Here is a 40,574-nt window from a genome sequence, read left to right on the forward strand (position 1 = left end):
TGATCTCTGATGGCCATCAAATTCACCACGCCACTTAATAACGGAGCCAGCCAATGAGCACGGGTGCAGGCATACGCCTTCCGGCATTTCCGGCCGCGACCGGCTTTTCAGACGACGATCTTCTCTTCATGACGCAGGACAACGCGACTGTGAAGGGCACCATCGCCCAGTTGCGGGCGGCACTCGCGACCAATGCACTCCTCGAGATTTTCGCGGCGGGGCCGACTTTCACCGCCTCGATTTCCGGCAACACGCTGAACGTGAGCGCGTTCGGGGGCGGGGCACCGTTGGCGATCGGGCAGACCGTCTTCGGTGCCAGCGTTGCCGGGTCACCGACGATTACCGGTCTCGGCTCGGGAACGGGGGGCGCTGGAACTTATACGCTGAGCGAGTCGCTTGGCACCATCACAAGCGAGGCGATGGGCGCAGCCAGCTCGACGCAGTTCGCTCCTGGATTCAGCACGAGCATCACCGTCGTAAACACATATGGTTCGATGGATAACATCGGCCTGTACTTCGACGACGGTCGGCAATTCGACTGCACGCTGTCCGGCCAGGTCATCGGATTTAACCCGACCGTCCCGTTCGGTGTTCAGAACGTTTATGTCACTGGCCGCGTGACTATCCCGCTCGGGACGCTGCCCGCCGGAAGCGTGGGCGCGGCGCAACTCTCATATCCCACATACGGCACCACCGCACAACGGCCAGTCCCGAGCTTTATCGGCCAGCCATATACGGACACCACCCTAGGTCTCCCCATTACGGCGCTGTCGCTCTCGCCGGTCGTTTGGATCAATTCTGCAGGTACGCAAGTATGAAAAAGATAATTGTATTCCTCATCTTTCTCGCGGTCTCGTTCGCGCTGCCTGCGCAAACATTCACCGTAAAAAACCTGCAGATCGGGACCACGGCGGCCTCCGCACCCGTATATCCAACTGCGACAAGTAATGCGGCGCTCATGGCTCTCCCGAGCACGACGGCAAGCACGATTACGAGGCTCGGTTTCTATGCGCCTGGCGATGCTCCTACGCTCGTATATACCGCGTCTGGCAGTCCTTGTTCGTTAAACGCTGGCGCCGGCGACAACGGCTCACAAGTCAGAAGTGCGGATAGCAAATGCTGGATCGCAGTCTTCCCGTCAGGGCCAGTCAATGTTCGCGAATGGGGCGCTAAGGGCAACGGAACATTCGATGACACAGCGGCATTTGTTGGTGCGCTGGCTACCGGAAAATCTGTTTTTGCGCCCGATGGAAATTATCAAGCTCTCGACAATAATATCGTCTTGAACTCCGGGCAGTCTCTTCTCGGAAGCGGATGGAATACCTATGTAACGTCCCAGTTCACAGGTGCTGGAACGATCATAAATTGCACAAACAATTCCGGGCATGCATGCATTCAAGTCGCGGCTGGCGCGACGTGGGTAACTATCGCGAACATGACCATCAACAGGTCTATAACTCCGATCGGGACGGCGCAAGCCGGAAGCAATGGGATCCAATTTGCCAGTTTTTCCCAGTTCTCGAACATCCACGACGTTTACATTTTCAACCATTTTATCGGCCTGGTTCTTCACGATGCCTCGGCCGGCTACGTTACCAACGTCGTAACCCAAGGTAATGCGGCCGATGGGCTTCAGATGTTCAACGTTTCTACCGGGCCGATGCAGTGGGGGTTAAGTAACGTGCTGTCTCAGTCTAACGGGGGACGTGGTTTTTACATTTACTCCACCGCGGCTCCAGGCGCAGGCGGGGTTAGCGTCTCCAACATGGACAAAATATTTTCCTTTGGAAATTCAGGTGTGGGGTTCGCTGTAGTTGGAACCGCAGCGCAACCGATTTTCGGACCTCGCATAACCAACAGCTTTCTCGGTGGCGACGGCAATCACGAAATCTTTGTCCAAAGCTTCGGCGGAGACGTGCAAATCACGAATTCTTTCCTTGAATTATCTGGCTCTAGCGACACCGGTCCGCTTGGAACGACCCCGCCAACGGGCGCTGGAAACGGAATTGATATAGAAAATGGTGCCACGATAAAAATATCGAACAACATCATTAATCAGATGTCAGCCAACGGCATTGCAATCAACGGGGGTACCGGAGTATCCGTTACGGAGAACCTCATTACCAACAGCGGTCAGAACGCGGCCACGGCTGGCATCGGGCTGTATATCGGTTCAGGCGTAACAGCCGATGTGTCCGGAAATACCATAAACAACACTGCCGGATATAGCTCGCAGCAGTACGGCGTGCTCAATGCGGGGACCATCAATGTCAGCATTGGGAACAACCTGAAGCCGAATACGATCGGGTCATTCTCTGGGTCGGCCCCGACGATTGGTGGTTCAACGCTGAACAATCAATAAATGAGAATCCCCATGCGCAAACTATTTGTTTCATTGCTCGCATTAATTCCAATCGCGTGCTTCGGCATCACGTATACGCCGCTTCCGCTCATCAGTTCAGCCGGATCAACTTCCGGGCAGGTCATCGCATCGACCGGTCCATCGAGCGCGCCAGCGTGGACCACGGTCACGCTCTCCGGCCTTGGAGGTCTGGCGGCGACGAACAACCTATCGGACCTGATGAATGCCTCAACGGCCAGGACGAACTTGGGTCTCGGGACGGGCGCAGTCGTCAATACGGGCACGAGCGGCGCTGTTATCCCACTGTTGAGCACCGCCAACACGTGGGCGCTCGCTCAGACTTTCACGGTGCGCCCGACGTTCAATGGCAACACGCCGTATGACACCGGCAACCTGACGATCGGGAATTACCTGACGACGGCCAGCGCGACGTCTACGTACGCTACGATCGCGCAGGCGACCACTGCGCTGGCGGCAACGGGCGGCTCGATCAACGGCGTTACCGTGGGTCAAGCGACCCCGTTGGCGGGTTCATTTACGACGTTGAGCGCGACAAGCACGGTTACAATCCCGAGCGGGACGACTTTCAATCAGCCCAACATCGTGGGCGGCACTTCGGGAACCGCTGCGCCATCAGGCGCGATTGGGCAATGGCTTACGGTTACCGGGACCTCAATCGCGGTAACAACATCCGGCATAACGCAATCGGCAATCAGCTATTCATTACCGGCCGGTGACTATGACGTGCAGTCGGTGATAACCGTCGCTCCTGCAGGCACTACGAACGTTAGCTTTGCTTATGCGGGCGTTGGGACGTCGGCCACGTCGCTAGGCGCCTTAGGGGCGTACGTCCAGACTCCATGGTCAGCAACAGCAGGCCAAGGTGGAACCATTGCTAGTCCGGTTTCGCAGATCCTGATATCGGCAACGACCACCATCTATGCGACGACGAATGTGAGTTTCGGCACCAGCACATGTAATGTGACCGGGTATCTCCGGTTTCGGCGGCTGCACTGACCATGAAAGTGATCTCACTCACCCGAGGCAAGGTTGCTATCGTCGATGACGAGGATTATGAAGCACTATCGGCGTTCAAATGGTACGCCATGCGCGACCGGCGCAAGCACGTCGAAGATGTCTGGTATGCAGCACGTGGGGTTTGGAATCGACAAGCCAAACGGATGCGTCACATCCAGATGCAACGTGACTTGATGAATCCGCAACCAGGGTTCATCGTGGCCTTCAGAAACCATGATGGACTAGATTGCCGGCGAGAAAATCTCGTTATAACGACTAAGTCGCGGAGTAATGCCCAGCGCCGCTTGAAACAGAGAGATCTTCCGAAAGGCGTGCGATTCATCAAGGGTTGGTTCGAGGCTCGGATATTGAGTTCGAACACTTCCGTCGGATTCTTCAATACACCTGAAGAGGCGGCGGTCGCATACCAAGCAGCGAGCGTCGAACATGGATTCGACCGGCTTGAATTGGAAGATGTCAAGCAAGCCTATCCAATGCTGCGGGCAAGCCAATGAGCTGCCAGCTCTTCCGCGTCGGCAAGGTCTGGCATTACCGCTTCCAGATCGACGGCGTGCGAGTTCAGCGTTCGACGGGCGAGACGCTAAGGCATCGAGCCGAATCGATCGCCGAGCGTGCCCACCGTTATGCCGCACTGTGGAGCCGCCGCGAACAGTCGATCCCGACGCTGCGCGAGCTCGTCGCCCAATGGCTTACCGTCCATGCGCCCACGACAAGCAAGGCCCATAGCAAGATCGTCGAAACCTTCGGCCGTCTGCATCTCTATCAGCTCGCAGATGTGATGATCGACGAACTGACGACCGCCATGGTCGAAGAGGCGCGTAATGAATATCTGAAGAACCACGCGCCGGCGAGCGCTAACCAATGGCTCAAAGTCCTACGCCTTCTTTGTAGTTGGGCAGTTCGGCGTGAGGTCATCCCGGCCGTGCGCTTTCGCGTCCGCACACTGGCAGTCCAGAAGCGACCACGCGCGATTCTCTCGACGTCCCTCGCGTCTCAGTGGCTCGAGGCCGTCGACACCCATGAAGGCGACAAGATGGCCGTCAGGATCGCCGTACGGCTCATGCTTGGCCTTGGGCTGAGAGAGATCGAAACGATCACCGCCAGGTTCGAATGGTTAGATTGGGAGCGTCGCGCCTACATCCCTGGCAAAACGAAAGGTAAGGAGGCAGAGCCGATCCCGGTGCCGCTATGGCTGATCGACTACTTGCAACCTATGCGGCAGCCATCTGGGCTCATCGTTGCACGCCCCAACGGAAAGCCTTGCCCGTCCGGATTCACACGAACTGCGATGCTCGCGGCAAACACGGCGGTCGGTACTGGTCACGTCACTGCCCACCGACTCCGCGGAACATTCGCCACGTTGATGTCCGAGATGGGTGCGCCGATTCAATCCATACAGCGAGCAATGCGACATAAGAGCCCGTTGACCACCATGGCTTATCTCGAAGTCAACATGGACTTCGTTGCCAAAGCACAGCAAAGCATCGCCCACAAAATGGGGTTCTCAACGCAAAGCGACGTCAGTGGCAATCAGGCGGCGAACGAGACCGCGCTGGGCGGCGAGCAGCAAGGCGCATCTCTTTACCACGAGTCATCGAGATTTTGAGAGCCAAATTGGGCCGCTGGAGGCCTCGGAACCATCGATGGGCAGGAGGGAGACCGGCGTGGAAGACCAATTTTCGCTTTCTAAAACCTTACGGGTCCTTCCCCATGGTCGGATGGACACGGGCATTGCGCGCGCGCGTTTCCCGCTCTCGGTTCATAAAAAAAAACCCGTTACACCGGTTTGGCGTTACACCGGAAATCCCCCCGTCGCGGCCGTCGAAATGGATTTTGAAATCCCTGGGAGCCTTACACAGCAACGTGGAGCATAGGCATGAATTCTTACGAGAAGAGCAAAAATCACGTTACACGGGCCGCACGTCGCGTTACACCGGTCGCAGATCACGTCGACAAAATGAAGCTATGTGTAACGCTCGGCTGGTCGAGGGCAAAGCTCGGTCGCCGCATCGAGACAGACCCGAGTTTTCCTGTGTTGCGGTGCGGCACGCAGGGTGGGGGGTGGCTATTCGACCTCGGCGCAGTGACAGCACACCTTGCGCAAGTCCCGGCCGTTCAGCGGCTTGGTCAGCCAGTGCAACGTGCCCAAACACATCCGATCGCCGGCGACCCGCGATCGACCCGTGCGGAGCTCGAGCACATCCGAGCCATTGAACGGTCGATAGGGCTTGCGGTGAGGAAGCTGAACGTCGCCCTGGATCGATTGGCGGCGGCGACCAATCCGAAGGATCAGTAAGATCTGCGATCCCCCGGCCGGCGGTGGGGAAAAACACCGGCAGCAGGCGATGGAGCGTAAGCGGATGAGTAAGGCCCGGCTCACTCCGCGACAGGCGTCTGCATTCCCCTCTTCTTAACTCAGAAGAGTCATTTAGCCGGCGATGACGTTACTGCTCAACGCAAAGCACTGGTCGTCGGATGTCATGCTCGGACCGAGTTCTCATTAAGACTGAGAATCGCCGTTGGACAGTTTTTAGTCAGGCCGGAGCGCATGGCGTCGTGCGTCGACGACCTTAATGAGTTGAGAGGCGAGTATCAACATGTCGCGAGCTTCTTCAACAGTCAAAACTACAGTGCGATGGCTATGAGGGTTTTTATGAGCCCCGATTGCGCCGGCCATCAAGTTCATCATCGAGATCCGCTCCCCTTTCTCTAAGGAGGTGTCTGTTAGCGGTCCACCTTCGGCCTTGAACGCCTCCTGCGCGAGAGCTGTGCCGACCTTGTCCATTCCGAAGCCAGCAGCATCCCGAATCGCTACCTCGAGCAGCTTGAATGCCTTGAACACGGCTGTGTCTAGGTCTCCACTTAGGAAGAGCGGAAGTGCTTCGCGTGCGACGACGGAATGCAGGAAGTGCGCGGGCAGTTGATCGGCGGCGACAAGCTTCGCCAGGCCCGCTGCGTTCCGGGCTGAGTATCCCCTACTGGTTATGAAATGCCACCCGGCATTTTGACCGTCTGGAAAGGCTGCAATCAGCCCCTGGTGCTCTAACCATTGCCAGCCCTCGGCAATGACACGCATGAACACCTCTCCTCGTTGCTCCGGAAATTCGTCCTGAATGCTGACCGCGACAGTATATGGATGCAAATTCCCACCCTGATCGAGCAAGTATTCAAAGAGGACAGGTGCGAATGACGACGCGGACATGTCGTACAACTCTGCGGCCGTACGAATGTGAGTTCTTATTTTCATGAGCAGTGCCCTCCTTTATCGTGTGCAAACAAAACGCCGCCATGTAGGCGGCGCGAGCACTTGGGAACTATTCTAAAGCAACAGATTCTCTGCGACTCTCATGGTGATCGCCCGTGCGAGCATTTTTGCAGCTGCCACCCTTATGCGATGACCCGTGAACACCGGCACAGCCGCTGGAGGCCGGTGGGCAACAATGCCAGTGGTGCCGTCGTGCCGTGAGCATACAGAAAGCACCGGCAGTCTGCGACGTTGCGCCGGCTGCAGGGATATCTCCCCCGCATCAGTCCGACGGGCGCCGATGCATCAAATGAAGTCCCGGTAGAGCGATCCGCGCGGGCCTCTTTCATTTCTTGCGGACAAGGCAGTAAGCCAAAATTCGACAGGCTTGCGCCACACGGTGATGCTGATTACAGTGGAATCCCGTTGCGATCCTCATCTACCGAATGCCTCCTTTTCTATACCGTGGTTTTTCCGTCCAAACGTCCATTGTTGACTCGTTAACCCCAAAAAACGAGGGTGATTTCGTGTATGTCTTTAAGCACGATGGGTCCATGACGCACGACGGCAGCGGCACCTATGGCCGTAGCGCGGACAATGCCGTATTGCGACACCAGCTCAATCAAGCGGGCTATCCAACGTCCGGCGTTTCAACGTCGCCGCATCGAGGCAGAGCAATTTTTTACGCGCTTCGAGGTGGCCAGCGCAGCGTCGGAGTTGTGCTAACAATCGACCAGGCGCGCCTGGCTGAGCATGAAGTGGTGGCACATGTCGTTTCTGATACTGTCATAACTCCAAGCGTGGCAGAAGACGAGGAAGTGATATTGGTCGGCAAGTCCGGCGGCACTCTGCCCTGCGATATTGTTTGCTCTATTGAGATAGTCCGCGCTAACCCGTAGGCCCATGAGCGACTACCTCTCTGCCTTCGAGCTTGCCGACCTGGTCGGCTGCAAGCCAAACCAGCGCACGATGATGGCAAAATGGCTTGAGGAGAACCAATGGCCCTTCGTAATCGATAGAAACGGTGTTCCGAAGGTCGCTCGCGCCTATCACGATAAGAAGCTGGGCATCAGCGAGGGCGATTCGTCTACAAAGTACGATGCAGGACCAAACCTGGATGCATTCAAGGCATGACAGCGCGCAGGGGGCGTCCGAACTGATCTTTGGATTGCTCTTGCTCTTTAGGTGGGTTCTTTGGTGGGCTGGATGGGTCAATCATCGTGTAACCACTGTCGCACGGCCCTCAAGGGGGGACCGTCTCTCCGCCAGAATACGTTTCACATTGTCGAGCAGCACCAAAACCCGCATCGAGCCTTGTGCCGACGCGGGTTTTTTGTTTTTGGCCGCGGCCAAAACCTTCAATATTGCTCGTCACGGATGCCGGATATAGTCCACCAGCGCCCTCGTATACGCATCCGGTTTCCGATCAACCAAACTCACCACCACGGCCACTACAAACCCCGCCGGCACGCCGAACACCCCTGAACTGATCGACTCGATTCCAAACCACCTCGCACCCGAGAACCCCGTCATCTGCGTGAAGAACGGATACGTCGACACGATGTAGTAAACGCACACGCTCAAACCCGCCAGCATCCCCGAGACCGCCCCAAGCTTCGTGGTCCGCTTCCAGAACACCCCCAGCACAAGCGCCGGAAACAAACTGGACGCGGCCAACGAAAACGCCGCCCCCACCAGAAACAAGATATTCCCGGTATTGAGCGAAGCCACATAAGAAGCAAACAGCGCCACGCCCAGCAGCAATATCTTCGATATGGTGACCCTTCGCTGACTACTCGCGGTCTTGTCGACCATGCAGTAATAGACGTCGTGCGAGAGCGCATTCGCAATCGTCAGCAGCAGGCCGTCGGCGGTGGAAAGCGCCGCGGCCAGCGCGCCCGCCGCGATCAACCCCGACATCACATACGGCAGCCCCGCAATCTCGGGCGCGGCGAGCACCACCATATCGGGCTGCATCTGGATACCAGACCAGCGCACGATGCCGTCGCCGTTCACATCGCCGATACGAATCAGATACGGCTCCACCTTGCGCCATTGCATGACCCATGCAGGAAGGTCAGCGAACTTGTGCCCGACGATTCCCGTCAGCATCTCGTACTTGATCAGCACCGCGAGCACGGGCACGGTCACATAGAACAGCGCGACGAAAAACAGCGTCCAGCCGACCGAACGCCGCGCGGAAGCCACGGATGTCGTCGTGTTATAGCGCGTCAGAATATGCGGCAGGCTCGCCGTTCCCAGTGACAGACACAGCAGCAAAGACAGGAAATTCCGCCTGTGCAGCCGCGCACTTTCATCGTCGGAAGGGGGAAACGCTTCGGCCATGGGCACCGGTGGCGCCGCGCGTTCGAGCATCGCATCGCGGGCACGGCTCCATTGCACATTCGCCTCGGCGGGATTTTTCGGGAACGACGCCAGTTCGCGCTCCCGCTCGCTGATATCGCGCAGCGGCCCGTTATGCCGGCGCAGGTCCGCAATCTCTTCCACCAACCGCGCTTGCTCGCTATGAAACGACGCCGGCAACGCATCGATCTGCGTCTGGATCTGCTGCGCCTGGCGCTTGTAGTCGTCGCGAACCCTGGCTTCCTCGGGAGAGCGTTCAACCAGCCGCTCAAGCACCTCCACACGCTCCAGCAAGTGCCCGTAGGAAAGCTGCGGCAACCAGCCGAGCCCCTCGCGATGCGCAATCATCGACACGGGAATCAGCATGGCGCTGATCAGGATGATGTACTGCGCGACCTGCGTCCACGTGACCGCCCGCATGCCGCCAAGAAACGAGCACACGAGAATGCCGGCGAGCCCGCAGAAGATGCCGATCGCGAAATCGATACCGATAAACCGCGAAGCAATCAGCCCGATACCCTGGATCTGTGCGACGAGATAAACGAACGAGCACAGGATGGCCGCGAACGCCGCGATCCCTCGCACGAGGTTGCTCGAGAAGCGCGTGCCGAGGAAATCGGGGATGGTGTAGCGAGCAAGCTTGCGGACGTAGGGCGCAAGCAGGAACGCGACGAGGCAATAGCCCCCGGTCCAGCCCATCATGTAGGCGAGGCCGTCGTAGCCGGTTGCATAGATGGACCCGGCCAGCCCGATGAACGACGCCGCCGATAACCAGTCCGCAGCGGTCGCCATGCCATTGAACGCGGACGGCACGCGCCGACCGGCCACGTAATACTCGACCAGGTCCGACGTCCGCGACAACAAGCCGATCACGGCATACACGGCTATGGGCACAAACAGGAACACGTATCCGATCCACATGCCCGGGCCGGTCACGCGCTCGATGCGCGCCATCACGTAGATGAACAGGAAGAAGCCGAGCGTATAAAGCGCGTAGGCCCGTATGAGTCGATGGGTGAGCTTCATCGGCAATTCACGACTCGGGCTTGATCGAGGCAAGCATGCCGAGGGTTCGTTGCAAGCGGGCATCGGCGAACTGCATCAGCACGATGTACACCACGATCAACGCGACATACACCAGGATCGCACCCTGGGCACCGAAATAAAACGGCAGCGGAAAACCCGCGAAACGGATGCCGTCGAGCCGCGTCGCCATCAGCGGAATGCCGAACGAGACCACGAAGCCAATCAGCATCAGCACCGATATCAGCGCGAGATTCGTTCGCCAGTACAACCGGTGCGCGCGCGCCATCGCCTCCGTGACGGGCGGTGGTTCGGGAGGACTTGCAGCGGTCGGTGGGATCGAAGCCATGTGCTTATCTACCAAATGCTTCAAGACGCGGCAATCGGGATCGACATCGCGTGCCGGCTCGGAACACACGCTCGCTATACAAAAACGGCTTCCTGAAACAGGAAGCCGCTCTTTCAAGCCAGATGATACTCAAGCCAAATTCAATACGCTTCGCCGAGTTGATCGAGGATTGCGGGATTCTCGAGTGTCGACACGTCCTGCGTGATCGCCTCGTCCTTCGCCAGCGAACGCAACAGCCGCCGCATGATCTTGCCGGAGCGGGTCTTCGGGAGGTTATCGCCGAAACGAATGTCCTTCGGTTTCGCAATCGGACCGATTTCCTTCGCGACCCACGCGCGCAGTTCATTGGCGATCTGCTTGGCTTCCGCGCCATCAGGACGCGAGCGCTTCAGCACGACGAACGCGCACACCGCTTCGCCGGTCGTATCGTCGGGACGGCCGACCACCGCAGCCTCCGCCACGATCGGATTCGACACCAGCGCCGACTCGATCTCCATGGTCCCAAGCCGATGCCCCGACACGTTCAGCACGTCGTCGATCCGGCCCATGATCGTGAAGTAACCCGTCTCCTTGTCGCGCACGGCGCCGTCGCCGGCGAGGTACAGCTTGCCGCCGAGTTCTTCCGGGAAGTAGCTCTTCTTGTAGCGCTCCGGATCGCCCCATACGTTGCGCAACCCCGACGGCCAGGGCCGCTTGATGACCAGGATCCCGCCCTGCCCGTTCGGCACGTCCTGACCGGTTTCATCGACGACAGCCGCCATGATGCCCGGCAACGGCAGCGTGCAGGAACCCGGCACGAGAGGCGTTGCGCCCGGCAGCGGCGTGATCATGTGGCCGCCGGTTTCGGTCTGCCACCAGGTGTCGACGATAGGACAAGCGCCGCCGCCCACGTTCTCGTGATACCACATCCACGCTTCCGGATTGATCGGCTCGCCGACGGTGCCGAGAATGCGCAACGACGACAGGTCAAAGCTCTTCGGATGCACTTTTGCATCGGCTTCAGCCATCTTGATCAGCGAGCGGATAGCGGTCGGCGCGGTGTAGAAGATCGTGACCTTGTGCTTGGCGATCATGTCCCAGAAACGTCCGGCGTTCGGGTAGGTCGGCACGCCTTCAAACACGACCTGGGTCGCGCCAATGGCGGTCGGACCATACGCAATGTAGCTATGCCCGGTGATCCAGCCAATGTCGGCGGTGCACCAGAACACGTCGTCAGGCTTCGCGTCGAAGGTCCACTTCATGGTCTGCGCAGCCCACAGCAAAAATCCGCCGGTGCTGTGCTGAACGCCCTTCGGTTTGCCCGTGGAACCGGACGTGTACAAGATAAACAGCGGATGTTCTGCGCTGACCCATTCCGGCTCGCACGTATCAGCTTCATTCGCGACCAGCTCGTGCATCCAGAGATCGCGGCCTTCATGCCACTGGATCTTGCCGCCGGTGCGCTTGTACACGATCACGCTCGTGACCGCTTCGCAACCGCCGGCGGCGATGGCTTCATCGGCAATGTTCTTCAGCGGCAGTGCCTTGCCGCCGCGCATTTGTTCGTCCGATGTAACGAGCGCAACCGCGCCCACATCCACCAGCCGTTCGTTGAGCGACTTCGACGAGAACCCGCCGAACACCACCGAGTGCGTTGCGCCAATGCGCGCGCACGCTTGCATGGCGACCACGCCTTCCACCGACATCGGCATGTAGATCACCACGCGATCGCCCTTCTTCACGCCGCGCTTCTTGAGCGCGTTGGCGAAGCGGCAGACGCGCTGCAAAAGATCCTGATACGTGACGTTCACGACGGTGCCGTCATCGGCTTCGAAGATGATCGCGTTCTTCGCACCGTGGCCGGCTTCCACATGACGGTCGATGCAGTTATACGACGCGTTGATCTCGCCGTCCTCGAACCACTTGTAGAACGGCGGATTCGATTCGTCGAGGACCGTGGTGAACGGCTTGTGCCAGCTAAGCGTCTCGCGCGCGAGACGCGCCCAGAAGCCTTCGTAATCGCGTTCGGCTTCGGACGTCAAAGCCTTGTACGCGTCCATGCCAGAAATCGCTGCGCCGGCCGATGCTTTGGCCGAGGGCGGAAAAATACGGCGTTCCTGGAGTACGGATTCAATCGCAGACATCGACAACCCCTTCTTTGATGTAAATCTGATGACCGCGACTCCGGAACCCAAGCCCCGAAGCCGCTATGTTTTCAGGCGTGGACGACACGCGCAATTGCCCAGCGCCGTGCCGCGTCTCCTGCCTCTGTGCTTGCCTGTTCGATGCGGCGCAACATACGCGCGCCAGGCTTTATACGGCGAAGATAAGCCGCGCGCCTTACCCGCTACTTACGCAATCCACCCGATGATCACGGGGTATACACGTAGGGGCCGGCATTTTTACGATGCGGCCCTTTCAACGCGCCAACACCATGATGCGCTTTGCGCTCGCGCGCTGCTTCGGTTGGGGTTGCGGGCGACTCCACCCATGACGCGCCACGCCATGTTAACTGAACTCGTTGTCCGGATTCCAGCTTGAATCGTTACGCGCTCTGCCTCATCGCAGCCATGCAGCAACCTCAGCCTGAGCGTCCGGGGCCTCGTACTCCGGTATGGAGTCTCGGGAAGCGTCTTTTCCTGCCGGCTGTGGATGAAAGGCATCCGGTACGTGGACGGCAGTCTCGCAGGCGTGTTTGCAGACTCTTGCCGATCGCGGCGGCGCTCTACGGCATGGTGTTTCCGGATAAACGTCCGACCATCCCGTACGGGATTGCGCTGGCCAGCATGAAGGCAAAAACGGCGCCGTCGATTATTTCTTGACCGGGAACCGCTTCCGGATGGATTTCGCACCGGTTTCGTACGCGCAGCGGAACCGCCGGTGGGCAATATTGGATCCCACCGCGTGCGGACTTCCTCAGGGTTGACCCGCAACCCGGCGCCACCGTCGCGCTACAATAACGCGCTTTCTCAAAAATCAGCGTGGGGCCTCCGCTTCGCGCCCGCCACGCCCGACGCACGTACGCATTCAACCAACCTCCCACGACCCGGCACCGCTCATGTCCGCATCCCCGAACATCCCCGGCACCCGTCCTCCGCGCCCTTCAATGAAGCCGCTTCCCGCCGTCATTTTCATGAGCCGCTGGCTCCAGGTGCCACTGTATCTCGGCCTGATCGTGGCGCAAGGCGTGTATGTCGTGCTGTTCCTGAAGGAAGTCTGGCACCTCGTCACTCACATGACGACGCTCGATGAAACCAACATCATGCTGGTCGTCCTCGGCCTGATCGACGTGGTAATGATCTCGAACCTGCTGATCATGGTGATCGTGGGCGGCTACGAAACCTTCGTCTCGAGGCTCGGCGTGGAAGGCCATCCCGACCAGCCGGAATGGCTCGATCATGTGAACGCCGGCGTGCTGAAGGTCAAGCTGTCCATGGCGCTCATCAGCATCTCGTCCATCCATCTGCTGAAAACCTTCATCAACCCTGACCAGTATTCCGAGCACGCGGTGATGTGGCAAGTGATCATTCACCTGGCGTTCCTCCTCTCGGCGCTGATCATGGCGTGGGTCGACCGCCTGACCACGCACACGCACCCGGAGCATTTTCATGAGCCATCCGCCACGCCGGCGAAGGCGCACGAGCAAGCAGCAGAATTACACCCATGAGCGCTTTTAAAGCGCCGATGAAAGTATCCATAAAGTCCCGATAACGTATCGTCCCCACACGTTCAAGCCATGACCATCATCAAGCAGGAAGACCTGATCCAGAGCATTGCGGATTCGCTGCAGCACATCAGCTTTTACCATCCGCTCGACTACATCCAGGCACTCGGCCGCGCGTACGAACTCGAAGAGAGTCCGGCCGCAAAAGACGCCATCGCGCAAATCCTGACAAACAGCCGCATGTGCGCGGAAGGCCACCGGCCGATCTGCCAGGACACGGGCATCGTCACGGTGTTCGTGAAAGTGGGCATGGACGTACGCTGGGACGGTGCGACCATGGGCGTCACCGACATGATCAACGAAGGCGTGCGCCGCGGTTACCTGAATCCGGACAACGTGCTGCGCGCATCCATCGTCAGCCCGCCCGAAGGCGCGCGCAAGAACACGAAGGACAACACGCCGGCGGTGATCCACTACGAGATCGTCCCCGGCAATAAAGTCGATGTCCAGATCGCGGCCAAAGGCGGCGGCTCGGAGAACAAGACGAAGTTCGCGATGCTGAACCCGTCGGACTCCATCGTCGACTGGGTGCTGAAAACCGTGCCGCTGATGGGCGCCGGATGGTGCCCGCCCGGCATGCTCGGCATCGGCATCGGCGGGACGGCGGAGAAAGCGATGGTCATGGCGAAGGAATCGCTGATGGACGCCATCGATATCCAGGACGTCATCGCACGCGGACCGCAGGACTGGATCGAAGAGTTGCGCGTGGAGCTGCACGAGAAAGTCAACGCGCTGGGCATTGGCGCGCAGGGTCTGGGCGGCCTCGCCACCGTGCTCGATGTGAAGATCATGGCCGCGCCCACGCACGCTGCATCGAAGCCGATCGCGATCATCCCGAACTGCGCGGCCACGCGCCACGCGCATTTCACGCTCGACGGTTCGGGCGTGGCGAAACTCGACGTGCCTTCGCTCGACGCGTGGCCGAAGGTCGAATGGGTCGCCAACACGGAGACGAGCCAGCGCGTGGACCTGAACACGCTGACGAAGGAACAGGTCGCGGCATGGAAGCCGGGCCAGACGCTGCTGCTCTCCGGCAAGATGCTGACGGGGCGCGACGCGGCTCACAAACGTATTGCCGACATGCTCGCCAAGGGCGAAAAGCTCCCCGTCGATTTCACCAACCGCGTGATTTATTACGTCGGCCCGGTTGATCCTGTCCGCGAGGAAGTCGTTGGCCCGGCGGGCCCCACCACGGCCACGCGCATGGACAAGTTCACCGACATGATGCTGTCGCAGACCGGCCTGATCTCGATGATCGGCAAGGCGGAGCGCGGTCCGGTTGCCATCGAGGCCATCAAGAAGCACAAGGCCGCGTACATGATGGCGGTGGGCGGTGCGGCGTACCTGGTGTCGAAGGCGATTCGCGGCGCCGAGGTCATCGCATTCGAAGACCTGGGCATGGAAGCCATCTACGAATTCGACGTGCAGGATATGCCGGTGACGGTTGCCGTTGATTCGACCGGAACATCGGTCCACCAGACGGGACCGAAGGAATGGCAAGCAAAGATCGGCAAGATTCCGGTCGCGACGGTTTAAACTACGACCTTAGCAATACGAGCTAAAAAGAGCCGGGCCATGCGCCCGGCTCTTGCATTTTCGGGCTACTGCGAAGAGAACTGTTTTCATTCTCATTCCAGCGCGCGAAAACGTGAAATCTCCATGAAATAGCGGGAAAAACACCCTTTTTCATCTTGGCTTTTTAAACTTGAGCGGTTATGTTTGAACAGCTGAAACGCCCACACAAGGAACTAACATGCAAGGCGACGTAAAAGCCCTCGAATATCTCAACCAGCAGCTGAAGAACGAGCTGACTGCGATCAACCAGTACTTCCTGCATGCGCGCATGTACAAGCACTGGGGGCTGGAAAAGCTCGGCAAGCATGAATACGACGAGTCGATTGGCGAGATGAAGCATGCCGACTGGTTGATCCAGCGCATTTTCATGCTTGACGGCCTGCCGAACCTGCAGGACCTGCACAAGCTGTTGATCGGTGAAGAGACCGAAGAAATCCTTAAGTGCGACTTGAAGCTCGAACAGATTTCGCAGAGCACGTGCAAGGAAGCCATCGCTTATTGCGAGTCGGTTCGCGATTTTATCTCGCGTGAAATCTTTGTGAAGATTCTCGACGACACGGAAGAGCACATCGACTGGCTGGAAACGCAGATCGATCTGGTGGCGAAGGTCGGCATCCAGAACTATCAGCAAACCATGATGGGCGAGAACGAGTAAACTACCGGCCACCATGCCATTCGACGCCCTTCGTTCATCGTATAGCCCCGCGGTTGATGTTGGCGCTTCTCCCGAGAAGCCTGGTTCGAACGCGCCCATCGGCATTTTCGATTCGGGCCTCGGCGGTCTGTCCGTGTTACGCGCGGTACGTGCCACGTTGCCGGACGAACGGTTGATCTACGCCGCGGATTCGCTGTACGCGCCGTACGGTGAACGCGATGACGACTTTATCGCCGACCGGACGCTCGCGATCTGCGAATGGCTGGTATCGCAAGGTGCGAAGGCGCTGGTAGTCGCATGCAACACGGCGACCTCGCAGTCAATTGCGCAAACCCGGGAACGGCTGGCCGTTCCCGTGATCGGCGTGGAACCGGGCATCAAGCCGGCGGCAATCACGTCGCAAACCCGCGTGGTGGGCGTACTCGCGACAGCCGTTACGCTGCGCAGCGCGCGGTTTCAGGCGCTGGCCGAGCGCCATACCGCCGACTGCCGCTTCATCCTGCAGCCGGGCCACGGCCTCGTGCAGGCGGTGGAACGCTGCGACTTGGACTCGCCTGAACTCCTCGGGCTGCTGCGAAGCTATGTGGAACCCATGCTCGACGCCAACGCCGACACGCTGGTGCTCGGTTGCACGCACTATCCCTTCCTCGATGAAGCCATCCGCTCCATTGCCGGCGATCGGCTCACGCTGGTCGACACAAGCGTCGCGATCGCGCGGCAACTCGAACGGCAACTGGATTCGTTTGGTCTGCGTGCAGTGCCTCGTCTGGATCAAGCTCAAGCTCAGGCAGTTGAATTGCCGCGCTTTTACTCGACTAGCGACGGCCAGGCTCTGCGACAACTCGCGGCGTCGCTGCTCGGGCTGGATGTGGCCGTCGAACACGTTGTGATCCCCTCACGACGCACGGTGGGACCGGAATCCGATCCCGCCTGAAGTTGCGCTTCACAGCGGTTCCAAGCCGTCCGTTCGCTTCAAAAGCGCAGGAAAACAGCTCTATCGGCTGAAAAAGCCCCTTCCACGCACGCGGTTTCAGTTTTTTACATGCGTCGCGTGCCTTCTGCGACAAGGCTCTGCACCCCGGCCCCTTTTCCCTCCCGGTGCATGCCGAAAAAAACCGTTCACCCCTATTGCCAACTTCCTCATAAGGAATGATAATAATTCGCATTAACGTTATCTATCGCGGTTGATCATGATCGTCTGTGTGTGCAAGTCAGTGTCGGACAGAAAGATTCGCGCCTCAATCGCGGATGGCGTTGCTACGTTCGACGAACTGCAATTCGAACTGGGTGTCGCCCTGTGCTGCGGCAAATGCGAAGAAACCGTGCGCGACGTGATGTTGCAAAGCGGTTGCGCGTCGCATTGCAGCATGCGCGGCGATCAGCATCAGGCAGTGCCACTGACGTTCTACGAACGCAAGGCTGCGTAAGCACGCTTCAGGTCAAAGGGGATTCGCGTTCGCGGGTCACTGCTGTATCACCACACTAATTACGGTGCACGGCTTTCAAGCCTATCGTTATATGCCGCAAGTCTGTTTGACATAGCAGTCTCTGACATTGCAGTCTCTGCCTCTCCGCTCGCAAGCCAGGTCACATTGAGCCAGCCCGCCAACCCCCATTTAAGGAGGGAACGATGGAATTGCTGATCGGTTTTGTGACGACACTGTTTATTTCTCTGCTCATCTTCCGAAAATGAAGTCCTCCAGTCTTACATGCTGCATGGGCTTTCGCTGTTCGTACGGTGTCACCACCGTACAACCACGCTGATATGCCGTCTTCCAAGATATCGCCCGGCAATTCGGCTGCGGCACTTAACGCTTATTCCTTCCGTTCGACCGAATCCCCGGGCATCAATCCGCGCGTGATTGCAGCGAGTGTCGCCGTGGTGGCGATTCACGCAGGCCTGCTCGCCGTTGTGCTGACCATGCGCAACGAGTCGCCGCCGCGACCGATCGAATCGAAGACACTCACCGCCGAACTCATCAGCCCCGCGCCGCCGCAACTGGTCGCCGCGCCCGTGGCGATTCAGTCGACGCCCGTTCCTCCGCCGCCGAAACCGGTTCCGCCGAAGCCGGTGCCGAAGCCCAAGCCGGTCGTTCAACCACGCGTGAAAGCCGCACCGACACCGTTGCCGGAAACCACCGCGCCCTCGCCTGTTGCGGCGGCCGCGCCGGAACCCGCTCCCGCTCCGCCTGCGCCACCGGTTGCGGCAGCGCCGGCCGCCGCTCCGGCTATCGGGCGTCCGACGATGGAGCTCAACGCGCCAAAGGACGTCGCGCATCTCGAATGCAACATCGCGATGCCGGACTACCCGGCAATGTCGCGGCGTCGTGGGGAATCCGGAACCGCGCTGGTGAAGTTCGTCGTCGGGTTGACGGGGAAGATCGAGAACATCGAACTGAAGAAGAGCAGCGGATCGTCGCGGCTGGATGATGCCGCGCTGGATGCCATGCGTGCGAGCGCATGCAAGCCCTACAAGGAAAACGGGGTGGCCATCCGCGCCGCGTATTCCCAGCCGTTCGTATTCGGGCTGAACGACTAACACGACGGTCGGGACCGATCCATCGAACGCTGAACAACACAAAAAGATTCGACCTAATTTCTAGATATCTACAGGAACTGCAATGCAAAACTACGGCTTGGCGCATGTCTGGGCGCAAGGGGATTTCGTCACACGGGGTATCGCGCTCGCGCTGGCGATCATGTCGATCCTGTCGTGGACAGTGATTCTGGTGAAGGGCCTGAACGTGGTGCGCCTGAAACGCCTCACGAAAAACGCCGAGCAGGCGTTCTGGCATTCGGACGATTTCGCCGACGGCATCAGGAAGCTGAGCAGCCACTCCGCGAACGCGCAGGACAACCCGTTCCTGGCGCTCGCCCTCTCGGGGCAGGATGCGGCCGATCACCATCATCAGACGCAACCGCATCTGCACGACCGCATGGACGTGTCGGACTGGATCACGCGCTGCCTGAAGGACACCATGGATGAAGGCGTCGGACGCATGCAGGCGGGGCTCGCCGTGCTCGCGTCGATCGGCAGCACCGCGCCGTTCGTCGGGTTGTTCGGCACGGTGTGGGGGATCTATCACGCGTTGCTGACCATTGGTGCAACCGGCCAGACGTCTATCGATCAAGTCGCGGGACCGGTCGGCGAGTCGCTGATCATGACGGCCTTTGGCCTGTTCGTCGCCATTCCGGCTGTGCTCGGCTACAACGCGCTGACGCGCTGGAACAAGGCCATTGTCACGAAGCTGAACCGTTTCGCGCACGGCCTGCATGCGTTCTTCGTGACGGGCACCAAGCTCGCGTCCAGCAAGCGCGGCGACGGTCTGCGCCTGGCCACGCAATACGCTGCTGCGAGCGTCGCGCCGGGGGTTGCTTCCGGGACCGCTTCAGGGTCCAAGCAGCCTGCATCGCGTGTGAGCTAAGGGGACGTCGTCATGGCCATGAGCCCTTTCTCCTCCGACGAGGACGACGGCATGATGAGCGAGATCAACATGACGCCGCTCGTCGACGTCATGTTGGTTCTCCTGATCATTTTTCTCGTCACCATTCCCGCGATCAACCATGCGGTGAAAATCGACTTGCCGAAGGCGAGCAGCGCGCCGCAGGACACGAAGCCGGCGCATGTGGACGTTGCTGTCGAAGCGGACGGCACGGTGCTCTGGAACGACCAGAAAGTCGACGATGCCGCGTTGCAAGCGCGTATAGCCGACGCATCGAAGCAAACACCGCAGCCGGAATTGCGTTTGCGCGCGGACCGCAAGGTCCCGTATGAGCGTGTCGCCGACGTCATGTCGGCCGCGCAAGGCGGCGGGTTATCGAAGATCGGCTTTGTCACGGAACCGAAGGCGGGCAGCAAGTAATCCAGCGCGATTTGTGCGCGCGTACGTCATGTCAAAGCCCACAAAGTAAAAGGCCTTCATCGCAATGATGAAGGCCTTTTTTTGTGTGCGCGCCGGCACATTCGGGCTAGCGGTTACTTTGGAGCAGAATAGGTTGAATCCGCAGTACCACTACATGCGACAGCCGTGCTCGACACGGACAGCGCTATTAGCCCTATCAGGCCTACTATAAAAGTGGCCGTGAGTTTTCGCATAAGCAGCTCCTTAGCGAAGAGATTTCAATATAGCGCCCGAGCACAACGCGTTCAAGCCGGTGGCGATTGAATCTGACCATCGCAAGCGCACGCTTCAATGTCAGAAACTTAAGGCGGAGCCGAGATTAGTCACACTGTTTCGCGAGCAGGCTCGATCGGAAGAGGACATTCTCCCGGGAAGCGATTGCTGTCATTGATCGACTCGACGAGAAAGTCGACGAATGCGCGAATGGCCGGCACCATGCCCTGCCGCGATAAAAACACTGCATAGAGCTGCGGAGTCGGAAAAGTCCAGCCTGGCATCACCGGCGACATCTGGCCGGTACGCAACGCGGCGCCATACATCATCTCCGGCAGCGCCGCGATGCCCACGCCGCGCAGGACCGCTTCCCGAATCATTCCAAGGTCTGCCGTGACAAGGCGCGGTTCATGCTCGAATTCGTGGCGCGTGCCATCGGGTGCGATCAGGCGAAAGACGTGACGGCCATCGGTCGCCGGGACATCAATGGTGTCGAATTGCGCCAGCTCCGACGGCGTGAGCGGCGGCGCATTCGGCTTGAGCAAGGAAGGCGCCGCCACCAGCATTTGTTCCGTGCGCCAAAGCGGGCGCGCAACAATAGTCGAATTGACGGGCGGTTCGGAACGCACGCGCAACGCAACGTCGACGGCATCTTCGAACAGATCGATCACGCGATTCGTCACGCTCAGGATGACGCGAACCTCGGGGTATCGATGTAAAAAGTCCGGCATTATCGCTGACAAGAACGTCTGCGATATGGTCACCGGCACGCTCACGCGCACACTCCCGCGCGGCGAATCCCGCAGGCTATGCACAACGTCAACAGCGGCCTGGGCTTCTGCGAGCATCGCCTTGCAGTGCTGGTAAAAAAGCTGGCCGGCCTCCGTCAGTGCGAGTTTTCGGGTGGAGCGCTGCATCAAACGCACACCGAGCGATGTTTCCAGCTCGGACACGCGCCTCGACAAGCGCGACTTGGAGATACCAAGCACCCGCTCCGCTGCCGAGAAACCACCATGCTCGACAACGTACGAAAAATACATCAGATCATTGAGATCATGCGAATCAGGTTTCATGCGATCGGGTTTGTCGTGCGTTTGCGTTGTTTCACGGGTGGGACAATCCATTGCGGTTTGACGGCTTTTTCTGGGAAATGCCATCCATATAATAGCTCCATGTCTTAAATTTGGCGCTAATGCGTCACCCGTTGCATCGGCCACGCTGGCCCACAAGCGAGGACAAAATGGAAAGCACCCGCAGTATCGAACGCACAATTCCGGCGCTCCGCACGGTGGAGGGCGGTGGTTTTGTCGTCCATCGCCCGTTTCCGACGCGGCTTCTGATGGACTTCGACCCGTTCCTGCTCCTCGATGAAATGGGCCCCGTCGACTACGCGCCCGGCGAGGCGAAAGGCGCCCCCGATCATCCGCATCGCGGCTTCGAAACCGTGACGTATGTGCTCGAGGGCCAGTTCGGCCACAAGGATTCAGCGGGACACTCCGGCACGCTGCGTCAGGGCGATGTGCAATGGATGACGGCCGGCGCGGGCGTCGTCCACAGCGAAATGCCTGACCCCGAGTTCACGCGCACCGGCGGCCGCGTGCATGGCTTGCAGCTTTGGGTGAACCTGCCCAAGCGCGACAAGATGATCCCGCCGCATTATCAGGAGATCGCGTCCGGGCAAATTCCGGTTGCGACCAGCGTCGACGGCCGTGTGAGCGTGAAGGTCATCGCGGGCGAAGCGCTCGGCGTGAAGGCAGCGATCGAAACCCGTACGCCCATTCTTTACCAGCATTTCTCGCTGGAACCGGGCGCGTCGATCGTGCATCCGGTGCCACGCGACTTTCGCGTGTTCGGTTATGCGTTGTCGGGCGATGGTCTCTATGGCGAGGCAAAGCAGGCCGTGCGGGCGCAGCAGATGATCGTGTTCGCGGATGATGGCGACACGGTCACGTTCACCGCCGGAGACGAACCGCTCGAATTGCTGCTGATCGGTGGTGTGCCGCTGAAAGAACCAGTAGTCCGCTACGGCCCGTTCGTCATGAACACGGAGGATGAGATACGCCAGGCCGTGGTCGATTACCAGGCGGGACGCATGGGCACGATCAACCACTAGGCCGGCTCGCCGCCGTCGGGCGGTCAGGCCGGGCTTGTTTCACCGGCGCGGCACGAATGACACTATTTGCGTCACAATAGTCGTTCGTGCCGCGCCGTTTTATCGTCTGCTTTTTATTTCCCGCAGCGTCTGCCCATTCGCCAACCCTGGAGTACCGCATGTCCGAAAAGTTTGTGACCCCGCCCGTCAGCGCCAGCATTGGTGCAGCGGATTTTCAGGTTTCGTTGAGCGATGGTCAGCATGATTGGATTGCGGACGAACCGTCTTCACACGGCGGCGTGGATAGCGGCCCTACGCCTCACAGCTTGCTGCTTTCGAGCCTGGGCGCGTGCACGTCGATCACGCTGAAGATGTACGCAAAGCACAAGGCGTGGCCGCTCGAAGCGGTGCATGTGACGCTCACGCTGGACACCACGCCGGAAGGCACGGTGATCGACCGCCAGATAGTATTGACCGGCGAACTCGACAACACCCAGCGGGAACGGCTTTTGCAAATCGCCAATGCGTGCCCCGTGCACAAGATTCTCAGCGGCACGATCATGATTCATTCGGGCCTTACGCCGGCATAAACCGGCTACATGAGCGGCTACATGAGCGGGTTGCGTACTCCCCGCGATTTCCGGCCAAACGAACAACCCAAGGAAAACGTCGTTTTGAATTTCGAACACCTCATCCAGATCAACGACCCGCTCAACCCTTTCGTGGAATCAATGACCCGCGAGCAGGTCTGGCACGGGCTCGTGCTGCGCGCGGAACAGCCGCAACTGTTTGTGATCGGCCTGGACCGCTGCGCGATCCTGTCACGTGAAGGCGACGTGCTCGAACGCGAGTTGCACTATGGTCAAGCCATCGTGCGTGACCGCGTGACGCTGATCCCCGAAACCAGCGTCCGCTACGACATCCTGCCGACTGCCGAATACGTAGGCGGCTCGCTGACCATGGCGATCGAGCAACCGGACGAGCTGCAGTTGTTCCTGCGATTCACCTACGCGACCACCCTGCCGGTCGCCGACGACCCGCAGGCGAGCACCGACGCGCTCCAGACGCAGGAGATCGTGAAGTCCGCGTATCGGGAAGCCGATATCGACACCGTCCGCCTGATCAGGCAATTCGCGCACGGCAGCCCCCTCGAAGGCCCGCTGCACTAACGTAGCGCCACGTTTCGATTGTCTCGACCAGCAAACAGTCAATGGCTATCGAAACGTGTGATCGATGAATACTTCGTTATTGTAAATGGGAATGGTTATCATTAAGATTACTCCATCGACTTAACGAACGGACTCTTCGACATGACCGACATCCTGCGCTCCAACACGCTTCGGCTACGTCGCCCGGTCGAACGCTCCGCGGCAGCAGCTATTTCGCGTCCCCGCACAGCGGCGGTAACGACCGCGCGGACAGCGCCGTCGAGTGGTGCGTCGGAGAGTGGCGAGCGGTCGCTGCGCAGCGACACACTGCTGCAGGGTCATAGCCACATCAGCATCATGCATAACGGTGAGACGTATCAGTTGCGTGCCACGCGTCTGGGCAAGTTGATCCTCACCAAGTAACGAGCGGGACAGAATTGCAGTACCGGGTATTGTGGGGACCACCTCTTCGAGAGGTGTTTGGCAGTAGCCAGCAATGACGGCTTGCACGCGAGAATTTAGACCCCTTCGTGCAAACACCAGCCAGTCGTCCATAGCCAGCGAAGCCGTTTTTTTTTGGTTCCCGCCATGTGCTTTGAAGAGCACCATCAGCTAAGCAAAGAGCACGTTTTCTCACGAAAACGTGCTTTTTTATTTAGACCGACGCGCTTCACCGGCCTTGCGCAACATTGCTTCCTTCGAACCTTAAACGCTCTCGATCCCCAATGCAGCGATGCCCGCTCGCGCCACCGCCGCGTCCTGGTCCGACTTCACGCCCGACACGCCCACGGCGCCGACAATATCCGCACCCACCACGATCGGCACGCCACCTTCCAGCATGGCAGTCATCGGTGCGCTCAAGAACGCGGTGCGGCCCTGCTTGATCATGTCTTCATACACTTTCGTTTCGCGTCGGCCCAGCGCAGCGGTACGTGCCTTACCCGTGGCCATCTCGGCTGTGCTCGCGCCGGCGCCGTCCAGCCTGTGCAGGTGAAGCAGATGACCGCCGTCATCGACAACGGCAATCGCCACGTTCCACTTGTTCGCCAATGCGTGCGCTTCAGCCGCTGCCGCGATGGCTTTCACGTCCACGTCGGTCAATACGGGTTTCGTTCTCATTTCTTCACCTGTTGGGATGGTCGTTGCGTTGATGAATCGATTGGCCTGCGATTGGCTCACGATTGGCCGATACCCGCAACGTTACCGCGAAAAGCCCCAGAACATCATGTACCACGCACTATCGGCGACAGCGAGCGCGGCGATGAAGCACAGCATCGCCACGCTTTGCGTGACAAAGCGCCCGCGCGCATAGCGGCCGATGACGCGCCAGGCGAGCCACGCGCTCCAGAGGTTCGCGACGCCAAGCAAGCCGAGACGCACGTCGGTCACCCACCAGAGCGGCAAATGTTCGGCGCGCAGCAGCGACACCGTAGTCGCCGATAAACCCAGGAACACGCCGCATCCCGCCACGGGAATGAGCGCCTGCGTCAGGTGATGCAGGCGTGTGAAATCGAAACGCCCGAGCATGCGTGTGCCGGCGGCCAGCAAGGCCAGAAGCGCCGTGCCATACATAAGCCCCGTCACCACGATATATCCCACGACCATCCCGCCGTCGAGCCAGGAGAAGACATCGTTTTGCTCGGGGTAGTGCGTGAAGAGGAACCACGGCGCGTTGGTATCGAGCGGCCAGAGGATGTTGCGATCGATCAGCCACGACGCGAAGATTTGCTTCAGGTCGACAAACCATGTGCTCACGGTCCAGTGGAACGCGCCAATAGCAATGCCCAGCAGGCCGTACAGAATGAGTGCGGTGTCCCACGGATTTGCCTGTTTATCGCCGAGTTGCACGACTTCGGCCGAGGGCGACCGCCACTCCAGCGATATGGCGTCCCGATGGCCGCTGCAGCGGCCGCACATATGGCAGTCAGATGCGCCTTTCATGGCACGCAGCGGCACGAGCGGCGCACAGTTGACGGGTATCACGCGATGCCCGTGCTCGCCCTCTTTATACGAGCGGCGCCACGCGTCCTCATTGACCTTGAAGTGGAACGGCGCGAGCCGCGCCAGAAGCGAAAACACCCCGTTCACGGGGCAGAGATACTTGCACCACACGCGTTTTTCGCGTCCATACAACACGCCAATGATCATGGCGCCGACGGTCGATCCGCCCAGCACCAGCAACACGGCTTTCGGATACTGATAAACGCTGACCATCTGGCCATAGATGGTGGTAATGCCAAACGCGACGAACGGCCAGCCGCCCCAGCGCAACCAGCGCGGAATTGCCCAGCCGCGGCCGAACTTGCTCGCGAACTCGGTCAGTGCGCCTTCGGGACACAGCACGCCGCACCACACTCGGCCGAGCATCACCATGGACAGCAGGACGAACGGCCACCAGATGCCCCAGAACACGAACTGCGCGGCCAGCGTCAGGTTGCTCCAGAGATGCGCGGTGCCGTCCGGCAGCGGCAGGACGGCTGGCACCAGAATCAGAAACGCATACACGACGACCACGACCCACTGAATGCCGCGGATCAGGCTGCCGTGTTGTTGCATCCATTGCCCGGCTTGCTGCAGCCGGCCGGGTCGGTTCATGGCGTCACTGATGCCGCTCATGCCACTTTTCTCGCCGATTTTTGCGCCATCCGGTTTTTCGATCGGCGCAGGAGCAGGAAGATCACGCCCCAATACACCGCGTACGCGATCAGGTTCATGCCGGCCGGGTGCGCGCGATAACCCGTGAGCGTGGCGACCAGCGAACCGAAGGTGCTGGAATCATCGAGCAGCCAGGACGTATCCCATACCTGATTCATGACGACGGGCAGGATCTCCTTGTCGATAAGCTTATCGACACCCGTTTCGAACAAGCCCGCCGCGAGGAACAACAGCATGATCTCCGTCACGCGGAAAAAAAGCCGCCACGAAAAGATCTTGCCGCCAAGCTGGAGCAGATAAAACGTCAGGAATGCAAGCGCCAGGCCAATTGCAACCGCCAGGTACTGCATCGGATCGACGTGGCCCGACTGGCCGAAGCCGAGGCCGTACAGGAAAATCACCGTCTCGCTGCCTTCACGCGCAATAGCAAGCGCGACCAGCAAGCTGACGCCCCACCAGTTCGCATCCTGCTTGCTCTTTTCCAGCGACGCTTCCATGTCGCGTTTCATGGACCGTCCGTGATGCTTCATCCACAGCACCATTTGCACGATCAGCACGCACGCGACCAGAACCATGCCGGTCTGAAAATAATCCTGTGCGTCGCCGGACAGCTCTTCCGTGAACCCGACCAGCGCTGCGCCCAGCGCTATGGCGGCCAACAACCCGGCGGCCACGCCGGCCCACAAATACGGAACGCCGCGACGCGCGTCGGCATCGCCATTTTTCAACCATGCGTACAGGATGCCGACAACCAGCAGCGCCTCGACACTCTCTCGCCACACGATGAAAAGAACCTGACCCATCACTTATCCCCTGCTCTTGCAGACCGGAGCGGTTTGCGCACGACACTGGACGAACAGCGCACGAACCGGCCCTGCATGACCTTACTTCGCGACGATGACACCCTGCGCCGACTGATGAAAGTCGTCGAAGAACTTGTATTCGCCCTTCTCCAGCGGCGCAATCACGACGAAGGAATCAGCACCGGGCGCGAGCACTTTTTCCTTGCGCAACTGGATACTTTCGAACTCCGCCGCACCCTTGCCGATGTTGTGCACTTCGATCTTGATGCGCTGTCCCGCCGGCACTTCAATACGCGTGGGATTCAGCTTGCCGTCGTTCATTTCCAGCTTGAAGGTCGGCAGGTCGGCGGCTTGCGCCGTTGCCACACTGGCGAACCATCCGGCCGCCAAGGCTAGCGAGGCGGCGACCAACTTGTATTTGCGTTGCATGCATGCTTCCTGGCTGCGACGTCCGGCGGGACGCTTCACTTCATGTCGCTTGATGTCCACGTCACGCCAGACACCTGACTCGAATGCTCAAATGCTCGAATGCTCAATACCCGCCCTTTTTGCCAATGCCGGCGAACGGGAAATCGTATTCGATCGTGTAGGGCTTGAACCACGGACCCACGCCCGTTTCCTTGTCGACGTGACGGCCGAAGGCCATGTGGCCGGTTTGCATCGGCGGCGCAATGTTGAGTTTCAGGTGGTATTTGCCCGGGCCAAAGAGCTTTACGTTGTCGCCGTAATGCGGGCCGTCGCTTGCGACCATGGCCATCATGTCGCCCTTGATGCTTTGCGTCGTGCCGACCTTGGTCAGCTCGTAGGTCACTTGCAGGTACGGCATCCAGTCGCCTTCCGCGAAGCCGTTCGGATTGTTCTTCACGGCGTGGATGTCGGCCTCGAGGTGCACGTCGGAATCCGAGGCCTTGCGCATCATGCCTTCCGGTTCCATGGTGATGGGCTGCAGATACACCGCCCCCACTTCCATGCCGTTCTCGATGTGCTGCTTGCCGATCGGATATTCGGCAGCCGATACCGACGCCATTGCCGCAAGCGCGACTGCGGCCACCGAGCCGCGAACAAAAGTTGAAACCTGCATCCTTCACTCCTTCTTGTTATTGATCGGACAGGCGCTGGGCGTGCGCTCGATCCGACCGGTCAGTTCACCGATCAATCCGGCGTCGATGATAGGAAATCGCAATAAAAATGTAACCGACAACGATAATACGAACCATTCTCAATGGTTGGAGAGTTTAGCACCGATCGAAGGATGAAACAATTTGATGGAAATCAACGAGCCTTGTGCCTGCTGGGTTTTTGAGATGCTGGAGATGTCGCGCGACGGAATGTCAGGCGAAAAAAACGCGGCGAACCCGCTTGGGTTGCCGCGTTCCTTGCCCTGAAATACTTACGTTTAGCTAGTACCCGTAATGTGGTCGCCCACATTGGCGCCAAAGACGCGCTGCCGGAGCAGCGACAGTTGGTCGCGGGTCTGCGCTGCTTTTTCGAATTCCAGGTTTTTCGCGTGATCCATCATCTGCTTTTCAAGCCGCTTGATTTCCTTCGATATCTGCTTCTCGGACATGTCTTCAAACTTCGCACGCGTCTGCGCTTCCTTCATTTCGGCACGGGCGTCGTCGGCGTTATAGACGCCGTCAATAATGTCCTTGATGCGCTTGGTCACACCGCGCGGCGTAATGCCCATCGTGAGATTGTGCGCAATCTGCTTCGTGCGGCGGCGTTCGGTCTCCCCGATCGCGCGTTTCATCGAATCCGTCATGTTGTCGCCGTAAAGAATCGCCTTGCCGTTCACGTTGCGCGCTGCCCGGCCGATCGTCTGGATCAGCGAGCGTTCCGCGCGCAGAAAACCTTCCTTGTCGGCGTCGAGGATCGCGACCAGTGACACTTCCGGGATATCCAGCCCTTCTCGCAGCAAGTTGATCCCGACCAGCACGTCGAATGTGCCGAGACGCAAATCGCGGATGATTTCCACGCGCTCGACCGTGTCGATATCGCTATGCAAGTAGCGCACCTTCACGCCGTGATCCGCAAGAAACTCGGTTAGTTGTTCAGCCATGCGCTTGGTCAGCACCGTGACCAGCACGCGCTCGTGCACCTTGACGCGCGCATTGATCTCACCAAGCACGTCGTCCACCTGCGAGCGCGCCGGACGCACTTCAATCTCCGGATCGACCAGGCCAGTCGGCCGCACGAGTTGCTCGGCCACCTGCCCCGCCGTGCGGTTTTCGTAATCGGCCGGCGTGGCCGAAACGAAGATTGCCTGGCGCATTTTCCGTTCGAATTCGTTGAACTTGAGCGGCCGGTTGTCCAACGCCGACGGCATTCGGAAACCATAGTCGACCAGATTCTCCTTACGCGCCCGGTCGCCGTTGTACATGCCGTTCAACTGGCCGATCAGCACGTGCGACTCGTCCAGCAACATCAGCGCGTCAGGCGGCAAATAATCGACGAGCGTTGGCGGCGGCTCGCCCGGCGCCGCGCCGGAAAAGTGCCGCGAATAATTCTCGATGCCTTTGCAGAAACCCAGTTCCTGCAGCATTTCCAGATCGAAACGCGTGCGCTGTTCAAGCCGTTGCGCCTCCACCAGCTTGCCGTCTTTGTGAAAGAACTCGAGCCGTTCGCGCAACTCCAGCTTGATTGTTTCGATGGCACGCATCACCGTGTCGCGCGGCGTTACGTAGTGGGACGACGGATACACGGTGAAACGCGGAATCTTGTTGCGCACGCGGCCGGTAAGCGGATCGAAGAGTTGCATCGACTCCACTTCGTCGTCGAACAGCTCTACGCGCACCGCCATTTCTGCGTGCTCCGCGGGAAAGATGTCAATGGTGTCGCCCCGCACGCGGAACGTCCCGCGCGAGAAATCGGCTTCGTTGCGGCTGTACTGCATTGCGATCAGGCGCGCGATGATGTCGCGCTGGCCCATTTTGTCGCCGGTACGCAGCGTCAGGATCATCTTGTGATATTCCGACGGATTGCCAATACCGTAGATTGCCGACACCGTCGCCACGATCACCACATCGCGCCGCTCGAGCAGGCTTTTGGTCGCTGAGAGCCGCATTTGCTCGATGTGCTCGTTGATCGACGAATCCTTCTCGATAAACAGGTCGCGCTGCGGAACGTAGGCTTCCGGCTGGTAATAATCGTAATAGGAAACGAAGTATTCAACGGCATTGCGCGGGAAAAACTCGCGAAACTCCGCGTAGAGCTGCGCGGCGAGCGTCTTGTTCGGCGCGAATACAATCGCCGGCCGGCCCATGCGCGCAATCACGTTGGCCATGGTGAACGTCTTGCCCGAGCCCGTTACGCCGAGCAGAGTCTGGAACGACAGACCGTCCTCGATCCCTTCCACGAGCGTCGCGATCGCCGTCGGCTGGTCGCCCGCGGGCGGATACGGTTGATAAAGCTGGAACGGCGAACCTTCGAAGGTGACAAATTTGGATTCGTCGAGGGTTTCGGCGGTTTCGAGTAGCGGGGTATCGGACATGAGGGTGAGGTGCCTAGGCCGAGAGCAAACACCCATTCTAGCGGTTCGCGCTGGAGCGGGTTTGGACGGCGAATCAGGATTGTGGGTACAGGTTCGAGGCAATTTGCGCCAGCTTTCGCTGATACCCGGTGTTTCGAAGATGGGGCGTCAGCACGGAAATCGCAAGTGATTGTTTTGACGAGTGAAAGCTTGACGATAATGTTCCGGTACGCTGCGGGTAGTTGGCTGGCTTTTTGTACAAAAACGGGGAATTGCTGGAAAAAAATAGCGAAATCCCCCGTTTCTTCCGTTTCGCGACGCCGAAAACCAGCGCTCGATTCGTTACAATGCCGGACTGGGGTTTTCATCGATGGGACGGAGTTTTGTTGGCTCCTTGAGGTCCGGTTTGCCCCGCTTTTTAGCCGCTGATCTGCGATTGGCTGCCGATCAGTTGCCAACCCCATCCCGACCGCCCGTGCCGCCTTTCCACTACCGCCGATAAATCATGTCTCTTTTCTCAGCCGTCGAGCTTGCCCCCCGTGACCCGATTCTGGGCCTGAACGAAGCCTTCAACGCCGATCCACGCACCACCAAGGTCAATCTCGGCGTGGGCGTGTATTTCAACGAAGAAGGCAAGATCCCGCTCCTGCGAGCCGTTCGCGAAGCCGAAAAAGCGCGTACGGAACTGGCCGCACCGCGTGGTTATCTGCCCATCGAAGGCATTGCCGCTTATGACGCAGCCGTGCAAAAGCTGCTGCTGGGCAACGATTCCCAGTTGATCGCCGACGGCCGCGTGATCACGGCGCAGGCGCTGGGTGGAACGGGTGCGCTCAAGATTGGCGCCGACTTCCTGAAGCGGCTGAATCCCACGGGCAAAATCGCCATCAGCGACCCGAGCTGGGAAAACCATCGTGCGTTGTTCGAATACGCCGGTTTTGAAGTCGTGAACTACCCGTACTACGACGCAGCCACCCATGGCGTGAAGTTCGACGACATGCTGGAAGCATTCAACAGCTACCCGGCCGGAACGGTGGTGGTGTTGCACGCTTGCTGTCACAATCCGACCGGTGTCGACCTGACCCCGGCGCAATGGCAACAGGTCGTGGAAACGGTCAAGGCACGCTCGCTGGTGCCGTTCCTCGATATCGCTTATCAGGGCTTCGGTGAGAACATCGACGCTGACGCTGCGGCCGTTCGCCTTTTCGCGAAGGCAGACATCAACGTATTCGTGTCGTCATCGTTTTCCAAATCGTTCTCCCTTTATGGCGAGCGCGTAGGTGCGTTGTCGATCATCACAGGCTCCAAGGAAGAAGCTACGCGCGTGCTGTCGCAATTGAAGCGCGTGATTCGCACGAACTATTCGAATCCGCCGACACACGGCGGCTCGGTCGTGGCCGCCGTGCTCGCTTCGCCCGAACTGCGCGCTACCTGGGAACAGGAACTCGGCGAAATGCGTGACCGTATTCGCGCCATGCGCAACGGCTTGGTCGAGCACATCAAGGCAGCAGGCGTGCAGCGCGACTTCAGCTTCGTGAACCAGCAGCGCGGCATGTTTTCGTATTCCGGCCTGACCTCGGCGCAAGTTGATCGCTTGCGTGAGGAATTCGGAATCTACGCCGTCAGCACGGGTCGCATCTGCGTGGCCGCGTTGAACACGCGCAATCTTGAAGTGGTAGCCAACGCCATCGCGACCGTGCTGAAGTAAGTTTGCTTTTCGTGGTTTCTAAAAACGGCGCTCCGTGTGAGCGCCGTTTTTTTTGAAGTCCCGAGCGTGCTGCGGACACGGAACGGCCGCTCGCACCAGTGACGCCCGATCAACGTCCGTCGCGATGAATATCGTGCGTGATGAAACCCGCATCGTTGTTCGGCATATCAAGCCAATCTCGATGCGCGAGTGTGCCGCGGATATCGGACAAGCCGCTTTCCCAATGCTCACGCATGGTCGACAGCCCGAACTGGAAATCCTTGTAGTTCCCCTCGTACTCCTTTTGCCGGTAGATGAGGTGGATGACGTTAAAACGCTTCGAGCACGCGAGTTCCTCCGCCGTCTTGCACCACGGGTCGCTGTTGCGGATGTCAACCGGCACTTTGTCCAGCACTTCCCTCAGGACGTTCCGAAACCGCTGTGAGCGCTGCAAGGTGTCGGTAACGAGCCGCGTCCGGCTGGAGTACTGAATGTCCTTCACGCGCCCCATCACATCGACAATGCTGTCCGGCACCGGCCCACGCGCGCTCCAGAGATCGACCTGGAACGCCAGCGTGTCACGGCGCGGCGTGGTCTGCACGATCTCGTAAAGTGGCGTATTGGACATCAGGCCACCGTCCCAGAAATACTCACCATCAATCTCGACGGCCGCGAAACCCGGCGGCAATGCCCCCGACGCCATGAAATGCTCCGCGCGCAACGTCATGTGCGTGTTGTCGAAATACGCGAAATTACCGGTGGCCACGTTCACCGCGCCCACCGACACCCGGGTCTCGCGCGAGTTGATCCGGTCGAAATCGCAGAACCTTTCGAGCGTGCCTTTCAGCGGCTGTGTGTCATAGAAACTCGCCGTGCCAGGGTGCCCCGCAGCCAGCGGTGACGGCGGCGGAAAACGCGGTATGAAAAATCCCCTCTGCCCTTCGACCAGGGCGCTCGCGGCCTGCATCGCGGTGAACGCCTTGCGGATCTCGTCGGTGGAATTGAAGAACGCGTGTTCGATGAAAGCGGGCAGGGGCGGCATAAAAGCAGGCTGGCAGATCGTCTCCCAAAATTCCAGCAGCCGCGGCACGCGATTCTCAGGCGCGTTCCCCGCGATAATCGCCGTGTTCAACGCGCCAATGGATATCCCGGCAATCCAGTTCGGGTGAATACCCGCTTCATTCAACCCCTGATACACACCTGCCTGATAGGCACCGAGCGCCCCACCACCCTGCAACATCAACGCGATGGTTTCATAGGGCGGCAACTTGATACGCTTGTCCGCTTCGGGACCACCCGAGGCAAATACCTCAGACGGTTCACCAACGTCGAGCGACGTCACGTTGCGAGGCTCTTTCGTCGCCTTCGTCCGTTTGATTCCTTTCGCCTCATTGCGTCCACGTGCACTACTCGTTCGCTCTGCCATTGAAACTCCTGTTTCAAGCCTTACTGCATGTACCAGCCGTGGCTCACCACGACTGATTGACCCGTAAGCGCGGCCGTGGGGAAAGCTGCGAGGAACAAAACCGTCTGGGCTACGTCTTCCACCGTTGTGAAGACCCCATCGACCGTGCCGCCCAGCATCACGTTCTTGACCACGTCCTCTTCGCTGATGCCAAGCTCCTTCGCCTGCTCGGGAATCTGCTTGTCGACAAGCGGCGTGCGCACGAAACCCGGGCACACCACATGCGAGCGCACGTGATGTTTCGCGCCCTCCTTCGCGAGCACACGAGCCAGCCCGAGCAGCGCGTGCTTGGCCGTGACATACGCGGACTTGAGCGGCGACGCTTCATGCGAATGCACCGATCCCATATAGATCACGACCCCGCCACGATCGTCCTTGTACATGTGCTGAAGCGTGGCTTTCGTGGTTAGAAACGCCCCGTCGACGTGAATGGCCTGCATCTTCTTCCAGTCGGAATACGCATAGTTTTCGATCGGGTTGACGATCTGCACGCCGGCATTCGACACCAGGATATCGATCGAGCCGAATTCGGCCGCCACTCGATCAATGCCTGTGTTTACCGCCTGCTCGTCGGTAACGTCCATCACGACGCCTAACGCACGGCCGCCCTGCGCCTTGATCTGCCCGGCCACGGCGTCGGCGGCCTCCTGGTTTAGATCCGCTATGGCAACCGCTGCACCCGCCTGCGCAAAAGTCAGGGCAATTTGTTTGCCGATCCCGCTTGCGGCGCCCGTGACCACCGCGACCTTGCCCGCCAGACTCGTATTCAGTGATGTCATTTGCCGCCCCTTCTCCGTTCAGATTCGACCAATGAAACCACGCAACGCCGCGCTGATCAACCTCGATAAATGTCATAGGCCTTTCGGCCAGCTATTCGACGCCATCCGGCCAGGCTATCGTTCGGACACGTATAAACGGAACGTAAAGGCCGACCAAACCGGGCGACGGCGCGCGAATCCTGGAATCGGATTAAGCTTTGAAACCCGCCTGATGCAACTCAAACCCAAAACTGGAGATCGCGAACATGAACTATCGTCGGCTAGGACGTTCCGGCCTGCAGGTCAGCGAATTGTCGATTGGCTCGTGGGTAACCTACGGCACGCAAGTCGACCATCGCGCGGCGCGCGAGTCGCTCGCTGCCGCACGCGATCACGGCGTAAATTTCTTCGACAACGCCGAGGTCTATTCCAAAGGCAAGTCCGAGGAAATCATGGGCCGCGCGTTGAAGGAGCTCGCGTGGCCGCGGGTAAGCTACATAGTGTCGACCAAGTTTTTCTTTGGCATCAGCGAAGGGCCGAACCAACAGCAAACGCTCAGCCGCAAGTATCTGCATAACGCCATTGACGGCTCGCTTGCGCGTCTGCAACTCGACTATGTCGACCTCGTGTTTTGTCATCGGCCCGACCCGCATACACCGATCGAGGAAACGGTTTGGGCAATGAGTGACATCATTGCGCGGGGCAAGGCTTTGTATTGGGGCACATCGGAATGGAGCGCTGACGAAATTCGCACGGCATACGACATTGCCGAGCGGCATCATCTGCACAAACCGGTAATGGAGCAGCCCGAATACAACCTGCTGCATCGCAAGCGGGTCGAGAACGAATATAAGCGCCTCTATGAAGATACTGGACTGGGTCTGACAACCTGGAGTCCGCTTGCTTCAGGGCTGCTTACCGGCAAGTATCGCGATGGCGTCCCATCGGACAGCCGTGCGCAACTCCAGGGTTACGAGTGGTTGGCCAAGAAGTTGACCGACAAGGGCGCGAACAACATTGTCGGGCACCTTGCGGAAGTGTCGGACCAGCTCGGCTGCTCGCTGGCACAGCTTTCACTCGCCTGGATCTTGCTGAATCCGAATGTCAGCACCGTGATTACGGGCGCGTCGCGGGTGGAGCAGGTTCACGAGAATATGAAGGCCATCGACGTCGTGCAAAAAATCACGCCCGAGATCAAGCAGCGCATCGAGGAAATCGTGGGCGAAGCGTTCGTCTGAGCCGCAGGTCCTGGACATGCAGGGTCGTCGGCTACAATAACGACCCTGCCGCGTGCGCCTTGTGGTGCCGTACAGTGGCTTCGCATCTCGGCGCTCAGGCGCTTTTATTCGTCCGTCTGGCTCAGGCCGCGCTCATTCTCGTCTCGCTCACTCATTTGCCATGCTCAGTTACCGACACGCCTTTCACGCAGGCAACCACGCAGACGTGCTGAAACACGCGGTCGTCGTGCAGTTGCTGCAACACCTTGCCCAGAAGGACAAGGCGTTCTGGTATATCGACACCCATGCCGGCGCCGGCGTGTATTCGCTGACCGATGGCTTTGCGACCAAGACGGGTGAGTTCGAAACGGGCATTGCCAAGATCTGGACCAAGCGTGACTTGCCGGGTTTGCTCAAGGATTACGTCAAAGAGGTAAAGGCGCTGAATGCAGACGGCTCGCTGCAGTTCTATCCCGGGTCGCCCTATCTCGCATGGCGGGTAATGCGCGAGCAGGATCGCATGCGGTTATTCGAACTGCATTCCACCGAAATTGATGTGTTGCGCCACAATTTCCGCGACGCCGGCCGGCGGGCCGTGCTCTTCGAAGGCGACGGCTTCGAAGGCATCATCAAGCTGTTACCGCCGCCGCCGCGCCGGGCACTTGTCCTGATTGACCCGTCGTACGAAGACAAGCGCGATTACGCGCGCACGCTGAACTGCCTCGAGGAAAGCCTGAAGCGTTTTGCGACGGGCACCTATGCAATCTGGTACCCGCAAGTCACCCGGCTCGAGTCCCAGCGTTTCGCCGATCAATTGAAGCGCGTGCAACCTAAGAATTGGCTGCATGCGTCATTGACCGTGAGCAAACCGCCCGTCGACGGCTTTGGCCTGTTCGGGAGCGGCATGTTTATCGTCAATCCACCGTATACGCTCGCTGGTGAGTTGAAAGAAACGCTACCCTATCTCGTCGATGCACTGGGTCAGGACAGCAAGGCGGCGTTCAAACTCGAACATCGCGGCGATTGAACGCGTCTGCGCAGTTCGCCGTTAATCAAGCGACGTGGTAACCGCGCCGGTTTGGCTATGCGGATCCGATGACCGGACCGGCAGGGTCGGCAGAGGTTTTGTAGCAACGGATTTCGACGTTGCGGTGGGTACTGGAGAGATTATCGGGGGCAGACCCGAAGGCATGGCCACAGACTTCCTTGATTGCTGCACCGCAGGCTGCGTTGAAGCGGGGGCTTGGGTTTGCACTCCGGTTGACACCCCGTAAGAGACGCCGGACTGTGGCGACGTTGAACGTGGCCCATGCTGGTAATTGGACAACGACGGCTGTGAGCCCGTTGACGATCCGTATCCCTGCCCCGCGTGATGCTTGCCCTGCTGAAGTTCAATGTATGGCGAAACGATGATTGTCTGCTGATCTTGCTGCGGCAATTCGGGCAACGTGGCCATCGGGCGCGCTGGCACCATGCCTGCGCCATTCAGCGGCCCCGTCTGCAGAACAGTACCGCCCGCGCCGCTGTGAATCCCCGTCTGCGTATCCAGAATGAGTGGCTGACCGCCCGCTTGGGCTGATGCGTCCAACGCCGTCAAACCCAAAACAAGCGATAGCGCTGCGGCCGTCACATATCTGACAGGTTGAAGGTCTGGACTCACGACGGTGCCCCTTTGGCGAATGAATGATCGCCGACATGTGTATCTGGTCGATTCAGTTCACATCATATAAAAGCGCTTTACCTTACCGCGATGGCAAGCTTTAGGCTAGCTTTCTCGAAAGTCGAAATTTAAGGAGATTCAATGACATTCTCGAAAACCTTCCTCGCTGGCGCAGCCGCGTTTGCACTTTCATTCGTTGTCTCAGTGCCCGCTGCGTTTGCACAGATGCCGGCATCCTCGGCATCTATGGCGGGCATGGACATGTCGGCCGCAAGCGGCGATCAGGGCGATTCCGCCTCGACGAAGGAATTCCAGGCAGCCGATCACTCGATGATGTCCGGCATGTCCGACATCCAATACACCGGCAATGCCGATCATGACTTTGTCGCGCACATGATCCCTCACCATGAAGGCGCGGTCGCAATGGCAAAAGTCGAGTTGAAGTATGGCAAGGACGCGAAGTTGCGCGCGTTGGCCAAGGAGATCATTGCTTCGCAGGACAGGGAAATTGCGTTCATGAAGCAATGGCTCGCAGCGCACCCGCTGAAAAAGTGATCGACGCGGCCTGACCCTGCGAACGCAGCCCAAAAACGACAAAGCCCCGCATGCGGGGCTTGTTCAATTTTCCGGCCGGATGTTTTCGACTGAAATTACAGCGAGTAGCCTTCAGTTTCCAACGAGCGGATACGCTTTTCGAGCTGAACGATATCCGACGATTGCGCCAGATATTCTTCGCGACGATTACGTTCGGCGGTTTCAAACCAGATGCTGACTTTTTCGAGCAAGAATGCAAACATGATTTTTTCTCCAAGGATTTCAAATGAATCCCCGGCGGTTCGGGTCAGGGATATCCCTCGAAAGGGTTAACCCGGATTATAGACGAACTATGCTGGCGGTGTTAGTGAAATGCCTGCATTGAGTGCATTCTCTTTTGGAATGGTGCATGCACCGCGTCGGAACAAGTGGTTGATTTCACTAGTTTTATCAGGAACCTGCGGCGCATCGTGGAAATATTGCACATTATTAGTGCATAAATCAAGCTGGAGACACACCGGAACGCACCAACATGATCACTCGGCGAGTCTTTCCAGAATGGGGCAATCGGGCCGCCCATCACCGTGGCAATGCACCGCTAAATGGGCAAGCGTGTCCCGCATATCCGTGAGTTCTGCGATCCGCCGGTCTAGCTCCGCGACATGTTCAAGCGCGATCGCCTTGACCTCTGCGCTGGCGCGCTGCCGGTCCTGCCACAACGCCAGGAGTTTGCGAATATCGTCGACCAGAAAGCCGAGTCGACGCGCTTGCCGAACAAAACGGAGTGCGTGAACCTCCTGGGTCCCGTACATCCGGTATCCGGATGTGGTGCGGTCAACCGGTGGCAAAAGACCAACACTCTCGTAGTACCTAATCATCTTGGCCGTCACGCCGGACGCGCGCGCCGCTTCGCCAATGTTCATCGCAGACACTCCTGAATTTTTCCTAAACTCTACGCCTTCCAACGATGGGAAGGTATAGCATAGTCCGCTCTTACAGAACCGAAGCAAGGAATTGATATGGCTGAATTCAAGGTGGAAGGCATGAGCTGCCAGCATTGTGTCGTCGCTGTCACGCGTTCGATCCACGAAATCGACGCCACTGCCCAAGTCCGGGTGGATCTCGAGCATGGGCGTGTTGTCGTGGCGTCGACCGAAACCATCGATGCGCTCAAGGAAGCGATCGATGAGGCCGGCTACACCGTCGTGTCGGCGAAAGCCGCATGAATCGGGGGGCGCACTTCAAAGTTGCGTTGATTGGCGCGTCCGGGTTGCTTGGACGCGCCGTTACGAACGAGCTGGCCGCGTTCCCCCGGTGGCAGGTGGTGCGAACAGCGTTTCGTCATGGCGACGCGAGCACTGTCACGCTCGATGTCCGCGATGAGAGCGCCGTTCGGGAATTCATCACCGATCACGCACCCGACGCGATCGTTGTCGCTGCGGCCGAACGGCGTCCTGACGTTTGCGAGAATGACCCGGCGCTCGCGCGAGCATTGAATGTCGACGCATTAGGCTTTATTGCGAGCGCCGCGCGGGAAATCGGTTCGTGGGTGCTCTCCATCTCGACCGACTATGTCTTCGATGGCACACGACCGCCCTATCAGCCTGACGATGCGCCGAATCCCCTGAACGCCTACGGTCGGAGCAAGCTTGACGGAGAGCAGGTGTTGCTGCAATCCAGCGCCCAATCTTGCGTACTGCGTTTGCCGTTGCTGTATGGTCCGGTGATCGATTGGGGGGAGTCAGCGGTGACCAGCCTGACACCGGCAATTGTGGAATCAGTTCGCGGACCAGCGCCCGCGGTGATGGATGCTTGGGCAACGCGCTACCCCACCTTCACGCCGGACGTGGCCGTTGTGATCCGGCAGTTGCTGGAACGCCACGAAATTGGCGAATCGGTGACGGGCGTTAAGCACTGGTCCGGCGATGAGCCTATGACAAAGTTCGACATCGCGCAAAGCATCGCACGCGTGCTGAACGTTGATGCCCGGATCACGGCGCAACACACACCAATTGATACCACGCCGCGCCCACAAAATTGCCACCTTGCATCGGATGCGTTGGAGGCTTTGAAGATCGGACAGAGAACACCTTTCGACATCGCGATTCGCTCCGTGCTGCGAAACTGGCCACGTCCAACAAGCCTGTGAGCAGCGGTGAGATTCGGGCATAGCCGAGCAGACGACGTCCTAATTCAATTGCATTCTCACATGAAGGCTGCTAGCGTCAGGATTTTCGTTGGCGGCCCGTACCCGGCAAGCAGCGCGACGTTGCTGCGGACGCAGCCCGATGCGTGGGATGATCATCGCCGACGGGCCATACCTGGAGACCAAGGAACACGTGGACGGTTTGTGGGTGCTGGAAGCCGCCAACCAAGACGAGGCGCTGGCGTGGGGCCGCAGGTCATCGCCTGTCGCCCGCCGGTCGAGAGGTGCGCCCGCTCCTCTGCGGGAGGACCCAACGGATGCGGTTGAGTCGGCTTGCTGGGTGAACAGAAAACGCCAATCGCCATATCAAACAAGCGATTAGAGCGAGAAGAACTTCACGGAAGGTGGACCTGAAACGCAGACCCTGAAACGCAAAAACCCCACCTTTATGGGGTGGGGTTTTTGTCTAGCTGCGCAGTCGCTGCAGCGAATGGGGAGCCTGACGATTACCTACT

The 40,574-nt window shown here is 59.1% G+C and carries 41 protein-coding genes and 2 pseudogenes; 28 read left to right on the top strand and 15 right to left on the bottom strand.

All coding sequences use genetic code 11. The features are described from left to right. Positions 1-53 precede the first annotated feature (53 nt). The 6 genes from ABH944_RS38085 (at position 54) to ABH944_RS38110 (ending at position 5,696) form a co-directional block, all read left to right on the top strand. Positions 54-818 (top strand): hypothetical protein, encoded by a 765-nt coding sequence (locus tag ABH944_RS38085; RefSeq protein ID WP_404613122.1) that lies wholly within the window; start codon positions 54-56, stop codon positions 816-818. Then, positions 815-2,362, top strand: coding sequence for a right-handed parallel beta-helix repeat-containing protein (locus ABH944_RS38090; RefSeq protein WP_404613120.1), 1,548 nt, complete (start codon positions 815-817; stop codon positions 2,360-2,362). The genes ABH944_RS38085 and ABH944_RS38090 overlap by 4 nt, the downstream gene beginning before the upstream one ends. Positions 2,363-2,374: 12 nt before the next feature. Beyond that, the gene (locus ABH944_RS38095; RefSeq protein ID WP_404613119.1) at positions 2,375-3,379 is read left to right on the top strand and encodes a hypothetical protein; all 1,005 of its coding nucleotides are present in this window, start codon (positions 2,375-2,377) and stop codon (positions 3,377-3,379) included. 2 nt (positions 3,380-3,381) lie between these two features. Further along, positions 3,382-3,894: a hypothetical protein gene (locus ABH944_RS38100; RefSeq protein ID WP_404613117.1), complete on the top strand. Its 513-nt coding sequence runs from the start codon at positions 3,382-3,384 to the stop codon at positions 3,892-3,894. After that, positions 3,891-5,006 (top strand): tyrosine-type recombinase/integrase, encoded by a 1,116-nt coding sequence (locus tag ABH944_RS38105; protein ID WP_404613115.1) that lies wholly within the window; start codon positions 3,891-3,893, stop codon positions 5,004-5,006. Before ABH944_RS38100 ends, ABH944_RS38105 begins: the two co-directional genes overlap by 4 nt. A gap of 270 nt (positions 5,007-5,276) precedes the next feature. Beyond that, positions 5,277-5,696 (top strand): hypothetical protein, encoded by a 420-nt coding sequence (locus ABH944_RS38110; protein WP_404613113.1) that lies wholly within the window; start codon positions 5,277-5,279, stop codon positions 5,694-5,696. A 234-nt stretch (positions 5,697-5,930) separates the two neighbouring features. Here ABH944_RS38110 and ABH944_RS38115 read toward each other — a convergent pair whose 3' ends face one another. Next, positions 5,931-6,647: a TIGR02391 family protein gene (locus ABH944_RS38115; protein WP_404613111.1), complete on the bottom strand. Its 717-nt coding sequence runs from the start codon at positions 6,645-6,647 to the stop codon at positions 5,931-5,933. 443 nt (positions 6,648-7,090) lie between these two features. Here ABH944_RS38115 and ABH944_RS38120 point away from each other — a divergent pair, with 443 nt between their 5' ends. Then, entirely contained in the window at positions 7,091-7,543 is a 453-nt protein-coding gene (locus tag ABH944_RS38120) for a hypothetical protein (protein WP_404613109.1), read from the top strand. Positions 7,544-7,547: 4 nt separating this feature from the next. After that, positions 7,548-7,778 carry a DUF4224 domain-containing protein gene (locus ABH944_RS38125; RefSeq protein WP_404613107.1) on the top strand — a complete coding sequence of 77 codons (231 nt, stop codon included), beginning with the start codon at positions 7,548-7,550 and terminating at the stop codon, positions 7,776-7,778. 237 nt (positions 7,779-8,015) lie between these two features. On the opposite strand, the gene ABH944_RS38130 is transcribed toward ABH944_RS38125, so the two are convergent. The 3 genes from ABH944_RS38130 to acs all read right to left on the bottom strand — a co-directional run bounded on the left by ABH944_RS38130 (position 8,016) and on the right by acs (position 12,503). Further along, on the bottom strand, positions 8,016-10,034 hold the full coding sequence (locus ABH944_RS38130; protein ID WP_404613106.1) for a sodium:solute symporter family protein: 2,019 nt from the start codon (positions 10,032-10,034) through the stop codon (positions 8,016-8,018). 7 nt (positions 10,035-10,041) lie between these two features. Beyond that, the gene (locus ABH944_RS38135; RefSeq protein WP_404613104.1) at positions 10,042-10,380 is read right to left on the bottom strand and encodes a DUF4212 domain-containing protein; all 339 of its coding nucleotides are present in this window, start codon (positions 10,378-10,380) and stop codon (positions 10,042-10,044) included. 140 nt (positions 10,381-10,520) lie between these two features. Next, complete coding sequence (gene acs, locus ABH944_RS38140; protein WP_404613102.1) at positions 10,521-12,503, bottom strand: acetate--CoA ligase; 1,983 nt, start codon at positions 12,501-12,503, stop codon at positions 10,521-10,523. A gap of 457 nt (positions 12,504-12,960) precedes the next feature. On the opposite strand from acs, the pseudogene ABH944_RS38145 reads away from it, so the two are divergent. The 9 genes and pseudogenes from ABH944_RS38145 to ABH944_RS38185 all read left to right on the top strand — a co-directional run. After that, positions 12,961-13,181: pseudogene (locus ABH944_RS38145) on the top strand (DMT family transporter); the annotation flags it as partial. A 236-nt stretch (positions 13,182-13,417) separates the two neighbouring features. Further along, the gene (locus ABH944_RS38150) at positions 13,418-14,026 is read left to right on the top strand and encodes a TIGR00645 family protein (protein ID WP_062092017.1); all 609 of its coding nucleotides are present in this window, start codon (positions 13,418-13,420) and stop codon (positions 14,024-14,026) included. 69 nt (positions 14,027-14,095) lie between these two features. Then, positions 14,096-15,619, top strand: coding sequence for a fumarate hydratase (locus tag ABH944_RS38155; protein ID WP_404613100.1), 1,524 nt, complete (start codon positions 14,096-14,098; stop codon positions 15,617-15,619). Positions 15,620-15,836: 217 nt separating this feature from the next. Continuing rightward, positions 15,837-16,313, top strand: coding sequence for a bacterioferritin (gene bfr, locus ABH944_RS38160; RefSeq protein WP_062092015.1), 477 nt, complete (start codon positions 15,837-15,839; stop codon positions 16,311-16,313). Positions 16,314-16,326: 13 nt separating this feature from the next. Next, positions 16,327-17,247: a glutamate racemase gene (gene murI / locus ABH944_RS38165; protein WP_404613098.1), complete on the top strand. Its 921-nt coding sequence runs from the start codon at positions 16,327-16,329 to the stop codon at positions 17,245-17,247. Positions 17,248-17,503: 256 nt separating this feature from the next. Next, positions 17,504-17,740: a (2Fe-2S)-binding protein gene (locus tag ABH944_RS38170; RefSeq protein WP_404613096.1), complete on the top strand. Its 237-nt coding sequence runs from the start codon at positions 17,504-17,506 to the stop codon at positions 17,738-17,740. Positions 17,741-18,078: 338 nt separating this feature from the next. Continuing rightward, positions 18,079-18,852 carry an energy transducer TonB gene (locus tag ABH944_RS38175; protein ID WP_404613094.1) on the top strand — a complete coding sequence of 258 codons (774 nt, stop codon included), beginning with the start codon at positions 18,079-18,081 and terminating at the stop codon, positions 18,850-18,852. 82 nt (positions 18,853-18,934) lie between these two features. Next, positions 18,935-19,657, top strand: a pseudogene (locus tag ABH944_RS38180) (MotA/TolQ/ExbB proton channel family protein); the annotation flags it as partial. A gap of 93 nt (positions 19,658-19,750) precedes the next feature. Beyond that, positions 19,751-20,176 (top strand): ExbD/TolR family protein, encoded by a 426-nt coding sequence (locus ABH944_RS38185; RefSeq protein ID WP_404613092.1) that lies wholly within the window; start codon positions 19,751-19,753, stop codon positions 20,174-20,176. 362 nt (positions 20,177-20,538) lie between these two features. Here the strand turns inward: ABH944_RS38185 and ABH944_RS38190 are convergent, their stop codons facing one another. Next, positions 20,539-21,501 (bottom strand): LysR substrate-binding domain-containing protein, encoded by a 963-nt coding sequence (locus ABH944_RS38190; protein WP_404613090.1) that lies wholly within the window; start codon positions 21,499-21,501, stop codon positions 20,539-20,541. 167 nt (positions 21,502-21,668) lie between these two features. On the opposite strand from ABH944_RS38190, the gene ABH944_RS38195 reads away from it, so the two are divergent. From ABH944_RS38195 to hemP, 4 genes are all read left to right on the top strand, one after another. Further along, a complete protein-coding gene (locus ABH944_RS38195; protein ID WP_404613088.1) occupies positions 21,669-22,541 on the top strand; it encodes a pirin family protein in 873 nt (290 codons plus the stop codon). A gap of 158 nt (positions 22,542-22,699) precedes the next feature. After that, complete coding sequence (locus ABH944_RS38200; RefSeq protein WP_404613086.1) at positions 22,700-23,110, top strand: OsmC family protein; 411 nt, start codon at positions 22,700-22,702, stop codon at positions 23,108-23,110. Positions 23,111-23,194: 84 nt separating this feature from the next. Then, entirely contained in the window at positions 23,195-23,689 is a 495-nt protein-coding gene (locus ABH944_RS38205) for an SRPBCC family protein (RefSeq protein WP_404613084.1), read from the top strand. Positions 23,690-23,830: 141 nt separating this feature from the next. Next, on the top strand, positions 23,831-24,091 hold the full coding sequence (hemP, locus tag ABH944_RS38210) for a hemin uptake protein HemP (RefSeq protein WP_404613082.1): 261 nt from the start codon (positions 23,831-23,833) through the stop codon (positions 24,089-24,091). 282 nt (positions 24,092-24,373) lie between these two features. On the opposite strand, the gene ABH944_RS38215 is transcribed toward hemP, so the two are convergent. The 6 genes from ABH944_RS38215 to uvrB all read right to left on the bottom strand — a co-directional run bounded on the left by ABH944_RS38215 (position 24,374) and on the right by uvrB (position 30,616). After that, entirely contained in the window at positions 24,374-24,787 is a 414-nt protein-coding gene (locus ABH944_RS38215; protein WP_404613081.1) for a GlcG/HbpS family heme-binding protein, read from the bottom strand. An 81-nt stretch (positions 24,788-24,868) separates the two neighbouring features. Further along, the gene (locus ABH944_RS38220) at positions 24,869-26,263 is read right to left on the bottom strand and encodes a 4Fe-4S binding protein (RefSeq protein ID WP_404613218.1); all 1,395 of its coding nucleotides are present in this window, start codon (positions 26,261-26,263) and stop codon (positions 24,869-24,871) included. A gap of 17 nt (positions 26,264-26,280) precedes the next feature. Beyond that, on the bottom strand, positions 26,281-27,126 hold the full coding sequence (locus tag ABH944_RS38225) for an FTR1 family iron permease (RefSeq protein WP_404613080.1): 846 nt from the start codon (positions 27,124-27,126) through the stop codon (positions 26,281-26,283). Between the two features lie 81 nt (positions 27,127-27,207). Then, entirely contained in the window at positions 27,208-27,555 is a 348-nt protein-coding gene (locus ABH944_RS38230) for a cupredoxin domain-containing protein (protein WP_404613078.1), read from the bottom strand. Positions 27,556-27,658: 103 nt separating this feature from the next. Then, positions 27,659-28,207, bottom strand: coding sequence for an iron transporter (locus tag ABH944_RS38235; RefSeq protein ID WP_404613076.1), 549 nt, complete (start codon positions 28,205-28,207; stop codon positions 27,659-27,661). A gap of 315 nt (positions 28,208-28,522) precedes the next feature. Continuing rightward, positions 28,523-30,616, bottom strand: a complete 2,094-nt coding sequence (gene uvrB, locus ABH944_RS38240) for an excinuclease ABC subunit UvrB (protein WP_404613074.1) — start codon at positions 30,614-30,616, stop codon at positions 28,523-28,525. A 484-nt stretch (positions 30,617-31,100) separates the two neighbouring features. Here uvrB and ABH944_RS38245 point away from each other — a divergent pair, with 484 nt between their 5' ends. Continuing rightward, positions 31,101-32,300, top strand: a complete 1,200-nt coding sequence (locus ABH944_RS38245) for an amino acid aminotransferase (protein ID WP_404613072.1) — start codon at positions 31,101-31,103, stop codon at positions 32,298-32,300. 109 nt (positions 32,301-32,409) lie between these two features. Here the strand turns inward: ABH944_RS38245 and ABH944_RS38250 are convergent, their stop codons facing one another. Next, on the bottom strand, positions 32,410-33,705 hold the full coding sequence (locus tag ABH944_RS38250) for a DUF3734 domain-containing protein (RefSeq protein WP_404613071.1): 1,296 nt from the start codon (positions 33,703-33,705) through the stop codon (positions 32,410-32,412). A 20-nt stretch (positions 33,706-33,725) separates the two neighbouring features. Then, positions 33,726-34,523 (bottom strand): 3-hydroxybutyrate dehydrogenase, encoded by a 798-nt coding sequence (locus ABH944_RS38255; protein WP_404613069.1) that lies wholly within the window; start codon positions 34,521-34,523, stop codon positions 33,726-33,728. Positions 34,524-34,768: 245 nt separating this feature from the next. On the opposite strand from ABH944_RS38255, the gene ABH944_RS38260 reads away from it, so the two are divergent. From ABH944_RS38260 to copM, 3 genes are all read left to right on the top strand, one after another. Next, positions 34,769-35,740 carry a potassium channel beta subunit family protein gene (locus ABH944_RS38260; RefSeq protein WP_404613067.1) on the top strand — a complete coding sequence of 324 codons (972 nt, stop codon included), beginning with the start codon at positions 34,769-34,771 and terminating at the stop codon, positions 35,738-35,740. A 160-nt stretch (positions 35,741-35,900) separates the two neighbouring features. Then, positions 35,901-36,746 (top strand): 23S rRNA (adenine(2030)-N(6))-methyltransferase RlmJ, encoded by an 846-nt coding sequence (locus ABH944_RS38265; RefSeq protein ID WP_097264090.1) that lies wholly within the window; start codon positions 35,901-35,903, stop codon positions 36,744-36,746. 774 nt (positions 36,747-37,520) lie between these two features. Next, positions 37,521-37,934 carry a CopM family metallochaperone gene (gene copM, locus ABH944_RS38270; RefSeq protein WP_404613064.1) on the top strand — a complete coding sequence of 138 codons (414 nt, stop codon included), beginning with the start codon at positions 37,521-37,523 and terminating at the stop codon, positions 37,932-37,934. Between the two features lie 95 nt (positions 37,935-38,029). Here copM and ABH944_RS38275 read toward each other — a convergent pair whose 3' ends face one another. Both ABH944_RS38275 and cueR read right to left on the bottom strand, forming a co-directional pair. Then, on the bottom strand, positions 38,030-38,176 hold the full coding sequence (locus tag ABH944_RS38275) for a DUF3563 family protein (protein WP_087882081.1): 147 nt from the start codon (positions 38,174-38,176) through the stop codon (positions 38,030-38,032). 273 nt (positions 38,177-38,449) lie between these two features. Continuing rightward, positions 38,450-38,836, bottom strand: a complete 387-nt coding sequence (cueR, locus tag ABH944_RS38280; protein WP_062091998.1) for a Cu(I)-responsive transcriptional regulator — start codon at positions 38,834-38,836, stop codon at positions 38,450-38,452. Between the two features lie 96 nt (positions 38,837-38,932). Here cueR and ABH944_RS38285 point away from each other — a divergent pair, with 96 nt between their 5' ends. The 3 genes from ABH944_RS38285 to ABH944_RS38295 all read left to right on the top strand — a co-directional run bounded on the left by ABH944_RS38285 (position 38,933) and on the right by ABH944_RS38295 (position 40,441). Further along, complete coding sequence (locus tag ABH944_RS38285; RefSeq protein WP_404613061.1) at positions 38,933-39,139, top strand: cation transporter; 207 nt, start codon at positions 38,933-38,935, stop codon at positions 39,137-39,139. Next, entirely contained in the window at positions 39,136-40,062 is a 927-nt protein-coding gene (locus tag ABH944_RS38290; RefSeq protein ID WP_404613059.1) for a dTDP-4-dehydrorhamnose reductase family protein, read from the top strand. Before ABH944_RS38285 ends, ABH944_RS38290 begins: the two co-directional genes overlap by 4 nt. Before the next feature lie 148 nt (positions 40,063-40,210). After that, positions 40,211-40,441, top strand: a complete 231-nt coding sequence (locus ABH944_RS38295) for a YciI family protein (RefSeq protein WP_404659670.1) — start codon at positions 40,211-40,213, stop codon at positions 40,439-40,441. Positions 40,442-40,574 lie beyond the last annotated feature (133 nt).

Origin of the sequence: Caballeronia udeis, from assembly GCF_044909315.1 — a bacterium.
GTDB classification, from domain to species: domain Bacteria; phylum Pseudomonadota; class Gammaproteobacteria; order Burkholderiales; family Burkholderiaceae; genus Caballeronia; species Caballeronia udeis_A.

What these genes read in the sequence shown, in the direction of transcription:
- ABH944_RS38125 (WP_404613107.1), top strand. Translation starts at nt 7,548, where the DNA reads ATGAGCGACTACCTCTCTGCCTTCGAGCTTGCCGACCTGGTCGGCTGC.
- ABH944_RS38090 (WP_404613120.1), top strand. Translation starts at nt 815, where the DNA reads ATGAAAAAGATAATTGTATTCCTCATCTTTCTCGCGGTCTCGTTCGCG.
- ABH944_RS38195 (WP_404613088.1), top strand. Translation starts at nt 21,669, where the DNA reads ATGGAAAGCACCCGCAGTATCGAACGCACAATTCCGGCGCTCCGCACG.
- cueR (WP_062091998.1), bottom strand. Translation starts at nt 38,836, where the DNA reads ATGAACATTGGCGAAGCGGCGCGCGCGTCCGGCGTGACGGCCAAGATG.
- ABH944_RS38170 (WP_404613096.1), top strand. Translation starts at nt 17,504, where the DNA reads ATGATCGTCTGTGTGTGCAAGTCAGTGTCGGACAGAAAGATTCGCGCC.
- ABH944_RS38255 (WP_404613069.1), bottom strand. Translation starts at nt 34,523, where the DNA reads ATGACATCACTGAATACGAGTCTGGCGGGCAAGGTCGCGGTGGTCACG.
- ABH944_RS38150 (WP_062092017.1), top strand. Translation starts at nt 13,418, where the DNA reads ATGTCCGCATCCCCGAACATCCCCGGCACCCGTCCTCCGCGCCCTTCA.
- ABH944_RS38245 (WP_404613072.1), top strand. Translation starts at nt 31,101, where the DNA reads ATGTCTCTTTTCTCAGCCGTCGAGCTTGCCCCCCGTGACCCGATTCTG.
- ABH944_RS38215 (WP_404613081.1), bottom strand. Translation starts at nt 24,787, where the DNA reads ATGAGAACGAAACCCGTATTGACCGACGTGGACGTGAAAGCCATCGCG.
- ABH944_RS38285 (WP_404613061.1), top strand. Translation starts at nt 38,933, where the DNA reads ATGGCTGAATTCAAGGTGGAAGGCATGAGCTGCCAGCATTGTGTCGTC.
- uvrB (WP_404613074.1), bottom strand. Translation starts at nt 30,616, where the DNA reads ATGTCCGATACCCCGCTACTCGAAACCGCCGAAACCCTCGACGAATCC.
- ABH944_RS38135 (WP_404613104.1), bottom strand. Translation starts at nt 10,380, where the DNA reads ATGGCTTCGATCCCACCGACCGCTGCAAGTCCTCCCGAACCACCGCCC.
- ABH944_RS38105 (WP_404613115.1), top strand. Translation starts at nt 3,891, where the DNA reads ATGAGCTGCCAGCTCTTCCGCGTCGGCAAGGTCTGGCATTACCGCTTC.
- ABH944_RS38265 (WP_097264090.1), top strand. Translation starts at nt 35,901, where the DNA reads ATGCTCAGTTACCGACACGCCTTTCACGCAGGCAACCACGCAGACGTG.
- ABH944_RS38275 (WP_087882081.1), bottom strand. Translation starts at nt 38,176, where the DNA reads ATGTTTGCATTCTTGCTCGAAAAAGTCAGCATCTGGTTTGAAACCGCC.
- ABH944_RS38225 (WP_404613080.1), bottom strand. Translation starts at nt 27,126, where the DNA reads ATGGGTCAGGTTCTTTTCATCGTGTGGCGAGAGAGTGTCGAGGCGCTG.
- ABH944_RS38115 (WP_404613111.1), bottom strand. Translation starts at nt 6,647, where the DNA reads ATGAAAATAAGAACTCACATTCGTACGGCCGCAGAGTTGTACGACATG.
- bfr (WP_062092015.1), top strand. Translation starts at nt 15,837, where the DNA reads ATGCAAGGCGACGTAAAAGCCCTCGAATATCTCAACCAGCAGCTGAAG.
- hemP (WP_404613082.1), top strand. Translation starts at nt 23,831, where the DNA reads ATGACCGACATCCTGCGCTCCAACACGCTTCGGCTACGTCGCCCGGTC.
- ABH944_RS38095 (WP_404613119.1), top strand. Translation starts at nt 2,375, where the DNA reads ATGCGCAAACTATTTGTTTCATTGCTCGCATTAATTCCAATCGCGTGC.
- ABH944_RS38155 (WP_404613100.1), top strand. Translation starts at nt 14,096, where the DNA reads ATGACCATCATCAAGCAGGAAGACCTGATCCAGAGCATTGCGGATTCG.
- ABH944_RS38295 (WP_404659670.1), top strand. Translation starts at nt 40,211, where the DNA reads ATGATCATCGCCGACGGGCCATACCTGGAGACCAAGGAACACGTGGAC.
- ABH944_RS38250 (WP_404613071.1), bottom strand. Translation starts at nt 33,705, where the DNA reads ATGGCAGAGCGAACGAGTAGTGCACGTGGACGCAATGAGGCGAAAGGA.
- ABH944_RS38190 (WP_404613090.1), bottom strand. Translation starts at nt 21,501, where the DNA reads ATGAAACCTGATTCGCATGATCTCAATGATCTGATGTATTTTTCGTAC.
- ABH944_RS38235 (WP_404613076.1), bottom strand. Translation starts at nt 28,207, where the DNA reads ATGCAGGTTTCAACTTTTGTTCGCGGCTCGGTGGCCGCAGTCGCGCTT.
- ABH944_RS38200 (WP_404613086.1), top strand. Translation starts at nt 22,700, where the DNA reads ATGTCCGAAAAGTTTGTGACCCCGCCCGTCAGCGCCAGCATTGGTGCA.
- copM (WP_404613064.1), top strand. Translation starts at nt 37,521, where the DNA reads ATGACATTCTCGAAAACCTTCCTCGCTGGCGCAGCCGCGTTTGCACTT.
- ABH944_RS38230 (WP_404613078.1), bottom strand. Translation starts at nt 27,555, where the DNA reads ATGCAACGCAAATACAAGTTGGTCGCCGCCTCGCTAGCCTTGGCGGCC.
- ABH944_RS38185 (WP_404613092.1), top strand. Translation starts at nt 19,751, where the DNA reads ATGGCCATGAGCCCTTTCTCCTCCGACGAGGACGACGGCATGATGAGC.
- ABH944_RS38085 (WP_404613122.1), top strand. Translation starts at nt 54, where the DNA reads ATGAGCACGGGTGCAGGCATACGCCTTCCGGCATTTCCGGCCGCGACC.
- murI (WP_404613098.1), top strand. Translation starts at nt 16,327, where the DNA reads ATGCCATTCGACGCCCTTCGTTCATCGTATAGCCCCGCGGTTGATGTT.
- acs (WP_404613102.1), bottom strand. Translation starts at nt 12,503, where the DNA reads ATGTCTGCGATTGAATCCGTACTCCAGGAACGCCGTATTTTTCCGCCC.
- ABH944_RS38120 (WP_404613109.1), top strand. Translation starts at nt 7,091, where the DNA reads ATGCCTCCTTTTCTATACCGTGGTTTTTCCGTCCAAACGTCCATTGTT.
- ABH944_RS38290 (WP_404613059.1), top strand. Translation starts at nt 39,136, where the DNA reads ATGAATCGGGGGGCGCACTTCAAAGTTGCGTTGATTGGCGCGTCCGGG.
- ABH944_RS38220 (WP_404613218.1), bottom strand. Translation starts at nt 26,263, where the DNA reads ATGAACCGACCCGGCCGGCTGCAGCAAGCCGGGCAATGGATGCAACAA.
- ABH944_RS38175 (WP_404613094.1), top strand. Translation starts at nt 18,079, where the DNA reads ATGCCGTCTTCCAAGATATCGCCCGGCAATTCGGCTGCGGCACTTAAC.
- ABH944_RS38260 (WP_404613067.1), top strand. Translation starts at nt 34,769, where the DNA reads ATGAACTATCGTCGGCTAGGACGTTCCGGCCTGCAGGTCAGCGAATTG.
- ABH944_RS38130 (WP_404613106.1), bottom strand. Translation starts at nt 10,034, where the DNA reads ATGAAGCTCACCCATCGACTCATACGGGCCTACGCGCTTTATACGCTC.
- ABH944_RS38110 (WP_404613113.1), top strand. Translation starts at nt 5,277, where the DNA reads ATGAATTCTTACGAGAAGAGCAAAAATCACGTTACACGGGCCGCACGT.
- ABH944_RS38100 (WP_404613117.1), top strand. Translation starts at nt 3,382, where the DNA reads ATGAAAGTGATCTCACTCACCCGAGGCAAGGTTGCTATCGTCGATGAC.